Origin of the sequence: Pseudonocardia sp. DSM 110487, from assembly GCF_019468565.1 — a bacterium.
Lineage (GTDB): Bacteria > Actinomycetota > Actinomycetes > Mycobacteriales > Pseudonocardiaceae > Pseudonocardia.
Genome location: NZ_CP080521.1, coordinates 3,341,029 through 3,396,575 on the forward strand (window position 1 = coordinate 3,341,029; position 55,547 = coordinate 3,396,575).

A 55,547-nucleotide genomic window follows, 5' to 3' on the forward strand; every position below is an offset into this window, starting at 1 on the left:
GAGCGACGGCTGAGCGGCCCCCGGACCATCGTCACGACTACCGGCCGAGCGCGAGCACGGCGACGACCACCGCCACCACGACGACGATCACCGCGGCGAGTGCGGCCACCCTCGTGCCCTCGGCCTGTCTCCTCGGCGGCGCGGCGGCGCGGCGCAGGCGTGCGGTGTAGGCCGCCGCGGCCACGAGGAGCGCCCCGCATCCCACCAGCGCGAGGGGAACGGTGAGCGTGTCCGGGAAGTACTGCCCGAGCACCGCCGGCACCGTGATCAGGGTGCCGACCGCGCCGACCCCGAGCAGCACGAGCTCGCGCAGCCACGCACCGGCCGCCACCAGCGCGACCACGGACGCGACGGCCAGCGCCGCGACCCACCCGGCCTCGACGGTGAACTGCGCCCCGAGCACGACGGCGGCGCCGCCCAGTACGTACGCCGCGGTCCGCGCGGCGATCACGCGGCCCCAGCCCAGCACCGACCACCCGACGCCGACCCCCCACACCGCGAGGCCCGTCACCGGGTCGTCGTCGCCGTTCGGCAGGTGCACGACGGCCGATGCCGCCGCGACGGCGAGAGCCGCGAGCAGCGCGGCCTGCTGCAGGACGCCGCGGTGGCGCCACCACAACACCGCGGCGTAGGCGGCGGTGCCCGCGGCGGCCAGCAGCGTGACGGACTCGCTTGGCAGATCCAGGACCTCGTCACCCAGCAGGGCGAGACCGGTACCGAACAGGGCCGCCGACACCAGCCAGCAGACGCCGCGCAGCCTTCGCCCCACATCGGCGCGCCGAGCCGGGACGAAGGCACCGGTGGCGAGCAGCAGCGCGGCGGCACCGAAGGCGATGCCCAGCCGTCCGCCGACACCGATCTGCGACCAGTACCGGTCGGTGGCGGTCACGGCGCCGATGAGCACCAGCACCCCGCCGACGTAACCGAGCGCCTCGGCCACCAGCGGCGCCCGGGACGGCCGCTCGACGGGCTGTTCCGCCGCGAGGATCCGCTCCGCCTGATCCGGGGTGATCAGGCCGCTCCCGACCCAGCGCCGGAGACGATCGGCCAGGTCAGCGCCGTCGTTCAACGCCCGCCCTCGCTGCGCTCGCCCGCTCCGCGGGCCGTCATCCCCGGGGCGCTCTGGCGACCGCTTCGCTGCCGCGCCGTGCTGATGATCCGCTCGCTCATCGGCACCTCTGACGTCATGACCCGAATGGTGGTCCCGCGCAGCCGGCGGCGCTGGCGCGGACCGGCGCATTCCGCCGAACGGGCAGCCACGATCTGCCGATCGGCCCGAGGAATCCGGGTCCGACGGCCCTGTCCGCGCGAACAGGCCGGTGACAGCGTCCGCTCATGAGTGGAGAAGGCCCGGCACCCGCGGACGTGGTGGTCGAGTTGCACGGCCCGATCGGCGAGGACCTGCGCGGGTACGCGGGGAAGAAGGCCGCCGCCGTACTGGCCCGGGCCGATCGCAGGGTCTTGTTCTGCCGCGTGCGCGTGTCCCGCCCGGCACCGCCCACCCGGGGCCGTCCCGTCACCGCGACGGCGAACGTCGATCTCGAGGGAACGTTGCTGCACGTGCGGTGCACGGGTTCGACGCCGAGGGAAGCGGTCGACCGACTGGTGGACCGGCTCGCCGAGCGGCTGCGGCGGGCCGCGTTGCACTGGGAGGCCCGCCGCGGGCGGATGTACCACGGCGAGCCACACGAATGGCGGCACGGCTTCCCGGGCGGGCGGGGATCGGGGGAGAAGGAGAACCGGTGACCCGTTCCGGGCCCGCGTCGGTGGACCGCCGTGCGCTGCTGCGCGAGTGGGTGTGGTCGGTGACGGCGTGACGATCGGTCCTGTCGGACCGAGTCAGTCCGGTGCACCGTCGGCCGCAACGAGCGGAGGAAAGCGCGATGTCCGAAGCACCGTGCCGCCTGCCGCGGCGCCCCACCGATCGCGTCGAAGATCTCGTCGCATGGCTCCTGGCCATCGCGGCACTGCTGGTGGTCGGGAGTGCCTGCCTGACCGGAATCGCGGTGCACGGCAGGGAGGCCGCGCGCGTCGATGACGGCGGGTCGGTGTCCCAGGTGCGTGCCGTGCTGCTCGAGGACGTGATCCTTATGACCGGCGACTACGGCATGCACCGGCTGGCGACGGTCCCGGCGCGCTGGACCGATCGAGCCGGGCTGGAGCACACCGGCGCCGTCGTGGTGACCCACTCCGCACGGGCAGGCACCGAGGTCGGTCTGTGGATCGATGCCACGGGGAGGATCACCCCGCCGCCGCTGCGCCCGGTGAACGCCGTTTTCGGCGGGATAGTCGCCGCGATCGGCGTGTTGTGCGCCGGCGCGACGCTGCTCGTCGCGAGCTGGCTCGGGGTGCGCTCGGTGACGGCGCGGGTGAACTCCCGCCGGTGGGAGCAGGACTGGGCGCGCGTCGAACCGCTGTGGCGCCGCGGTGCGTGAGGGCCGACGTGGCCGATGCCGGCCGGCACGGCAAACCACCACCGAGGCGCCGGACTCACTCCCGCATCGCGCCGAATTGGTGTTCACTCTACGTCGGGGGGTCGAGGATCTGGAGTTCGGCATGTCGGACGACCTCGCCGCGGCGCACGCGCGACGGAACGGCCTCGCGGGGCTGCGCCTCGACGAGCTGCTGCACGGCGTGCAGGAGCGGCTGGCCGAGATCGTCCAGATCCGCGACCAGATGCAGGGCCTCCTGGATGCCGTGCTCGCCGTCGCCACCAGTCTCGAACTGGACGCCACCCTGCAGCGCATCGTGCAGTCCGCCGTCACGCTCGTGGACGCGCGCTACGGGGCGCTCGGCGTGCTCGCGCCGGACGGCGGGATCGCCCGTTTCATCACGGTCGGGGTCGACGAGGAGACCCGCACACGGATGGGGCGGCTCCCCGAGGGCAAGGGGTTGCTCGGCCAGCTCATCCTGGATCCGCGGCCGCTGCGGCTCGCCGAGCTGAGCGCGCACGAGTCCTCCGTCGGCTTCCCACCCAACCACCCGCCCATGCACAGCTTCGTCGGCGTTCCGGTGCGGGTGCGGGACTCCGTGTACGGCAACCTCTACCTCACCGAGAAGCAGAGCGGCGGCGAGTTCACCGCCGACGACGAGGTGGTGCTCGAGGCACTCGCCGCCGCCGCGGGGATCGCGGTGCAGAACTCGGACCTCTTCGAGCAGACCAGGTTGCGGCAGGCGTGGCTGGAAGCCTCCGGGGAGATCCGGGCCGAGCTGCTGTCCGGCGCCACCGAGGCGGACGCGCTCGGTCTCGTGGCGCTGCGCACCCAGGAGCTGACCGGCTCGGAGGCCACGCTCATCGTGCTCGGGCCCGCAGGGGCCGACGAGGGCTTCACGGTCGGGGCGCAACGCGGCATGGAGAGCGTCGACCTGGTAGGACGCGCGATCGACGCGAGGGATCCGCTGCTGCGTGAGGTGGTCGACGGGCGCACCGCCGTGCTCGCGGGCAGCGTCGGAGGGCTGCGTGAGGCCGGTGATGCGCTCCTCGACTTCGGGCCCACCGTGGCGGTTCCGCTGCATTCGCAGGACCGGGTGATGGGAGTGCTGGTCGCGCTGCGCAGACGGGAGACGCAGCCGTTCCAGCCGAGCGAGGTACCGCTCCTCACCTCGTTCGCCGAACAGGCCACACTCGCGCTCGAGCTGGGGGAGAAGAACCGGGCGCAGCGGCAGCTCGCCGTGTTCGGCGACCGCGACCGCATCGCCCGCGACCTGCACGACCGCGTCATCCAGCGGCTGTTCGCCACCGGGCTGCAGCTGCAGAGCACGCTGCGGCGCAGCCCGGACCCCGCCGTGCAGCGGCGGATCCAGCAGGCGGTCGACGAGCTCGACGTGACGGTGCGGGAGATCCGCACGTCCATCTTCGACCTGCACACCACCGGCGACGGCGCCGCGGGCGGGCTCCGGCGCCGACTGCTGGACACCGCCGCCGATGCGGCCGAGGGGCACGGCCTGTCCCCGTCGGTGCGGATCGCAGGGGCCGTCGACACGCTCGTCCCGCCGGAGGTCGGTGTGCACGCGGTGGCGGTCGTGCGAGAAGCCGTGAGCAACGCGGCCCGGCACGCCGCGGCACGGTCGGTGACGCTCGCCATCGAGGCCGGTGAGGAGCTGTTGATCGAGGTCACGGACGACGGGTGCGGGATCGACCCGGCCGCGGCCCGCAGCGGGTTGCGCAACCTCGAGGCCAGGGCGCACGAGTGCGCAGGCACCTTCCACGTGCGCCCGGGACCGGGCGGCGGCACGCGGCTGAGCTGGCGGGTCCCGCTGTGCTGACAGGCGCCGTGCTGGACAGGTCGGGGCCGAAGGCCGTGGATTGCGGGACGTCCGGCCGTGGTCCGGCCGAGTGGGCCGGCTGCAGGCTGTCGGGGTGACCGCGGAGCACTTCGCACGCCGACCGGCCGGCCTGTCGCCGAGCGGCCGTGCGTCGCCGCTCGCAGCCGTGCTCGACGCGTGCCTCACCGAGGTGGCGGCACGGCCCTTCCCGGGTGCGCGCAGGTGGTGGGTCGTCACGAGGGGCGGTGGGATCGAGCTGCGCACCGCGTGGGCGCCGCACCTGCCTGCGCCCGTGCTCAGGGCCACGCGCGTCGCCGCCGGGTCCGCGCTGCTCGCCGTGCGGCTCGCCGTGGGTGCGTCCGGGTTCCGGCCGGTCACGGCCCTGCTCCCCAGCGGCCGGGTCCGTGGTGTGCTCGCGATCGTGCGTTGCGGGACCCCGTCCCGTCCGACGAGGGACGAGCGGGTCCTGTTCGAGACCCTGGTGAGGGCCCGCGTGCCCGAGCCGGGTGTTCCGGTCGCGCTCGCGATGCCACAGCTGCGCTCGGCCGTCGAGGCCGAAGGCGCCTGGCTGCGTACGGTCGTCGATTCGGCCGACGGCGAGCGACTGCGGCGCCTGCCGGCCGGCGACCCGGCCGACATCGCGCCACCCGGTTCGCTCGTCGCGATCCTCGGTAGTCACGGCGAGCTGCCCGCGGCCGATCTCATGGCGGGCCAGGCCCTGCAACGCCTGTTCTGCACCGCGAGCGCGCTCGGCGTCTCGGCAGGCGTGCTGGCCGGGCCGCAGGAGCTGGGCGCGGATCCGCAGGCGGCCGACGCGGGGATCGGCCTGACCGAGCAGGTTCTGGTGCGGGTCAGGCCGCCGGACGAGGCCGGGGGAGCGGAGCAGGAGCCCGCATGAGGGGCCCTCGTCGCCCCGATTCGTGTCGGCGAGCATCGGAGCGGGAAACCGGGAATGGCCGAGGAGCCGGGGTGAGAAGCAGGTGGTGGTGAAGGCGGTGTCGATCGCGCGGGCCGGTGCGGCGTTGCTGCGAATCGTGTTGCCGGGCACCGGCCGGTCGCGCGCCCGAGCGCGTGCAACGCTCGCCGGCCGGCTCGGCGGGTACGTCGCCGCCGACGTCATGACGCCCCGGCCCTACCTGGCGCCCGGGTGGTGGACGGTGCAGGCCCTCGTCGAGCACCTGCTCGGCCCGGACGGGCCCCGGCACCGCGCATTCCCGGTGGTCGACGTCCACGGACGGCTGGTCGGGCGCCTGCACCTCGCCGAGATCGCCGCGATCGATCCGAACACCCGCCCGACGACGACCGTCGCCGACGTGGCCCGTCCCGTACCGGCCGCGCTCGTCGTCGACCGCGACATGCCTCTCGATCACGTCCTGCGGCGTCCGCACTGCCGTGGCCGCGACATCGTCGTCGAGCACGACGGCCGCGTGGTCGGGATCATCGCCATGACGGACCTCCAGCGCACGGCCGAGCTGGAGGCCCTGCGGTCCGACGCATACGGTCACGGCGTGCCGTGGAACGGGTCGATCGGCTGGGAGTGACGACACGCGAGCCGTCCGAGCTGGGCGGGGGCGACGCGCAGGAACCGGCAGCGGGTGCGTGCTGCACAACCCGGCCTGAGTGATGCAGGTCACTTCGAGGGGATGTCGAAGCGCTGCAACCGGCTCCGTTCCTGCTGCGTCCGAACCCGAGAACGAAGGAGACCTCCGATGACCCGCTTCATGATCCTGACCAAGCACGACCGCTCGCTCGACGTGCCGCACGCGAGTGAGTGGGACCCCGCCGACGTGGCGGCCCACTTCGAGTGCCTGCGCGCCCTCAACGCCGAGCTGGCCGCGAACGGCGAGCTGGTGGAGATGAACGCGCTGACCGGGCCCGAGCTGGCGAAGGTCGTCACAGCCGACGGCGCGGGCGCGCCTGTCGTCACCGACGGTCCGTTCCCCGAGGCCAAGGAGCTGCTGGCCGGCTACCAGCTGATCGACGTCGAGTCGGAGGAGCGCGCGCTGGAGATCGCGGCGGCGGTCTCGGCCGCCCCGGGGCCCGGCGGGAAGCCGATGGGCCAGCACATCGAGGTCCGGCAGGTGATGTTCACGTTCTCGGCGGACGCGTGAACGACCAGCCGATCGAGGACCTGCTGCGCCGGATGGCGCCGCAGGTCCTCGGCGTGCTCGTGCGGCGCTACGGCGACTTCGCCGCCGCCGAGGACGCGGTCCAGGAGGCGCTGATCGTCGCCGCCCAGCACTGGCCCCGGGACGGGGTGCCCGAGCATCCGCACGCGTGGCTGATTCGTACCGCCACCCGCAAGCTCGTCGACGAGCACCGCGCGGCGGCTGCCCGGCGCCGTCGCGAGGAGAACGTCGCGCTGGAACCCGCGGCCGCCCCCGTCCCGGACGCCGACGACACGCTGCGGCTGCTGGTGCTGTGCTGCCATCCGGTGCTCACGCCCAGCTCGGCCGTCGCGCTGACGCTGCGCGCGGTCGGCGGGCTGACCACGGCCGAGATCGCCGCGGTGTTCCTCGTGCCGGAGCAGACCATGGGCACCCGCATCAGCCGGGCGAAGGCCAAGGTCGCCGAGGCCGGAGCGCGGTTCACCCTGCCGGAGCACGACGAGCGCGGCCGGCGCGTGCAAGCGGTGCTGCGGGTTCTCTACGTGATGTTCACCGAGGCGCACACCAGCAGCGGCGGAGCCGGGCTGCACCGCGTCGACCTGGCCGCCGAGGCGATCCGGCTGACCCGGATGCTGCAGACCGCGCTGCCCGCCGACCCCGAGGTGACGGGCCTGCTGGCCCTGCTCCTGCTCACCGACGCCCGCCGCCCCGCGCGCACCGGGCCCGATGGCGAGCTCGTCCCGCTCGCCGAGCAGGACCGCACGCGCTGGGACCGCGCCGCGATCGTCGAGGGCATCGGGCTGGCGGTGGCGGCGCGCCGCGCCGGGGTGGTGGGGGAGTACCAGCTGCAGGCATCCATCGCTGCGGTGCACGACGCCGCCCCGACCGCCGCCGACACCGACTGGGCCCAGATCCGGGTCCTTTACGAGCTGCTCGAACGTGTCACCGACAACCCGGTCGTCACGCTCAACCGAGCCGTCGCCGTCGCCATGACCGACGGGGTGGGCGCCGGGCTCGCGCTGCTCGACGAGGTCGCTCCGCGGCTGGCCGGGCACCACCGCCTCGACGCCGTCCGCGCGCATCTGCTGGAAGAGGCGGGGGACTCGGCCGCCGCCGCCCGGCACTACGCCGCCGCTGCCGCCCGCGCGGTGAACCTCCCCGAGCGGCAGTACCTCACGATGCGGGCGGCCCGGCTGCGATCGCTATGACATTGCGTGATCGCGTGGTAGTCGGTGACCAGCATTCTCGCTGGTCACCGAACTCAACGCTAGATCAGTCTCAGTCCAGGTAGTCGCGCAGCACCTGCGACCGCGACGGGTGGCGCAGCTTCGACATGGTCTTGGACTCGATCTGCCGGATCCGCTCGCGCGTGACCCCGTAGACCTGGCCGATCTCGTCGAGGGTGCGCGGCTGGCCGTCGGTGAGGCCGAACCGCAGCCGGACGACGCCCGCCTCGCGCTCGGACAGCGTGGCGAGCACCGACTGGAGCTGGTCCTGCAGCAGCGTGAAGCTGACGGCGTCGACCGCGACGACCGCCTCGGAGTCCTCGATGAAGTCGCCGAGCTGCGAGTCGCCCTCGTCGCCGATGGTCTGGTCCAGCGAGATGGGCTCCCGGGCGTACTGCTGGATCTCCAGCACCTTCTCCGGGGTGATGTCCATCTCCTTGGCCAGCTCCTCCGGCGTGGGCTCGCGGCCCAGGTCCTGGAGCAGCTCGCGCTGGATGCGGCCGAGCTTGTTGATGACCTCGACCATGTGCACCGGGATGCGGATGGTGCGGGCCTGGTCGGCCATCGCGCGGGTGATGGCCTGCCGGATCCACCAGGTGGCGTACGTGGAGAACTTGTAGCCCTTGGTGTAGTCGAACTTCTCGACCGCGCGGATCAGGCCGAGGTTGCCCTCCTGGATCAGGTCCAGGAACGCCATGCCGCGGCCGGTGTAGCGCTTGGCCAGCGACACGACGAGGCGGAGGTTCGCCTCCAGCAGGTGGTTCTTGGCGCGCTCGCCATCGCGGACGATCCAGCGCAGGTCGCGGCGCATCTGCGGCGACACCTTCTCGCCCGCGTCGATCGCGCGGCGCATCCGCTCCGCGGCGTAGAGGCCGGCCTCGATGCGTTTGGCGAGCTCGACCTCCTCCTCCGCGTTGAGCAGCGCGACCTTGCCGATCTGCTTCAGGTAGGCGCGGACCGAGTCGGCGGAAGCGGTGAGCTCGGCGTCCTTGCGGGCCTGCCGCAGCGCCTCGGACTCTTCCTCGTCCCAGACGAAGTCGGCCGACTGCTTCTGCTGCGAGCTGCGGGTGGTGGGGGCGCGACGGTTGGCGCCGGTGTTGGCCGGCTCCTCGTCGTCGTCATCGTCGTCGTCATCGTCGTCCGCCACGTCCTCGGCGACGTCGTCCGCGAGGTCGGCCTCGAGCTCGACCTCGACGTCCTCCAGCTCACCGACCTCGGCGTCGGCCAGCTCGACCTCGCCGTCGAGGTCGGTGGGCTCGCCCTCTGCGGCCGGGTCGGCCTTCTTCGTGGACTTGGCCGCCGGCTTGGCGGCCCCACCCTTCGTGGCACCCGAGCGGGACCGGGTGGTGCCGGTCTTGGCGGATGCGCTCGACCGCTTGCCGGATCGGCGAGCAGGTGCGGGACCTGCCGCCTCGTCGACGGTCGGGTCGATGCGGGTTGCGGAGTCTGCGGCTGCCACTAGGCCCTCTCGCTGCGTGCGCTCTATGGTGCGCCGGGAGACGTCGAGCTCCGGCTGCTGGACGAGATGTTGTGCGATACCTCGACGGATGGCGTCCGCTGTCAAGTCTTCGGGGCCATCCCGTTTCGGGGTACTGCGCCATTGTAACTGCGCGTGCTCCGGGTGTCCGAAGCTGCGCCCGGTGGTCGCTCCGGGGCCACTGGTGCGCACACACGCGCGGTGCGATGTGGTCGGATGGTCACCGTGAACGAGGCCCGTCCCACCGCTCCGACCACTCCCGCCCAGCCGGCGACGCTCGCCGGCGACGAGCCGGCCGACCTGCGCCGCGTCGCCGAGGACATCGTGACGGAGGCCGCCGAGCACCTCGGGAAGCTGCCGCGCCCATGGGACGAGCTCGGCGGCACGGGCGTGGCCACGAAGAGCACACCGACCGATGTCGTCACCGAATCCGACCACGCTGTCGAGTCCCTCATTCGCGAGCGGCTCGGCGCGCTCCGGCCCGGCGACGTCGTCGTGGGGGAGGAGCACGGGAGTACCGCGGGCGAGTCACGCACCGTCTGGCTCGTCGACCCGATCGACGGCACGGTCAACTTCCTGTACGGCATGCCGTGGTACGCGATCTCGGTCGCCGCCGTCCGCGACGGCGTGTCGGTGGCGGGTGCCGTGATGGAGCCGGCTTCCGGGCGGCTGTGGAGCGCCGCGGCGGGCGAGGGCGCCACCTGCGACGGGCGGCCGCTGCGGGTGTCCGGGGCCACCGACCTGTCGCTGTCGCTGCTCGGCACCGGGTTCTCCTACCGGCCCGAGCGCCGCGTACGGCAGGTACGCATGATCGGCGGCATGCTGCCGCACGTGCGGGACGTGCGGCGGGCCGGTTCCGCATCGCTCGACCTGTGCGCCGTCGCCGCAGGCTGGGCGGACGCCTACCTCGAGCACGGCTGCAACTGGTGGGACTGGGCGGCCGCCGCGCTGATCGCGCAGGAGGCGGGCGCCCTCGTGCGCACGCCGGGGCCGACGGGCAGCGTGCCCCCCGACGACGGGCTCGGAGCGGACGCCCTCTTCGCCGCCACCCCCGCTATTGCCGAGGAGCTCGCCGCGCTGGCCCGGGAGCACGGCGCAGCGGACGTCTGAGTCGCCCGGCGCTACTCGACCACCGGGTCGGTCAGCAGTTGGCGTCGCGCGCTTCCTCGACGAGCTCCGGGTCCACGGTCGTCGGGGCGGGGGCGGCCTCGGCGGCGTTCGGGTCCGCGTTCGCCGCTCCGTCCGTGCCGCCGCCGGGCTCGGTGAGCTGGTCGAGCGCGTCGCGCGCCGCCCGGCCGGGGTTGAAGTCGCCGAAGCCGGTGCCCACCGAGATGTCCACCCCTGCGTCCGGTCGGCCGTCCCGCACCAGCTCGGCGCACGGCATCACGAGCGTGAGCGTGCTGGCGGCGGCCTCACCGGCCGCGCCGAAGCGCAGCTGGCCGTAGCACTCCATGTTCTCGTTCGGGAACAGCGGGTCGTTGCCCGTCCCCTTGACCGAGAACCCGAGGTCGCCGAGCTGTGCGGCCACGAGGCTTGCCTGCCCGCGCTGCCCGCCCGCGTTGAACACCTGCACCTCGACCGCAGCCGGCGGGGCCGGCGTCACCTGGTCGAGGGCGCCGGTGGACAGCACCTCGCCCGCGGGCGGGTTGGGTACCGGGCACGACGTCGCGCTCGACGCGCCGCCGGCGTTGACGAGCACGACGGTCCACGTGGTGATCGCCAGCACGGCCAGCACGCTGACCACGACGAGCACCGGGCCTCGCCTGCGGCGCTGGTAGGGGCGGGTACGGGCAGCGGTCATCGGTCGAGTCCCTCCGCGAGCACGTGCTGGCCCAGTGCGACGAGCGGGGCGAGGCTGCCGTCGAGCCCGGCGGCCATGGATGCCGGCACCATTCCCGCCTGCACGCGGGCGAGGATGCCGGCGAGCACCACGCCCAGCTTGAACGCGCCGAAGGCGACGTACCACGGCAGTGGGGCGAGGTCGATGCCTGATCCCGCGGCGTAGGCGGCCGCCACCTCGTCGCGGCGCAGGAAGCCGGGCAGCCGGGTGGGGCTCGACAGGTGCTGCGCGGCCCGCCAGACCGGGTGCTCGTCGGCCTGGTGCCAGTAGACGAGCAGCAGTCCGAGGTCGGCGAGCGGGTCGCCGAGCGTCGAGAGCTCCCAGTCGAGCACCGCGCGGATGCGCCCCGGGTCGTGGGCGTCGAAGAGGCAGTTGTCGATGCGGTAGTCGCCGTGCACGATCGTGTGTCGCTGGGTGGCGGGCACGGTGGCCGCGAGCCGCTCGGCGAGGCCGGACAGCTCGGCCGCCGTGGCTGCATCCGTCGGCACGCCGTCGCGGGCCTGCTCCCACTGCGCCACCCAGCGGCTCACCTGCCTGGTGAGGAAACCTTCCGGCCGGCCGAAGTCGCCCAGCCCGACCTCGTGGGGGTCGACGGCGTGCAAGGCCACGAGCACGTCGACGAGCGCGGTGCTCACCCGGCGACGCTCGTCATCGGAACTCGCCCATCCGGGTGGAAGTTCTCCCAGTGGCACGACGCCCTCGACGAGTTCCATGACGTAGCAGGGTGCGTCCACCGGTGGCCCGCCCGCCGCGGCCGCCAGCACGCGCGGTACCGGGACGGCGGTACCGGCCAGCGCCATGATCACGCGCCGCTCGCGCCCCATGTCGTGCGCCGTGGCCGCCACCCGGCCCACCGGCGGACGGCGAAGCACCACCGCGCCTGCCGGGCTCTCCACCCGGTAGGTCAGGTTCGACCGGCCGGCCCCGATCGGATGCAGCGCACACCCATGCCAGCGCTCGTCGCCGAGCTGGTCGGCGAGCCATGCGCCGACCGCAACCGGGTCGGCCCCCGGCACCGGCGCGGGGCCGCTGTGCGCGCGATCCCCGCGTTCGGGAGAGACAGCCACGCTGGGAACCCTAACCGCGCATGTGGACGCCACCTCTGGGCGACACGGGCAGGAGTGTGGACGCCCGCGCCCTGGGTTACCCTTCTGCGCCCCGAGGGGGAGTCCCATTTTCGCGGGCGCGATAGCGCATCACGACCATGAGTGGGGCTGGGTTGAGACGTGCGTCACAGAATTGCCGGGCACAAACCCCGGCCCTAGGGCGTTGTCCAGCCGCACGACGACGACATGTGTGTAAGAGGGTGGGAGCAATGGCGACCGACTACGACGCGCCGCGGCGCAACGAGACCGACGACATGGCCGAGGACTCGCTCGACGAGCTGAAGGCCCGTCGCAACGAGGCCCAGTCGTCGGTCGTGGACGTCGACGAGTCGGACACGGCGGAGAGCTTCGAGCTGCCGGGCGCCGACCTGTCGGGCGAGGAGCTCACGGTCAAGGTGCTGCCCAAGCAGGCGGACGAGTTCACCTGCGCGAGCTGCTTCCTCGTCCATCACCGCAGCCGGCTGGCATCCAGCAGCGGTGGACAGTTCATCTGCCGCGACTGCGCTGCCTGATCCCCCGATCCACGGGGGAGCGATCCGCCCCGAACCGCACCCCGGTTCGGGGCTGTGTCGTGTTCGGGGAACCGGAGGTCAACGGCCGAGCGCCCGGACGAGTGCGTCCGGATCGCGGGTGCTGACGATCCAGTACGGCGTGTCGCTGTCCGGGTCGGTCACCTCGATCCGGACGACCGGCCCGATCCACGCCCTGTGCATCAGGAAGGCGGCCGGGTCGAGCTCGGGGCCCAGCGCTGCCTGCTTGCCCTCGCGCGGCACCACGTCGACGTGACCGACGAAGCGCAGCGGGAGGCGGGCCTCGCCGGCCCGCAGTTCGCCGTCCGCCTCGTCGCCGTCGCCCTTGTCACCATCGCCCATGTCACCGTCGACCCGCACCCGCACGTGGCCGAGCCACACCAACGCCCCGACGCAGAGCGGGATCGTGATCGCGTACCCGATCCACGAGCGGACGCCCGGGTAGCCCATGTGCACCTCGGCGCCGAGCAGCACCGCCAGGCCGAGCGCCGGCAAGTACCACCACAGCGGCACGGACAACCGCTCGTCGAACCGAGGGGTGCCGGACGTCGCAGGCGGGGTGGCCGACTGGTGCTCGCTCACGGCACCCGAGGGTAGCCTCGCCCGTCGTGCCCGGCCCCGTCGATACTCCCCAGCGCGAGCCGCTCACCGCACCGCTCGTACCGGCGCCCGCGCCCAGCGTCGAGGTGATGATCACCCGGCTCGACGCAGGGTTGCCGGTGCCCTCCTACGCGCGGGCGGGCGACGCGGGCGCGGATCTGCACTGCACCACCGACGTCGTGCTCGCGCCGGGCGAGCGGGTCGTCGTCGGCACCGGCGTTGCCATCGCCCTCCCACCCGGGTACGCCGGGTTCGTCCACCCCCGGTCCGGGTTGGCCGCACGCACCGGGCTGTCGATCGTCAACGCGCCGGGCACCGTGGACGCCGGCTACCGGGGTGAGATCCTGGTCTGCCTGATCAACCTCGATCCGCGCGACGAGCTGCGGCTGCGCCGCGGCGACCGGATCGCCCAGCTGGTGGTGCAGAAAGTGGAGTACGCCCGGTTCGTCGAGGTGGCGGAGCTGCCCTCGTCCGAACGCGGCGCGGGTGGCCACGGATCCACCGGCGGGCACGAGCGGCTGAGCACGGGGGACGGACCGTAGTGGCGCGACGCGACAGGGGAACCCGCGAAGTCAGGTTCGACAAGGACGCCGATGGGGGCGGGCTGGCGCTCGACACCGAGACCGCGCTCCCGCCCACCGGCCCCCACGACAGCGACGGCCTCGACCCCGAGGTCACCGATGCGGCCGGCCTCGTCGACTTCGGGTCGATCCGCGTGCCGGTGCCGCCGGACGGCGCCGTCACCGTCGAGCCCACCACGGGCGACCGCATGCAGGCCGTGCACATCAGGTTGCCGGAGGGCAGGCTGTCGGTGAGCGCCCTCGCCGCCCCGAAGACGTCGAAGCTGTGGCCCGAGCTCTCCCGCGAGATCGACGGTTCGTTGCGTGAGGGCGGGGCAAGGGTGCGGTCGTTCCCCGGCGAATGGGGCCGCGAACTGCACGCGACATCCGGCGGCGCCACGTCCGTCTTCGTCGGGGTGGACGGGCCGCGCTGGATGCTCTACGGCGTCGCGACCGGCCCCAGCGCGCATGCCGCTCACCTCGACGCCGAGCTGCGCCGCATGCTGCGCGGCACCGTCGTGGCGCGCGGGAAGAAGCCCTTCCCGGTGCGCACGATCCTGCCGCTCGCCATGCCGGACCACCTCGCGGCCGAGGCTGCGGAAACACCCGCGGTGCCCGCGGCGGGCGCCAAGAAGAGGTCGTCGCCGAAGGCGGCCACCGGCAAGTCGGCGCCGGGTAAGACGGCGCCCGGTAAGACGGCGCCCCCGAACTCGGATGCCGCCTCGGCGGCCGCCAAGAAGGCTGCCGCGCGGCGGGCGGCGGCGCGCAAGGCCGCCGCGGCGGCCGCGGTCAAGGCGGCGGCGGAGGCGCTTGCCGAGCAGGCGGCGGAGGACAGGGCCGCAGCGGGAGAGCATCCGGACACCAGGAGCGCCGTCCGGAAGCCCGTTGCCGGGACGATCCCCACCGGGCCCGGCCCCGACGCGCCGCTGCGCGAGCAGGCTCCGTCGGCGCGCAGGGCGGCAGCCGCGGCGTGGCGCGCCGCGGAAGAGAACGCAGCGCCGCCGCCCACGGAAGCGCTGCCGGTCGCCCGTCCGGTCGAGGAGTCGCCCGTCACGGAGGCGTTCCCCCTTGGCGGGGCCGACGTGCCGCCCACCGAGGCTCTGCCCGTCGTCGGCCCGGGTGCCGGTGGCCGGCGCCGGCCGGCCGAAGCGGGTCCGGTGGCGCCGCCCCCGTCCCGTGGTCGGCGCCACCTGCCGGAACGCCCGGTCGAGCAGTCCTACCCCGGCGGACGGCGCCGGCTGCGCGAGCCCGTGGCCGAGATGCCGCCGCCCCCGTACCCGCGCGAACAGGAGAGCGGGCGGCGGCGGCTCCAGCAGCCGGACGGCGCGCTCGGCTCCACCGCGCCATGGGACCTGAGCGAGCCGGGTGGACGGCGCAGGCTGCGCGAGCCGGACCCCGACTCGGCCGGGCCCGCGTCGGGCAGGCGACAGCAGCGGGAGCCGGGCCCCGACCGGGTGAACGGGGTACCCCTGCGACGTGCCGAGCCGTTCGACGCGGACCAGGGAGTCTCCGCGTCCGGCAGGCGGCACCTGCGGGAGCCGTGGGACGGTGCGGAGCCGGTCGCCGATATTGGTGTCAGCGCGTCGGGCAGGCAACCGTTGCGGGAACCGAGCGGGCCGGTGGCCGACTCGGGTGTCAGCGCGTCGGGTCGTCGGCATCTGCGGGAACCGTGGGACGAGGCAGAGCGCGGCGGCGGCCCGCAGCCGTGGGAGACGACCCCCGGACGGCCGAACGGGTCGGACGGTTTGCGACGGCCCGCCGGGGACCACTGGGATGCGGATCCGGCGGACTCCGGCGTGTCGGCGTCGGGTCGTAGGCGGTTGCGCGAGTGGGACGACGCGGCGCCGATGCCGGACACCGGTGTGTCCGCATCGGGCCGGCAACGCCCGCGGGAGCCGTGGGAGCGGGGACCCGGTGACGCGGACCGGTCGGGTGGACGGCGGCGCCTCGACGAGCTGCCCGCGCTGCGTGACGACGCGGGCGTCTCCGGAACCGGTCGGCGGCGGTTGCGGGAGTCGTGGGACGGTGCGGCGCCGGACACCGGTCCGCGAGAGCCTGCTCCGCGGCCGCCGGACGGGTCGGGCGAGTACCACCAGGCCGGTGTGGACGCCCGCTTCCGGCCGGTCGACGACGTCTCCGCGTCGGGCCGCCGTCGCATCCGGGAGCCGTTGGACGACGTCGCGCCGGTGTCGGACGCCGGCATGTCGGCGACGGGCAGGCGGCACCTGCGGGAGCCGTGGGAGGAAGCCGGGCCGGAGCCCGGCGCACCGGGCGGATCGGGCGGATCGGGCGGCCGCCGGAGGCTGGGCGAGCCCACGCCGGTCGACCATGGCGGCGGCCGCCGTCGCCGCGAGGCCGACGCAGGTGATGACCTGATCTCCGGCACCGGCGGGCGGCGTCGGCTGCACGAACCGGCGTCTGCGCCCATCCGTGACGGGTCGCAGACCGAGCCGTGGCTCGTCGCGCCCGACGGACCGCTCGACGGGAGCGCTCGCCGCACCCTTGGCGCCCAGTACTTGATCGACACCGGTGAGCAGGACGCCGACTGGGCCACCGACCTCGGCGACTACGAGGAGCGCCGCGACGGCGGCCGGCACTCAGGGGCGGACGATGCGTCGGACACCACGGTCCGGCTGCAGGCGCTGTTGAACGAGCTGGACCCGAACCGCCCGAGACGCCGGCACCGCCGCTGATCTCAGCCGGCGCCTGCCGCATGCCGCCACGCCCGCACGGCGGCCCTGCCGAGCACGGCGGGGTCGGAGCCGAGCGCGGCGAGGGTGGTGGTGCGGATCGCCGCGCGTGGCAGTGCCTGTGCCCATGCGCGAGCGGTGCCCAGCGGGTGCACCGGGTCGTCGACGAGGGCGACGATCCCCACCGGCACCGCGAGCGAACCGAGCGTGACCAGGTCGGGGGCTGGTTGGGCCGCTGCGGCGTCGAGCGCGTCGGCGAGGCTCGTGCCGTAGCCGGCCCATGCGCGGGCCAGCTCGTCGGCCAGCCACGGGGGTGTGCCAGCCCGTGCCGCCGCCACGGCCGCCGCGAGTCCGCGGGCTCGGACCTGCCCCGCCGTGGCCCGCGCCGCCGCGGCCGCGGGTGCGCCGTCGGGCGGGCCGGTCCAGGCCGGCATCACCACCAGAACGCCGGCGAGTCCCGCGGGCGCCCGGTCGGCGGCCCAGGCCGTGGCGACGTGCGCGCCGAGGGAGATCCCGCCGACGAGGAACGCGCCTGGCCGGTCCGCCGCGGCGTCGAGCGCCGCCCGGTATCCCGCCACGACGTCCGCGCCGGGGCGTGGTGCCACCGCGTCGAGGGCCATGCCTTGCGCCGCGAGCGCGGACTCGAACACGGATCGGACGAAACGGGCGTCCGATCCGGATCCGGGCAGCATCGCCGCCCGGACGGCGCGAACCGCCGACCGTTCGCCGGGAGCTGGCGAAAAGGTGGCCCGTGAGGTCAGCGGAGATGGTTTCCGGCGAGTTACGCTTGAAACGTTATCGGGCCTAGCACAGGGCCGAGCGAGCTGGGGGACAGATGACCAGCACCGATGGTGGTGCCTTCCGCCGTATGCTGCGCCGGCTGACCAGTGATGTGGACGAGCTGGATGCCGACGACCTCGAGGCCGGTGCGCAGAAGTCCGGCGCGCAGCGCGCGTCCGACTGCGCCTGCGGGCAGGAGGTCACGATGCTCGGCCGGCTGCGCAGCGTCGAGTTCCGGCCGCGGGACGCCGACGCGTCGCTGGAGGCCGAGCTGTTCGACGGCACCGACGGCGTCACGCTGATCTGGCTCGGCAGGCGGCGCATCCCCGGCATCGAGCCGGGTCGCACCATGCGCGTGCGCGGACGGCTCGCCCTGCGGGACGGGCGGAAGGTCCTCTACAACCCGTTCTACGAGATCTGCCCCGCCACCACCTCGTAGCGGCGGCCGATTCCCTCCGGACAACCGGAGAACCGGGCCCGGGTACCCTCGGCGACGCTGGCACGCTCAGCGGCACCTGGAACCCGTCGAGACACGCGCCGGACCCCGTCCGGGGCGCGAGGAGCACCGTGACCCACGGCCCGACCTCAGGCCCCACTCCTGAGTCCCAGACCGATGGTGAGGCGGCCGACGGGTCGCGCCATGAGCGCGAGTACCCCACCCTGCTCGACCAGATGGGCGGCGTGCAGGGCGTCGTCGCCTCCACCATCCCGGTCGCGGTGTTCGTCGTCGGGAACGTGGCGTTCGGGCTGCAGCCCGCGGTGATCTCCGCGCTGGTGGCGGGTGTCGCGATCGCCGTGTGGCGGATCGCGCGGAAGCAGGCGCTGCAGCCGGCCGTCTCCGGTCTCCTCGGCGTGGGCGTCGCGGCGTTCATCGCGTACCGCACCGGCGACGCCCGCGGCTTCTACCTGCCCGGCCTGCTCTTCAGCGCGGCTTGCGGGCTGGCGTTCCTGGTCTCGATGGTGGTCCGCTGGCCGCTCGCAGGCGTCGTATGGCACGCGGTGAACGGCGACGGCCAGTCCTGGCGGGCCGACCCCCGTCTGCTGCGCGCCTACACGTTCGCCACCGCGCTCTGGACGCTCGTGTTCGCCTCCCGCGTCGTGGTGCAGGGCTGGCTCTACAACGCCGACGAGGCGACGTGGCTGGGCATCGCGCGGCTGGCCATGGGCTACCCGCTCGTCGGGCTGGCGCTGCTCGGCACGATCTGGGCCGTGCGGCGGGCGCGGCGCGACCCGGCCCCGGCCTGACCTACCCACCCACCCGCAGGTCGCGTATCGAGCCCGCAGCCGCGAATGCCTTGATGCGTGTGGCGATACGGGCCGGCGCTGGGCGCCCGTCCCTACTCGACCACCGAGGGCTCTCAGACGCCCAGCGCGGACCGGATGTCCTCCTCGACGGCTGAGGTGGCGACGAACAGCAGTTCGTCGCCCGGTTCGAGGGCGTCGTCGGCTTGCGGCACGATGACCCGCCCGCCCCGCAGGATCACGAGGAGCGCCGAGTCGGTCGGCAGCTTCAGCGACCGCACCGGTCGCCCGGCGAGCGGGGTGTCCTCGGGCAGCGTGACCTCCACGAGGTTGGCCTGGCCCTGGCGCAGCGTGAGCAGCCGCACCAGGTCTCCGACCGCCACCGCCTCCTCCACGAGCGCGGCGAGGAGGCGGGGCGTGGAGACGGCGACGTCGACGCCCCAGTTGTCGTTGAACAGCCACTCGTTGCGCGGGTCGTTCACCCGGGCCACGACGCGGCGCACCGCGAACTCCGTCTTGGCGAGCAGCGACACGACGAGGTTGACCTTGTCGTCGCCGGTGGCGGCGATGACGACGTCGCAGCTCTCCATTCCGGCCTCCTCGAGGGAGGCGAGCTCGCAGGCGTCGGCGTGCACCCACTCGGCGCGTTCCACCGCCTCGGGCTCGATGTTGGCGAGTTCGCGCTCGATGAGCATCACCTGGTGTTTGCTCTCCACCAGTTCCAGCGCGATGGAGCGGCCGACGGCCCCGGCTCCCGCGATCGCGATGCGCATCTCTCAGCCTTCCTGGGGTGGCGCGCCGGCGGCCGCGGTGACGTCACTGACGGTGCCGGACACGGCCGCGACGTAGATGGTGTCCTCGGCCTGCACCGCGGTGTCGTGGCCGGGCAGGACGCCGGTGCCGAACCGCACGATGAAGGCAACGCGGCAGCCCGCGGCGGACTCGAGCTCGCGGATCGGGTGCCCCACCCACTCCTCGTGCACCGGCAGCGGCAGGATCGCGACGGTGCCGGTGGGCTCGCGCCACGCCGATGCCACGCCGTCGGGGAGCAGCATCCGCAGGAAGCGGTCCGTGCTCCACGGGACGGTGGCGACGGTCGGGATCCCGAGCCGCTCGTAGACGGCGGCGCGCTTGGCGTCGTAGATGCGGGCGACGACGCGCTCGACGCCGAACGTCTCCCGCGCGACGCGCGCGGAGATGATGTTGGAGTTGTCGCCGCTCGAGACGGCGGCGAAGGCCTGGGCGCGCTCGACCCCGGCCTCCACGAGCACCTCGCGGTGGTAGCCCTCACCGACAACCTGCTTGCCCCGGAAGTCGGGGCTCAGCCTGCGGAAGGCCTGCCGGCTGCGGTCGATCACCGCGACCTCGTGGCCGAGCCGGTCCAGCCCGGCGGCAAGTGCCGCCCCGACCCGGCCGCACCCCATGATGACGACGTACAACGCACTGCCCTCCCAGGGTCGCGGGAACGCTATCGCGTGGTGCGCCGACGCACCGCATAGGCTTTCCCCGTGTCCAAGCTCGGCGTGGCTGTCAAGCGGCTTCTGGTCGGGCGGCCGCAGCGCAGCGACCGCCTGGCTCACACTCTGCTCCCCAAGCGGATCGCGCTTCCCGTGTTCGCCTCCGACGCGATGTCCTCCGTGGCATACGCCCCGGAGGAGATCTTCCTGACGCTGTCGGTGGCGGGGCTCTCCGCGTACGCGTTCTCGCCGTGGGTCGGTCTCGCGGTCGTGGTGGTGCTGCTCACCGTGGTCACCAGCTACCGGCAGGTCGTGCACGCGTACCCGTCCGGCGGGGGCGACTACGAGGTGGCCACGGTCAACCTCGGTCAGAGGGCGGGAGTCGCCGTCGCGAGCGCGCTGCTGGTCGACTACACGCTGACCGTCGCTGTCTCGATCTCCGCGGCCGCGGCCAACGTCGGAGCACTGATCCCGTACGTCGGTGAGCACAAGGTCGGGTTCGCGGTGGCCGCGATCGTCGTGCTCACCGCCATCAACCTGCGTGGGGTGCGGGAGTCCGGTGTCGCGTTCGCGGTCCCGACCTACCTGTTCATGCTCGGCCTCGGCTCCATGATCATCTGGGGTCTGACGCGGATCCTGCTGTTCGGCGACGTCGTGCGCGCGCCGAGCGCCGACATCGAGCTGCTGGCGGAGGGCGACGCGTTCACCGGGCTCGCACTCGCACTGCTGGTCCTGCGGTCGTTCACCCAGGGCTGCGCGGCGCTCACCGGAGTGGAGGCGATCAGCAACGGCGTGCCGGCGTTCCGCAAGCCGAAGTCCCGCAATGCGGCGACGACCTTGCTCCTGCTCGGGGTCATCTCGGTATCGATGTTCTCCGGCCTCATCGTGCTCGCGCACCTCACCGGCGCGAAGATCGCCGAGCACCCGGCGGAGCAGATCGTGGGCGCCCCACCCGGCTACGTGCAGGAAACGCTCGTCGCCCAGCTGGCCGAGGCCGTGTTCGACGACTTCCCGGCCGGGTTCATCTTCGTGGTGGTCGTGACGGCGCTGATCCTGGTGCTGGCCGCGAACACCGCGTACAACGGCTTCCCGGTGCTCGGGTCGATCCTGTCCCAGGACCGGTACCTGCCCCGGCAGCTGCACACCCGTGGCGACCGGCTGGCGTTCTCGAACGGGATCGTCATCCTCGCGGCCGTGGCGATCGTGCTGGTCGTCGGGTTCCAGGCCGAGGTCACCCGCCTCATCGCGCTCTACACAGTCGGGGTGTTCACCTCGTTCACCCTCAGCCAGTCGGGCATGCTGCGGCACTGGAACCGGTTGCTCGCCACTGAGACCGACCTGGCTGCGCGGCGGCGGATGCAGCGCGCGCGCATGATCAACGGTTTCGGTGCCGTGATGACCGGCCTCGTGCTCGTCGTCGTGCTGATCACGAAGTTCACCCGGGGAGCCTGGATCGCGATCGCCGCGATGGCCGTGTTCTACGTGATGATGCAGGCGATCCGGCGCCATTACGACCGGGTGGCCCTCGAGCTGGTGGCGGGGGAGACCGACGCGGTGCTGCCGTCGCGCAACCACGCGATCGTGCTCGTGTCCACGCTGCACAAGCCCACGCTGCGCGCGCTCGCCTACGCCCGCGCCACCCGGCCCGACGTGCTGGAAGCGGTCACGGTCAACGTGGACGACGCCGACACGAAACGGCTCATGCGCGAGTGGGACCAGCGCAAGCTCCCGGTGCCGCTCAAGGTCGTGGAGTCGCCCTACCGGGAGATCACCAAGCCGGTGCTCGACTACGTCAAGCGGATCCGCAGCAGGAACCCGCGTGACGTCGTCACCGTGTTCATCCCCGAGTACGTCGTGGGCCACTGGTGGGAGCAGATCCTGCACAACCAGAGTGCGCTGCGGCTCAAGGGCAGGCTGCTGTTCCAGCCGGGCGTGATGGTCACGAGCGTGCCGTGGCAGCTGCGCTCGTCCGAGCGGGTCGTCACCCGCCGGCCGGAGACCCCGCCGGGCTCGTCGCGCCGGGGCTACGAGCCCGTGGCCCGTGACGACGGCGCGCCGAAGCAGCCCAAGACGGCAGTGGGGCAGCGGCGGTCGTGAAGCAGGCGGTCTCGGAGCCAGCACTCGACTGGACGGATCGGGTGCTGGAGCTCGACGTCGGCCCGGTCGCGCACGGCGGGCACTGCGTGGCGCGCCACGAGGGCCGCGTGGTGTTCGTCCGGCACGCGTTGCCAGGGGAACGGGTGCTCGCCGTGGTCGTCGAGGACGGCGGCGGCGCGTTCTGCCGGGCCGATGCGGTTGAGGTGCGGGAGGCGGCACCGCTGCGGGTACCGGCGCCATGCGTGTGGGCGCGGGCAGGGGGCTGCGGCGGGTGCGACTTCCAGCACGCCGACCCGGCCCTGCAGCGCGAGCTCAAGGCCGCGGTGCTCGCCGAGCAGCTGCGCAGGCTGGCGGGGATCGAGCGGGTGGTGGAGGTCGAGGAGCTGCCCGGCGGGGCGCTCGGCTGGCGCCACCGGGTGCGGCTGGCCGTCGACGAACACGGCAGGCCCGGTCTGCGCGCCCACCGCAGCCACGACGTCCTGCCGATCGCGGACTGCCCGATCACCCCGGCCGGCGCGCTGCCACCCGTGCTCGAGCACCGGTTCCCGCCGGGTGGCGAGGTCGAGGTGGTCGTCGACGCGGACGGCGTCGTGCACGCCGGGGGTGCCCCTGCTGTGCAGCGCGCGGCCGGGCGTGAGTGGCTGCTCTCGCCGGGCGTGTTCTGGCAGGTCCACCCGGCGTTGCCGGATGTGCTCGCGTCGGTCGTCGCGGACTGGGCGGCCGCGCCGTCCGGCGGTACGGCGTGGGACCTCTACGGCGGCGTCGGCCTATTCGCGGCGGTGCTCGCCGGGCAGGTGGGGCCGGACGGCCAGGTCGTCGTCGTGGAGTCCTCGGCCCGGGCCGTCTCCGACGGGCGGGCGGCACTCGCCGATCTGCCGCAGGTCGGCTGGCGGACCGGGCGCGTCGAACGCGTGTTGCCCGATCTGGACGGCCGGCCGGATGTGGTGGTGGCCGACCCGCCCCGGCGCGGGCTCGGCCGCGAGCTCGTCGACGCGCTGTGCGCGCGGGGCCCCGACCGCGTGGTGCACGTGGCCTGCGACCCGGCCGCGCTCGCCCGCGACCTGGCGCTCTTCACCGCGCGGGGATACCGCGTCGCCGAGCTGCGGGCGTTCGACGCGTTCCCGATGACCCACCACTTCGAGTCCGTGGCGCTGCTGAGCCGCACGTGAGCGTGCTTGTGGTCCTCGCGGGGTTGCCGGGAAGTGGCAAGTCCGCGCTCGCCCACCCCCTTGCCGAGCGGCTGCGGGCCGCGCTGGTGGTCGTGGACCTGCTGGAGGACGCCATGCTGCGGGCAGGCATCGCCGCGGGCGAGCCCACCGGCCTCGCCGCTTACCTCGCCGCCGAGACCGTGGCGGACGACGCGCTCGGCGCAGGAGTACCCGTGGTGGTCGACGCCGTCAACGCGGTCGCGCCTGCGCGGGAGCAGTGGCGGGCGCTCGCCACGCGGCGGGGCGTCCCGCGGGCCGTCGTGGAGGTCGTCTGCTCCGACCCGGCGGTGCACCGCGCCCGCCTGGAGGGCCGCTCGCGCGGGCTCGCGCTACGCGAGCCGACATGGGCAGACGTGCGCGCGCGGCAGTACGAGCCGTGGACCGAGCCGGTGCTGCGCCTGGACTCGATGGACGACGCGGAGGCCAACCTCGCGGCGGCGCTGACCCACGTCGGCACGGCCCGAGCTCTCACCCGACCGCGAGCTGCAAGGCGTGCTCGCGGACGTCGTCAAGGCTCCGCTTGACGGCGCCGAGCATCACCGCGTCCCCGCCGAGAGTCGAGGCCAGCACGCGCGGCGGTGGGTCGCCGTGGCGCGCCAGCAGCTCCTGCACCGTCGAGACCAGCGAGCCACAGGACGCCGCCACCCGGCCGGCGATGATCACCTGGTCGGTGTCCACCAGGCTGGCGAGCGTGGCGATCACCCGGGCCATCCGCTCGGCGATCCGGTCGACGACGCCGGCGGCCAGTGCGTCGCCTGCGGTGGCAGCGGCGAACACCGACGCCGCATCGGGGTCGGGCGCCAGCACGGACCGCGCCACCGGCTCGGCGAGCGCCTCGCGCGCCCACTCACGGGCGAGCTTCGCGATCCCGTCGGTGGAGCCGACCCCCGCGACCAGGTCGAGGAACCGCATCTCACCAGCACCGCCGCGCACCCCGCGCAGGAGCCGCCCGTCCTCGACGATGCCGGCACCGAGCCGCTCGCCGGCGAGCAGCGCGACGAAGTGCCGCTCCCCGCGGCCGTGACCGCGCCAGCCCTCGGCGAGCGCGGCGAGGTTGGCGTCGTTGTCGACGATCGTGCGCCAGCCGTGGCGATCGCGCAGCCGCTCGCCGATGTCGGGGTTCATCAGCTCCCAGTACGGGTTGCCGCGAAAGGCCGTGCGGCCCGCGGCGTCGACCGGGGCGGGCACGCCGACCGTGACGGTCAGCACGCGCCGTACCCGGACGTCCGCCGCGGCCAGCGCGGCCGTGATCGCCTCACCCACGATGTCCAGGCGTTCGGCGGGATCGCCGAACCCGCCGTGGGGCAGGCTCTGGTGCCGGCCCAGCTCGACGCCGCGCAGGTCCGCGACGATCGCCCCGACCCGGTGCTCGCCGGCGTCGACGCCGACGACAAGACCCGCCTGCGGGTCGAACGCGTACCGGCGGGCGGGGCGGCCCTTCTGGTAGCCGCCGAACTCGCGCTGGTTGGCCACCTCGCGCACCCAGCCCCGCTCGATGAGCTCCTCACAGACGTCGTGGACGGTCGCGCGGGACAGCCCGGTGGCTGCCATGAGATCGCTGCCGGTCACCACGGGCGCATGCCACATGCGGTCGAGTACGAGCCGGGCACTCGCCTCGCGCACCATCCGCGAGGACGGCGCGACGATCCGCTCCGGGTCCACTCGGCCAGCTTAGATTTACGCCCGCTATGAACTAGCTCCCGTGGCAGTGCGGCGCTGACGGCGGGAGGTCGAGCGACGGGTTGCCGTCGAAGAACCCGCTGGGCTTGAGCATGAAGCCCACCGTGCTCACCGGCATCACCGGCCAGTCCTCCGGCCGCACCACGTGGTGGGCGCCGAAGGTGTACCAGACCACCACGTCCTGGCCTTCGAGTGGCCGGTCATCCGTCACGTACGCCGGAAGGCCCTGCCCGCCCGGGTGCTGGTTGGGGTAGTCGCCCGCCGCGTAGCGCTGGGTGTCGTCGGCGGCCGTGACCCACAGCTGGTGCTGGGTGAACCCGGCCCGCGGGGCGAACATCGCCTCGGGTGAGTACATCGGCGGCACGTTCGCCCCTGGCATCAGCGCGTACGCGGTCGGTGCCCCGAGCACGGAGGTCCGCTCGGCACTCTCGATCTTCCAGTACCGGGCCTTCGTCGCGTCGAGGTCCCGCTGGGCCACGGCCTCGCTGGTGAGCACCGTGCGGTGGGTCTGCCATGCGTTGCCGTGGGGGTTCGCCGGGCCGGGCGGGCTCGGCGCGGAGTCGATCTCCACCACGGTGTTGGCGGTGCCGTCGACGGTCATGTCCAGCCGCACGCAGAAGAAGTGCTGGTGGTTCGGCCCGTAGAGGCCGGGGGCGACCAGGGTGCCGTGCGCCGGCACCTCGCCGGGGGCCACGGCGCCGGTGGAGATCACGCCGGTGAGCTTGACCTCGTACTCGATCGTGCCGTCCGTGTAGAGGTACCAGAAGTAGCCGTACTCGTAGTTCCCGACGGTCACGATCGTCGAGATCACCAGCCGCCTGCGGCGGCGCACCTGCACCGCACCGGTTCGGAAGTCGGTGTGCTTCCAGGCGATCCCGGCGTCCTCCTCGTGCATGCAGACGGCGTTCGGGATCGTGACCGGAGCGCCGTCGTTGTCGTTCACGACGCCGTCGACGTAGTGGATGTGGCCCACGCAGTCGCAGCCGAGCGTGAGGGAGTTCGCGAGCCAGCCGACGCCGTACTCGCCCTGGTCGAACACGTTCTTGAACCGGTGCGTCGGCGCGGGGTCGCCGTACGGCACGTACATCTCGGCCAGCGAGGCGCGGTAGACGATCGGCCTGCCCGCGTAGCCGACCTCGTGCAGGACGAGGCCCTCGCGCGGCGTGAACCCGATCCGCAGCTCCCAGCCGAGCCAGGTGACCGCGTGCCCGTCGACGGTGAAGCTCGGCCCGTCGGGCTGGGTGATCGAGATCGGCGCCACGTCGGCCCGGTAGGCCTCGACGGCGGGCACGTTGCCGGGTTCGAAGAGCCACGGCTCCTCGTAGTTGCCCGGCTGCGTGGGCAGCGGCACGACGCCGTGGTCGGCGACCTCGACCACCTCGCCTGCGTCCAGGTCCACCACCACGACCAGGCCCTCGACGGGCCGGGCGTAGCCGTGTTCGCCGGGTGCCGAGCGCACCCAGGTGAGCGGGCGGACGATGCGGCGGGCCGACGGGTCGTCCTGCGGCCCGGTCCAGCTGGACGCCCACGGGTCGACCATGGCGAGGGAGAAGTCCTCGATCCCGCGCCTGCGCATGGCCTCCTGCCACCGCGGGTCCGCCTGCACGATGGCCTCGCAGGACGTGAACTCCTCGGCCATGATCGGCGGCTGTACGCCTTCGACCGGTGTCCAGGACAGAACGGCGCGGTCGGTCAGCGAGACGACGGCCTCGTACGTCGCCCGCTCGGTGCGGTCGTAGAGCACGACGTGCGCCTCCCGCGGCAGCGGCGCGGCGTCCGGCGTCCACGCGAGGACGGCGGACTTCGGCGGCTCGTGCAGGGCCACGAACACGAAGCGCACGGAGTCGCCAAGGCCCTGCTCGGCGCGCAGCAGCGCGGCCGCGGCGCCGATCTCGTCCGCGGTCAGCGGCTCGAGTGGGTGCGCGGTGGTGACGGTGACGGTGGGCTCCTCGACGGCGGTCATGCGGCGGCTCCAGTCGGCTCGGTCTCGGGCACCTCGAACTGCCCGATCCGGGTGTAGCGGTCGGGATAGCGGCTACGCAACACCAGCCCGAGGACGAGGCCCGCGACGAAAACGGCGAGCACCACCCATGGCAGCAGCACGATGAACGCGGCGTCGGCCGCGCCTGCCAGGTCGTAGCGGTTGACGATGAGCAGCACGCACGCGCCTGCCATCGCGGCGAACCCGAGGACGGGAGCGACGAGCGTGGACCACCAGCGGAAGCCGTCGCGCGCGGTGGTCAGGAAGTAGCGGATGATCGCGATCGAGACGAGCGCCTGCACGCCGAGGATGCCGAGGACGCCGAGCAGCGGCGACCAGGTGCCGAGCTTGAGCAGCGCGCCCTCGTTGCTGGGGTCGTAGAGCACGAAGGCGAGGCAGTACAGGCCGACGAGGGCGGTCACGGTCATCGACGCGACGACCGGGCTGTGCCGGTGGGACGTGCGGGCGAGCGCCGTGGGCAGCACGCCCTCGCGGCCGAGGGCGAACAGGTAGCGGGCGCTGGTGTTGTAGAACGCCATCGCGCAGGCGAACGACCCCGTCACGATGAGGATCTCCATCAGGACCGTGGCCCACGCGCCCACGTACCGGTCGGTCAGCGGGTAGAACGCGGAGGCGATCTCGCCCGCGTACTGCGCCTGCACCGCCTCGACGGCGCCGGTGAGGCCCCAGCCGGTGACGTAGACGTAGGAGATGATCACGTACAGGACGCCGAGCCCGATGACCGAGCCGTATGTGGCGGTGCGGGCGATCTTGTGCGGGTCGCGGGTCTCCTCGGCGTAGTTGGGGGCCATCTCGAAGCCCACCCACGACCAGAACGCCGCGAACAGCGCGATGCCGGACGCGCCCGCGCCGAACACCTGCACCGCGGCCGGGTTGTCGAAGATCGCAAGTGGGTTGAGCGGGGCGAGCGAGAAGCCCTCGGCGCCGCCGCTCGCGAAGACGCCGACCGCGAGCACCACGAGCACGACCACCTCGGCGACCAGCGCAACCCCGAGCACCTTCGCGGTGAGCTCGATGTGGAACAGGGCGAACGCGGTCATCAGCGCGAGTCCGACGATCATGTAGACCCACGCTGGCAGCTCGAGGCCGGTCAGGCTCGCCACCGTCGTCGAGGCGAAGTAGCCCATCGTGCCGGTCACGGCGGCGGTGAACACCATGTAGCAGAGCGCGATCAGCAGCCCCGAGCCCAAGCCGAGCACGCGTCCGAGGCCGCGGGTGACGAACGTGTAGAAGCCGCCGGCCGACGTCACCCGACGGCACATGGCGATGTAGCCGACCGAGAAGATCGTCAACGCGACGGTGGCGACGGCGAACGCGGCGGGGGAGGCATAGCCGCCGCCGAGCGTCGCGACGGGGACGTTGAACAGCATCGCGGCGAGCGGGGCCGCGCCGGTGACGATGCAGAACAGCACCGACGTGAGGCCGAGTGCGCCACCGGCGAGGCCGTCGGACTCTTCCGGGGGGAGCGGGGCGCCGGCCTGGGGGCCTGCGGTGGGTGCGGCGGTCATGGCAGCTCCGGGGTCTGAGGCATGGGGGACTACCTCTGAGCAGCGTGAGCAGCCCACGTGTCCGCCGTGTCACGGCCGGGTGAACGCGCTGACGCTCCGTCACGTTCTCCGACGATCGCACTACTCCTTCGGAGAGGTCCCTGACGGAGCGAGAGCGCGCAGGGCGAGATCCGTGACCGTGTCGGCGTATGCCTCGGTGAGCGGGGCGGTGCGCAGCAGCCACCGGTGGTACAGCGGCCCGATGAGTAGCTCGACGGCCACGGAGAGGTCGAGGTCGGCGTGCAGCTGCCCGGCGTGCTGGGCGGCGCGCAGCCGGTCGGCGATGGCCGCCATCTGTGGTCGCAGCAGGCGTTCGAGCACGGCGTCGGCGAGCTCGACGTTCTCCTGGATCTCGATCATCAGGGCGCGGGTCGTGCCCGAGAGCTTCGGGTCGGCGAGCTCGGCGACGATCGCGCGGACGACGACGCGGAGGTCGGTCGCGACGTCGCCGGTGTCGGGCAGTGCGAGATCGTCCGGATCTTCGTTGGTGGCCGCGAGGAGGCCGTCGAGCACCACCGCACCCTTCGACGGCCACCACCGGTAGATCGTCTGCTTCCCGACGCCTGCGCGGGCGGCGATCGCCTCGATCGTCAGCTTGCGGAAGCCCACCTCGTGGACGAGCTCGACGGCCGAGGTGAGGATCGCGCGGCGGGAGCGCTCGCTGCGCCGCGTGGGATCGGGGGTCACCGGGCCAGCATACGTCTGGACGAGACGAGACGCACCGTCTTGACAAGGCCGACGCGGACGGTGCATTCTGGTGCAGCGAGACGAACCGTCTCGTTCCAAGAGAAGGGGGTCCGATGGCGCACATCGCCATGGTCAGCATCCCGGCGCCAGGGCACGTCAACCCGAGCCTGGAGATCATCCGGGAGCTGGTGGCCCGCGGGCACCGCGTCACGTACGCGAACGACCCGCTGTTCGCCGGCACCGTGGGCTCGGCCGGCGCCGAGCTCGTGCCGTACGACACGACGCTGCCGGTCCACGGGGGCGACGACGCGTGGGGCGGCGACGCCATCGATGCGCTGCGGCTCTTCCTCGACGACGCGATCGCGATGTTGCCGCAGCTGCGCGCGGCGTACGAGAACGATCGGCCCGACCTGTTCCTCTACGACATCGCAGGCGCCCCGGCCCGGATCCTCGGCGCGCAGTGGGGGATCCCGGCGGTCCAGCTCTCGCCCACCTACGTGGCCTGGGAGGGCTACGAGGACGACATGCGGGAGACGACGGACGCGATGCAGGCCGACCCGCGCGGCGCGGAGATGTACCGCGTCGAGCGGGAGTGGCTGGCCGCCAACGGGCAACCACCCGTGGAAGGCTGGATGGGCCGTCCTGAGCGCTCGATCGTGCTGATCCCGCGGGCGCTGCAGCCGAACGCCGACCGGGTCGGCCCGCAGTACACCTTCGTCGGGCCTTGTTTGGCTCCGCGCCCGGAGCAGGGGGAGTGGACCCGCCCCGCGGGCGCGGAGAAGGTGCTGCTGGTCTCGCTCGGCTCCGCGTTCACCGACCATCCGGACTTCTACCGCCGCTGCATCGCCGCCTTCGGCGACCTGCCCGGCTGGCACGTCGTCCTGCAGATCGGCAAGCACGTCGACCCGGCCGTGCTCGGGGACCTGCCGGAGTCGGTCGAGGTGCACTCCTGGGTCCCGCAGCTCGCGATCCTCGAGCAGGCCGACGCGTTCCTGACCCACGCGGGCATGGGTGGCTCGTCCGAGGGGCTGTGGACCGGCACGCCGATGATCGCCGCGCCGCAGGCCGTCGACCAGTTCGGCAACGCCGACGCTCTGGTGGCCGCGGGGGTGGCGCGGCGCGTCGAGTCGGACACCGTCACCGCCGACGAGCTCCGCGCGGCGCTGCTGGAGATCACGGGCTCGGCGGAGGTCGCGGCGCGCAGCGCGGAGATCCGCACCGAGCTGCGCGAGCAGGGCGGCACGGCGCGAGCGGTGGAGCTGATCGAGCGGGAGCTCTCATCCCGACCCCTCGGCGCGGCGTCGCGGGGCTAGCGGGACGATGTGGGGGTGACCAGCACGTCGCTCACGACCCCGCAGCAGTCCAAGACCCAGCAGCCGCAGTCGATCCCGCAGCGCATCGCCGACGAGCTCGGCGTGCGCCCGCACCAGGTGACGGCCGCGGTCGACCTGCTGGACGGCGGCGCCACGGTGCCCTTCATCGCCCGGTACCGCAAGGAGGCCACCGGGGCGCTCGACGACGCGCAGCTGCGCACGCTCGAAGAGCGGCTGCGGTACCTGCGCGAGCTGGAGGAGCGGCGCACCGTCGTCCTCGATGAGATCCGCAAGCAGGGCAAGCTCGACGAGGCCCTCGAAGCGCGGATCATGGCCGCGGAGTCGAAAGCGCGGCTGGAGGACATCTACCTTCCGTACAAGCCGAAGCGCCGCACCAAGGCGATGATCGCGCGGGAGAACGGCCTCGAGCCGCTCGCCGACACGCTGCTGACCGACCCGGCGCAGGACCCGAACGCACTCGCCGAGGGCTACCTGAACGAGCAGGTGTCCGACGCCGCGGCCGCCCTGGAGGGCGCCAGGGCCATCCTCGTCGAGCGCTTCGCAGAGGACGCCGACCTCATCGGCGGGCTGCGGGAGCGGATGTGGACCCGCGGGCGGCTCGTCACGAAGGTCCGGGAGGGGAAGGAGATCGAGGGCGCCAAGTTCGCCGACTACTTCGACTTCTCCGAGCCGTTCACGAAGCTCCCCTCGCACCGGATCCTCGCCGCATTCCGCGGGGAGAAGGAGGAGGTGCTCGACGTCGCGCTGGAACCGGAGGCAGAGCCCGCCGAGCCCGGCGTCGTCACCGACTACGAGCGCACGATCGCGGCCGCGTTCGGTATCGCGGATCAGGGCCGCCCTGCCGACAAGTGGCTCTCCGACGCCGTGCGGTGGGCGTGGCGCACCCGGATCCTGCTGCACCTGTCGATCGACATCAGGGTGCGGCTGCGCACGGTGGCCGAGGAGGGCGCCATCGGCGTCTTCGCCACGAACCTGCGCGACCTGCTGCTCGCCGCCCCCGCGGGCAGCCGCGCCACGATGGGCCTCGACCCGGGCCTGCGCACCGGTGTGAAGGTCGCGATCGTCGACGCCACCGGCAAGGTCGTGGCCACCGACACGATCTACCCGCACGCGCCGCGCAACGACTGGGAGGGGTCGCTCGCGAAGCTGACGAAGCTCGCCGCGGCCCACGAGGTCGACCTGATCGCGATCGGCAACGGCACCGCGTCGCGGGAGACCGACAAGCTCGCGGGCGAGCTCGTGTCCCGCAACCCCGGGCTCAAGCTCACCAAGGTGATGGTCAGCGAGGCGGGCGCGTCGGTGTACTCGGCATCGGCCTACGCGTCCGCCGAGCTCCCCGACCTCGATGTGTCGCTGCGCGGCGCGGTCTCGATCGCGCGGCGGCTGCAGGATCCGCTCGCCGAGCTGGTGAAGATCGACCCGAAGTCGATCGGCGTGGGGCAGTACCAGCACGACCTCGCCGAGTCGGCGCTGTCGCGCTCGCTGGACGCGGTGGTCGAGGACTGCGTGAACGCGGTGGGCGTCGACGTCAACACGGCCTCGGTGCCGCTGCTGCGGCGCGTCTCCGGCATCACGGAGGGCCTCGCGGCGCAGATCGTGCAGCACCGCGACACGAACGGCCCGTTCCGCACCCGCACCGCCCTCGCGGACGTGCCGCGGCTCGGCCCGAAGGCGTTCGAGCAGTGCGCGGGCTTCCTGCGCATCCGCGGCGGCGACAACCCCCTCGACGTCTCCGGCGTGCACCCGGAGTCCTACCCCGTGGTGCACCGGATCCTGGAACGCGCGAAGGCCGACATCGACGCGCTGATCGGCAACGCCCAGAAGATCAAATCACTCAAGCCGCAGGAATTCGTCGACGCGCAGTTCGGGCTGCCGACCGTCACCGACATCCTCGCCGAGCTGGAGAAGCCCGGCCGCGACCCGCGCCCGGCGTTCCGCACCGCAACGTTCGCCGAGGGCGTCCACAAGATCTCCGACCTGAGGCCGGGGATGCTCCTCGAGGGCGTGGTCACGAACGTGGCCGCGTTCGGCGCGTTCGTCGACGTCGGCGTGCACCAGGACGGGCTCGTCCACGTCTCGGCGATGTCCAACCAGTTCGTGTCCGACCCCCGCGACGTCGTGAAGTCCGGCGACGTCGTGCGCGTCAAGGTCCTCGAGATCGACGAGGCGCGCAAGCGCATCTCGCTCACCCTCCGCCTCGAGGACGAGCCCGCCGCGGGCGCGCGGCAGCAGCCGGGGCCGCGCGAGCGGAACCAGGACCGCAAGGGCGGTCCGCGCGAGCGCAAGGGCGGCGGCGACCGCGGCCGTGAAGGCGGCGACCGCAAGGGCGGGGACCGCGGCCGTGAAGGCGCGGACCGCGGCCGTGGGGGCCAGCAGGGCGGGAACCAGCGGGCAGGCGACCGTCGCGGTGGCGACCGGCGCGGCGGGCAGCGCCAGGGCTCGCCAGCTCCGACGAACAGCGCGATGGCCGACGCACTGCGCCGCGCCGGCCTCGCAGAGGGCGACGGCAAGCGCTGATCAGGGAAGGGGCGGCACGCGGCGGGCCTACCGTCGCGTGCCGCCCTGGTTACGGCTTGCGGCCGATGCCCCCGTACGCGTCGACGCCCCGCGGGTCGCCGAAGGGAGTGCTCTCGGGCCGCCACAGCGGGCAGCTGACCACCCCCGGCTCGACCAGCACCAGCCCGTCGAAGAAGCCGCCGATATCGGCCGGGGTGCGCAGCTGGTACTGCACGACGCCGCGGTCGTTGTGCTGCTGTTGCGCCGCGTTGAGCGACTCGTTGGTGCTGGTGCCGTCGCACACCAGCAAGTGGCTGCCCGGCGGCAGCGCGGCGAGCAATCGGGCGACGATGCCGCGCGCCTCGTCGTAGTCCGAGATGTGACCAAGGATGCCGCTGAGGATCAGCGCGACCGGCCGCGCGAAGTCGAGGGTGTCGGCCGCTGCGGTCAGGATCGCCTCGGTCTCGCGCAGATCCGCGTGCAGGTAGGCGGTGGCCCCCTCCCTGCTGGAGATCAGCAACGCACGGGCGTGGGCCAGCACGAGAGGGTCGTTGTCGACGTAGACGATCCGCGACTCCGGAGCCAGCCCCTGCGCCAGCTCGTGGGTGTTGCCCGCGGTGGGCAGCCCCGTGCCGATGTCGAGGAACTGGCGCATCCCGGCCTCGCCCGCCAGGTAGCCGATGCCACGACGCAGGAAGGCGCGGAAGGCGCGGGCGTTCTCGGTGATGTCGGGGAAGGCCTGCCGGAACTGGTCCCCGGCCTCGCGGTCGACGGCGTAGTTGTCCTTGCCGCCCAGCCAGTAGTTCCAGATCCGCGCCGAATGGGGCACCGACGTGTCCACCACGTCGGTGGGTGACGTACCCGAGGGCGAAGCGTCGTCTGCCACGCCGCCATCCTTCCGCAGGGGCGCCGCTCCTAGGGCGTGACCCCTGCGGCGTTGGCTCCGCTGATGATCACGGCGACGCGCTCGCCGGGGCCGGCCCGGTAGGCGCCGGTGCGCAGGGCGGCGACCGCGACCGATGCGGCGGGCTCCGCGACGAGGCGGAGCTCGTCCCACAGCGCCTGCCGCGCGTCGAGGATCGCGTCGTCGTCGACGAGGGCGACCTCGTCGACGTGGGTCTGGGTGATCGGGAAGACCAGGCTTCCGACGCGCCGGGGAGCGAGCGCGTCCGCGGCGACGCTCCCTGTCGGAGCGTCGATCGGGGCGCCGTGCGCGCGAGCGCGGGTCAATGTGGGCGCGCCTGCCGGCTCTACGCCGACCACGCGGACGGCGTCGCCGAACCACGAGGCGACGCCTGCGATCAGGCCACCGCCGCCGACCGGGACCAGGACCGTGTCGACGTCGGGCGCCTGCTCGGCGAGCTCCAGCCCGAGGGTGGCCTGGCCGAGGATCGTCTCGCGCTGGTCGAACGCGTGGACCTGCAGGGCGCCCGACCGCGCCGCGCTCTCCTCGGCCGCGGCGAGGGCGTCGGCGTAGCGCTCGCCGGTGACCACGAGGTCGGCGCCGAGTCCTCTGATGCGCTCGATCTTGGTGGGAGCCGAGACGGTGGGCACGAAGATCTGTGCGGGGACACCGAGCTCGTGGGCCGCGTAGGCGACCGCGACGCCGTGGTTGCCGCCGGACGCCGCGATGACCCCCGCCGCGGGGACGTCGCGGAGCAGGAGGTTCGCGAACGCGCCTCGCGCCTTGAACGACCCGGAACGCTGCAGCTGCTCCAGCTTCAGGTGCACCGGAGCGCCGTCCACGGCGAGCGCACGGGGTTCCACCTGCAGGACCGGTGTCCTGCGGAGGTACGGCCGGATGATCTCGTGGACGCGCCGGACCTCGTCCTTGCCGATCGCGACGCCGGTCGGTGTCTCCGCTGCGGTCATTCGGACAGCATAGTGTGACGATTAGCTAACTGGCTAAGAGCTTGCTCCGCTCGACCACTGTCGCCTGTCGTGGTGACGCGGCGTGAGTGTGGCGGATCGCGGGTATCGCTCCCGGCATGGCGAGCATCGGCTATTTCCTGTCCTGTGAGCAGTTCGGCCCGAAGGAGCTCATCGACCAGGCCAGGCGCGCGGAAGCTGCCGGCTTCGAGAAGCTCTGGATCTCCGACCACTTCCACCCCTGGAACGACGAGCAGGGCCAGAGCCCGTTCGTGTGGGGTGTGATCGGCGCGCTGTCCCACGCGACGTCGCTACCGGTCACGACCGCGGTGACCTGTCCGACCTTCCGCATCCACCCGGCGATCATCGCCCAGGCCGCCGCCACCGCGGCTGTGCAGCTCGACGGCCGGTTCGTGCTGGGCGTCGGCAGCGGCGAGGCGCTCAACGAGCACGTGCTGGCCGACCAGTGGCCCTCGGTCGGGGTGCGGCTGGAGATGCTGGAGGAGGCGATCGCGGTGATCCGGCTCCTGCATCGGGGCGACGAGGTGAGCCACCACGGCACGTACTACGAGGTGCAGGATGCGCGGATCTACACGTTGCCGGCGGAACCGGTGCCGATCTACGTGTCCGGGTTCGGTCCACAGGCCACCCAGCTCGCCGGCCGGATCGGCGACGGCTACATCACGACCTCGCCCGACGCCGACCTGATCCGCGTCTTCAAGGAGGCGGGCGGCGACGGCAAACCGGTGCAGGCGGGCACCAAGGTGTGCTGGGACCGCGACGCCGAGCGCGCCGTCGACATCGCCCACCGCACGTGGGGCAACCAGGGCCTGCCCGGCCAGCTCTCGCAGACGCTGCCGCGGCCGCGTGACTTCATGGACGCGCAGACGCTGGTGACGCGCGAGAGCACGGCAGAGGCCGTTGCCTGTGGGGACGACGTCGATGCGCAGCTCGCGCAGGTCCGCGCGTACGTCGACGCCGGCGTCGACGAGGTCTACGTCTCGCAGATGGGCCACGACATGGAGGGCTTCTTCACGGCGTGGGAGAAGGACGTGCTCCCCGCGCTGCGGTGAGGGGCCCCGGTGGTCGGGTGACGGCGATCACCTGGGACTATGTGAGGTCGGTGGTGTGTTGGACCACCTGAGACCGCACCGGCCAGGTAGTAGTCGTGCCGACGGCCCCGCGGGCTCACCCCGCGGGAGCGCCGTCGGTGCTCCCGTCCCTGCGACGGAAGACGATTCTTGATCGAGAACGAGCACCAGCTCGACCTGCCCCGCTCCTCGGACGTGCCCCGCTCCTCGGATCTGCCCCGCTTCTCGGATCTGCCACTGCGCGACGAGCTGCTGCGCGAGGTCGAGGAGCTGGGCTACCAGAACCCCAGCCCCATCCAGGCCCAGTCGATCGCCCCGCTGGTCGAGGGCCGTGACCTGCTCGGGCAGGCCGCCACCGGCACCGGCAAGACCGCCGCCTTCGCGCTCCCGATGCTCCAGCGCCTCGCGGAACAGCGGCCGGAGCAGGCGAAGGGGGACGCGCCGTTCGGGCTCGTCCTCACCCCCACTCGCGAGCTCGCGCTGCAGGTGGCCGAGGCCATCACCCGCTACGGGCGCGGCCTGGGCACGCGCGTCGTCACTGTCTACGGCGGCGCGCCGGCCGGCCCGCAGTGGCGGGCCCTGCAGCAGGGCGTCGACGTCGTCGTGGCCACCCCGGGCCGCGCGATCGACCTGATGAACCGCGGCGCCCTGCGCCTGGACGGGCTCGAGACCGTTGTGCTCGACGAGGCCGACGAGATGCTCGACATGGGCTTCGTCGAGGACATCGAGACGCTCCTCGACGCCACCCCGGACACCCGGCAGGCCGTGCTGTTCTCGGCCACCATGCCGCGGCGCATCGAGACGCTCGCCCAGAAGTACCTGCGGGAGCCGGTCACGGTCCGGATCCGCCGGGAGGCCGTGCCCGAGGGCGAGGCCCCGAAGGTGCGCCAGACCGCCTACCTCGTTCCCCGCACCCACACCACGGCCGCGCTCGGGCGCGTGCTGGAGGCGGAGCGGCCCACGGCGGCGATCGTGTTCTGCCGCACCCGGCTCGACGTCGACGCCGTCACCGAGACGCTCACCGCCCGCGGCCTGCGCGCCGAGGCGCTGCACGGCGGCATGGACCAGGAGCACCGCACGCGCGTGGTCGAGCGGCTGCGCAGCGGGCGCACCGAGCTGCTCGTCGCCACCGACGTCGCCGCGCGCGGCCTGGACATCGACCTGCTCACGCACGTGGTCAACCACGACGTGCCGCAGTCGTCCGAGGCGTACGTGCACCGGATCGGCCGGGTGGGCCGCGCCGGGCGCGAGGGCGTGGCGATCACGCTCGTGCCGCCGTCGAAGGTGCACGCGATGCGCGCCGTCGAACGGCTCACCGGGCAGCCGATCGAGTTCGCCCCGGTGCCGACGGCCGCCGACCTGCGGGCCTCCCGACTCGAGCGCACCGCCGCCGCGCTGCGCGAGCGGCTCGTCGACGACCTGCGCAACGATCTGCGCGACGAGGAGTCCGGCGACGGGGTCCGCGAGATGCTGGCCGGGCTCGCGGGAGAGTTCGACCCGGTCGACGTCGCCGCGGCAGCGGTCCGGCTGCTGCAGGCGGCCACCGGCGCTCCCGACGACGCCGAGGACATCCCGGTCGTGACAGCACGCTCCGGCGAGCGCAGGGAGCCCCGCAGCCGCGGCGGCGCCGCGGGCACCCGCCCGCCGAAGGCCGGCACCACGCGCCTGTTCGTCAACGCCGGACGGTCGAGCGGCGTGCGCCCGCAGGACATCGTGGGCGCGCTCGCCAACGAGTCGAACCTGTCCGGTCGCGACATCGGCGCGATCCAGATCCACGAGCGCCATGCGCTGGTGGAGATCCCCGAGCACGCGGCCGACGACGTCCTGCGCAGCCTCCGCGGCGGCACCACGTTGAAGGGGCGGCGCACGAACATCCGCCGGGACCGCGGCTTCGCCACCGCGGGCCGGGGCCGCCGCGACTGACCGTTGCCCCCCGCTTCACGAACGGCACCCTGACGCCACTGAGGGCTGCGCGCTTGCTTCGCGGCGCGCGCAGCCCTCAGACATACATGGCCTCGCGAGGGTGCCGTTCGTCGCATATGGGACCTGGTGTTGATCGTCGGCGGACGTGACGGTTAGGTGTAGTCCTCTGATGAGCTCGAGGAGGAGCGCATGGCCGACGTCGCGACCGGACAGGACCAAGTGGTGCAGGGCGCCGTACGCAAGGCCATGTGGCGGCTACTGCCGTTCCTCGGCTTCTGCTACTTCCTGAACTACGTGGACCGGACGAACGTCGGGTTCGCCTCGCTCACGATGAACGCCGACCTCGGGTTGTCGGCCACGGCGTACGGCCTGGGCGCGGGCCTGTTCTTCGTCGCCTACTTCTTCTTCGAGGTGCCGAGCAACGTCATCTTGCACAAGGTCGGTGCCAGGGTCTGGATCGCCCGGATCATGGTCACCTGGGGGATCATCGCCTCGGCCACCGCGTTCGTGCAGGGTGAGGTCAGCTTCTACATCGTCCGGCTGCTGCTGGGAGCGGCCGAGGCAGGCTTCTTCCCGGGGATCATCCTCTACCTCACCTACTGGTTCCCCCGTGTGCAGCGGGCGAAGGTCGTGGCGCTGTTCTTCCTGGCCGTGCCGATCTCCACGGTGGTCGGCTCGCCGATCTCGACCCTGCTGATCCAGAACGGCGACGGTGTCTGGGGCTTCGACGCCGGCTGGCGGTTCATGTTCTTCGTCGAGGGACTGCCCTCGATCCTGGTCGGCTTCCTGGTCCTGTTCCTGCTGACCGACCGGCCGCACCAGGCGAAGTGGCTCTCCGCCGAGGAGCGGGAGGCGCTCGAGAACAAGATCGCCACCGAGGACTCCGAGCAGGTGCGGCACACCACGGGCATCCGTGAGGGGCTGCGCGACTCGCGCGTCGTGGGGCTGTCGTTCGTCTACTTCGGGATCGTGTTCGGCTCCTACGTGCTCAGCTTCTTCCTGCCACAGGTCGTCTCGGACCTGCAGGAGCGTTTCGGGATCAAGTTCTCCCTCGCCCAGATCGGGCTGATCACGGCGATCCCCTACGCGGTCGCGGCCGTCGTGATGATCATCAATGCCCGGCACTCCGACCGCACCGGGGAGCGGCGGCTCCATGTCGCCATCCCGGCGTTCGTCGGGGCCGGGGGCGTCGCGGTGGCGCTGTTCATGGAGTCGCCCTACCTCGTGATCGCCGCGATGACCCTCTGCGCCGTCGGCGTCAACTCGGCGATCCCGGTGTTCTGGCAGCTGCCCAGCACATTCCTCACGGGTGTGGGGGCCGCGGCGGGCATCGCCATGATCAACTCGTTCGGCAACATCGGTGGCTTCGCAGGCCCCTACCTGACGGGATGGCTGCGCGACGCCACGGGCAACAACGAGGCGGGCATGTTCGTCGTCGCCGCGCTCATGATCATGGCGGGAATCGTGGTGCTGGTCGTCGGGCGTCGGAAGGAGCAGGAAGACGCGGCCGTGCCCGCCGCCGTCACCGAGGAGCATCGATGACGCCAGCCATCACGGCCGGCGCTCGAGCATGATCGCCGGCTTGGCGCGCGGGCGGCCGTATCCGGCCGGGGATGCGCCAGGCCGATGATCTTGGAGGTCAGACGCTGCAGGAGCCGTCGGCGCAGGCCTCGTCGCCGCCGGCCGGGGTGAGGACCTGGAGTGGGTGGGCCTCGGCCCACGCGGTCTCGAGCACCTGGAGCAGTGCGTCCGGCGGCTGGGCGCCTGCCACGCCGTACGTGCGGTCGACCACGAAGAACGGGACGGCCGTGATCCCGTACGCCCTGGCCTGCTGTTCGTCGGCGCGTACGGCGTCGGCGTAGCGGTCGGACGCGAGAACCTCGCGGGCCTCGACCGCGTCGAGGCCGGCCTCGGCGCCGAGCCGGACGAGCGTGTCGTGGTCGGCGATGGCCTCGCCCTCGGTGAAGTAGCCGCGGAAGAGGCGCTCCTTCACCGCGTCCTGCACGTCGCGCTCCGCGGCGAGGTGGAGGAGCCGGTGGGCGTCGAAAGTGTTGCCGCGGCGGGCGCGGTCGAAGTGGAAGTCCCAGCCGTCCTCGGCGGCCATTGCCGTCATCTGCTGGTGCTTGGCCTCGGCCTCGGCGCGGGACATGCCGTACTTGGTGGCGAGGTGGTCGTGGAGGTCGCCCTCCTGCTCGTGCGGCGCGTCGGGGTCGAGCTCGAAGCTGTGGTAGCTCACCTCGACCTGGTCGCGGTGGTCGAACCGCGCCAGCGCCTTCTCGAACCGATGCTTCCCGACCGCGCACCACGGACACACGACGTCCGACCAGATCTCCACCTTCACGCGCAGGTCAACCGCGGGCGTCGCGAGCATGTTCCCTAACCTGGCCGGTGTGTCCGACCTCCCCGACGACTGGCGTGCCTGGCGCGCACAGGAAGACCTCCAGCGCTACGAGGAGCGCTTCCGGCGGCTGGCCGAGGCGGGGCACAACCCGCACGGCGAGGCCGACCTGGTCGCCTCCTACGCACCGGCCATGGTCCTGGACGGCGGGTGCGGCACCGGGCGCGTCGCCATCGAGCTGGCCGGTCGGGGGATCGCGGTGCTCGGTGTCGACGCCGACCCGGACATGATCGCCGCCGCTCGCGGGAAGGCACCCGAGCTGGAGTGGGTCACCGCGGACCTCGTCGACCTGCACCGTCCGGAGCGCTTCGACGTGGTGGTGCTCGCCGGCAACGTCGTGCCCTACGTGCCACCCGAGCGAAGGGCGCGGGCGGTGGCGGCGTGCGTGGCGCACCTCGCGCCCGGCGGCCGCCTCGTCGCCGGCTTCCGGCTGCGGCCGGACTGGCCGACGCCCGACGACCTCGACCGGTGGTGCGCGGCGGCCGGTGCCGCGCCGGAGGACCGCTTCGCCACCTGGGAGCGCGCCCCGTACGCCGGTGGCGACTACATCGTGACGGTCCACCGCGTGGCCGGCTGATCCTCCCGCGGCCCGAGCAGCAGCGTGGACGGCCGGGTCGAGAAGGAGTGCTCCAGCACGAGGCACCCGGCGCCGATCGCACCGACGTCCGGGCCGAGTGAGCTGCCCAGCGCCGCGACGGGGTGCACGTGGCGAGCCTCGGTGGTTGTGAGCAGCGTGTCGCGCAGGATCGGCAGGTAGACCTCGCTGATCCGGTCCCAGATCGGCCCGCCGAACGCGACGGCGCGCACGTCGAGCAGGTTGGCGATGGTGGCCGCGCCGCGGGCCAGCCGCGCCGCGCTCCGCTCCAGGATGGGGCGCGCCGCCGGGAGCCGGCACATCGCGGTGAACAGCCCGTCGATCTCGCGGTCGCCCGCGTCGGGGGCGGGCCGGGGGAGCAGGCCGGCCTCGGCGGCCTCCCGCACGAGGGTGCGCGGCATGCAGGCGGGCCCGACGCAGCCGCGCTGGCCGCAGCGGCAGCGCGGCCCGTCCGCGTCGACCACCATGTGGCCGATCTCGCCCGCGTTGTTCGTGCTCCCGCCGAGCAGCTCGCCGCCGATCACGAGCCCCGCGCCGAGCCCGGTGCCCAGGTAGAGGAACACGAAGTCGGCGAGGCCGGTCGCCGACCCGCGCCACAGCTCCGCCAGCGCAGCGGCGGCCGCGTCCTTGTGCAGCACCACGGGGTAGCCGCTGGCCTCGTGCAGCAGCTCGCGCAACCCGACGTTGGTCCAGCGCGGCAGGAGCGGCGGCTCCAGGACGACGCCGGTGCCGGGGTCGAGCGGGCCGGGCGCGGCGATGCCCATGCCGAGCACGCGGCGTGCGTCGACTCCGGTGGACGTGACGAGCCCCGCGGCGGCGTCGGTGATCGCGGCGACCAGCTCCGAAGGCGACGTCGCCGACGCGGGCAGCGTGCGGACCGACGCAACGACGTCGCCCACGAGGTCGAGCAGCGCGACCGTGGTGACCGTCGGATCGACGTGCACGCCGATCGCGAAGCTCCCGGTCGGGTGCAGCCGCAGCAGCGTGCGCGGCTTGCCCCGGCCCGCCGGGACGAGCGTGCCCGCCTCCGTGATGAGCTCGCGGTCGAGCAGCCGCCGCGTGATGTTGGAGACCGCCTGCGCCGAGAGGCCGGTGAGCTCGGCGAGCTCCACCCGGGACAGCCCGTCCGGGGCGTGCCGGACGGCGTCGAGGATCACCGCCTGGTTGAAGTCGGCGATGCGCGGCAGGTTGGTGCCGCGCCTGCCCTCCATCGTCGGATGGTAACCGTCACGCCCGGGCCGCGACCGCGGCGTCGAGGGCGTCGCGCATGACCGCGACCGGCGGGGTCAGGCCGGTCATCAGCTCCACCTGCGCAACGGCCTGGTGCAGCAGCATCTCCAGCCCGCTGACGACGCGGGCCCCCGCTGCCTCCGCGGCCGCCGCGAAGGCGGTGGGCCACGGCGCGTAGAGCACGTCGAGCACCACGGCGCCCGGCGGCACGCCGGTGATGCCGTCGGCGGCGCCGCGGGGGAGTGTGGACACCACGACGTCGGAGCCGGCGAGTGCGGCGCGCGCGCGGGCAGGGTCGAGCAGGCCGTCGGTGATCGTCGGGGCGACGCCGAGCCGGTCGGCGGTGGCGCGCAGCTCTCCGGCGCGCGCCGTCGAGCGCACCAGGACCGTGATGTCGCCGATACCGAGCTCGCGCAGCGCCGCGAGGGTGGCCTGCGCGGTGCCGCCCGCGCCGAGCACGACCGCGCGCCCGCCGGGCGGGGCGCCGCGCAGGGCCTCGACGACGCCCGCGACGTCGGTGTTGTCGGCGTGGCGGCGGCGGCCGCCTGCGAGCACGAGCGTGTTGGCGGCCCCGACGGCCGTCGCGAGCGGGGAGACGTCCGTTGCGACGTCCAGCGCCACCCGCTTCAGCGGCATCGTCAGCGACAGGCCGGCCCACTCGGGCCCCAGCCCGTCGACGAAGCGCGCCAGGCCGGCCTCGTCGCACTCGTGCGCGTCGTAGTGCCACCCGTCGAGCCCCAGCGCCGCGTACGCCGAGGAGTGCAGGACCGGCGACAGCGAGTGGGCAACCGGACTCCCCAGCACTGCGGCGCGCATGCCCGTCAGTATCTCCGCTCGCCGACCGCAGGATGCGCGCGGAGGGGGCTGTGCCAGGCTCGCCGGATGGCCCAGACCCGGACGGCGCAGACCATCCTCGTGCTCGGGGGTCGCAGCGAGATCGGGCTGGCGGTGGCGCAGCGGCTCGCGGCCGGGAACACCGTCGTGCTCGCGGCCCGGCGCAGCGACGACCTCGACGCCGAGGAGAAGCTGCTGCGCGAGGCCGGGGCGGCTGACGTCGACCGCGTCGAGTTCGACGCCGACGACCTGGACGCCCACCGCGGCGTGCTGCTGGACGTGGTGCGCAGGCACGGCCGGCTCGACGTCGTGGTGGTCGCGTTCGGGATCCTCGGCGACCAGGCCCGCGCCGAACGGGACCCGTCCCACGCCCTGGAGATCGTGCACACCGACTACGTCGCGCACGTGGCCGTGCTGCTGCACCTCGCGGCGATCCTGCGTGAGCAGGGGCACGGCACGCTCGTCGTGTTCTCCTCGGTGGCCGGGGCGCGGGTGCGCAGGGCCAACTTCGTGTACGGCTCGGCGAAGGCGGGCCTCGACGGGTTCGCGAGCGGGCTCGCCGACTCCCTGCACGGCACCGGCGTGCGGTTGCTGCTGGTCCGGCCCGGGTTCGTGATCGGCCGGATGACCGAGGGGATGAGCCCGGCGCCGTTCTCCTCGACGCCCGAGCAGGTCGCGGACGCCACCGTCGCCGCCATGCGGGCTGGGCGTGGCGAGGTGTGGGTGCCGAAGGTGCTGCGTCCCGTGTTCGCGGTGCTGCGCCACGTCCCGCGCGCGCTGTGGCGCCGGATGCCGCGGTAGTCCGTGTCGGCCCGCGCGACGCGTCGTCGGGGCGTCTGGTCACGCAACGCATGTGAGTCCGCGCTACGCGTATCGGCCCGTGGACTTCGGCCGATTCGGGGAGCATGGGCGGGATACACCGGCGAGTGCATGCCCTATTGGGAACGCGTTCGTAACGCTACCGTCATCCCCTGCTCAGAGGATCACCCGGTCTGAGGGGAGCACGGGATGGTCGGTCGGGCGCGCACGCTCGTCGCTGCAGTGGCGGCGTTCGTGCTGCTGGTGCTGGCGTGGGAGCTGGCCAAGCTCGTGCTGCCCGACGACGGCGTGCTGATCGGCGACACGCGGGTCCTGCCCCGCACCGACGACTCGGCCATGCCGCACGTCTGGACGGTGCTCGGGCGGCTCTTCGAGCCGGAAGTGGCCGGTGCGGCCGACGCGCGCACGGTGGGCGCGGCGGTCGCGTCCGGGGCGCTGTTCACGCTCGGCCTCGCGCTGGGCGGGCTGGTGCTCGGCGGCGTGCTGGGGATGCTGCTGGCGCTGGCCATGCAGCGGTTCGCGCTGCTGGAGCGCGCGGCCCTGCCCTACGTCGTCGCATCGCAGACGGTGCCGCTGATCGCGATCGCCCCGCTCGTCGCGGGCTGGGGCGGCAAGATCGCCATCATGGGGTGGTCGTGGCAGCCGTGGGCGAGCGTCATGGTGATCGCCTCGTACCTGGCGTTCTTCCCGATCGCGGTCGGGATGCTCCGCGGCCTGAACGCGCCCGCGAAGGCCGATGTCGAGCTGTTCCGCACCCTCGCTGCCGGCTGGTGGACCACGCTGTTGCGGCTGCGGCTGCCCGCGTCGGTGCCGTTCCTGCTCCCCGCGGTGCGGCTCGCGGCCGCCGCAGCGGTTGTCGGGGCGATCGTCGCGGAGATCTCCACCGGAACCAGGGGCGGGGTCGGCCGCCTGATCATCGAGTACGCGCAGTCCGCCACCGGCGACCCGTCGCGCCTCTACACCGCGATCCTCGGCGCCGCGGCGCTCGGGCTGGTCGCGGCGGGCGCGGTCGGGCTGCTGGACGTCGGCCTGCGCCGGTATCGGGGGAGTGTCCGATGAACGCCGTGCTGCTCGCGGGGGTCCAGAAGCGGTTCGGTGACGTCCACGCGTTGGACGGAATCGACCTGGAGCTCGCCGCGGGCGAGTTCGTCTCGCTCATCGGGCCGTCCGGGTGCGGGAAGTCAACGCTGCTGCGCGTGGTGGCCGACCTGGAGCAACCCACAACCGGAACCGTGCAGTTGGGCGGGAAGACCCCGCACCGGGCGCGGCTGGACCAGGACTACGGGATCGCCTTCCAGCAGGCGGGCCTGCTGGAGTGGCGCAGCGTCGTCGAGAACGTCGAGCTGCCGTTGCACGTGCACGGGGTCGACAAGGCGAAGCGCCGGGCACGCGCCACCGAGCTGCTGGAGCTGGTCGGCCTTGCCGACTTCGCGGGATCGCGGCCGAGCGAGCTGTCCGGGGGCATGCAGCAGCGCGTGGCGATCGCTCGCGCGCTCGCACCCAGCCCGCGCCTGCTGCTGATGGACGAGCCGTTCGGCGCGCTCGACGAGATGACGCGCGAGCGGATGCAGGCCGAGCTGCTGCGGATCGCGCGCGAGACCGAGGCCGCGGTCCTGTTCGTCACGCACTCGATCCCCGAGGCCGTCGTGCTGTCCGACCGCGTGGTCGTGATGTCGCCCCGTCCCGGACGGATCACCGAGGTGGTCAAGGGTGAGCGGCCCGGCGCCGACCAGGACGTCGACGACGTCCGCGAGTCGGGCGCCTTCTTCGCCGCGATCACCACCGTGCGCGAGGCGCTGCGCAAGGGGCACGCGTGACCGGCGCGGTGCCGGGCGCCACCGGCGTCGAGGCAGGCCCGCGGCGCGGCCCGCGCGGATTCGGGAACGTCTGGCCGCCGGTCGCGTTCGGGATCGGCCTGCTGGTGCTGTGGGAGCTGGTGGTCCGGATCGCCGGCGTGCCGGCCTTCCTGCTGCCCGCGCCGAGCGCGATCGCGGGGCAGATCGGCGCCCAGTTCCCGGTGATCCTCTCCACAGCCGCGGTGACCGGCGGAAACGCCCTCGTCGGCCTCGTGGCCGGCTTCGTGATCGGCGTCGCGCTGGCGCTGCTCGCGGCCGGGTCACGGATCTTCGGCGAACTGGCCACGCCGATCGTGCTGGCCGCGAGCGCCGTGCCGATCGTCGCGCTCGCTCCCGTGTTCACCACGATGTACGGGTCGGCCACCGAGATCCCGCGCCGGCTGGTGGTGATGGTCGTGGTCACGGTGCCGGTCTTCGTCGCGACCGCCCGCGGGCTGCGGCAGGTGCAGCCGGTGCACGCCGAGCTCATGACCGCGCTCGCCGCCACCCCGTGGCAGCATGCGCGGTTCGTCCGGCTGCCCGGCGCGGTGCCGCACATCATGACCGGGCTGCGGCTCGCCGCCCCGGCCGCGGTGATCGCCTCGATCGTCGCCGAGTACTTCGGCGGCCTGCAGAACGGGCTGGGCAGCCGGATCACCGCGGCCGCCGCCAACACCGCCTACGCCCGCGCGTGGGCCTTCGTCGCCGCCTCGATCGCACTGGGGCTGCTGTTCCACTTTGCCGGGCTGCTCGTCGAGCGCCTGGTGACCCGCGGTCGTACCGCCTGAACCCCGGAGGTCCCCATGCCTCGCTCCGTCATCCGCCGCCTCGCCGTGGTGGCTGCGTTCCTCGTGGCGGTCACCGCCTGCAGTGTCACGCCACAGGGCGGCGGCAGCACCCCGCCCGCCGAGGGCCCGCAGCAGGTACGGCTGCAGCTGCAGTGGTTCAAGCAGGGCCAGTTCGCCGGCTACATCGCGGCCGTCGAGCAGGGCTTCTACGCCGAGCGCGGGCTGGACGTGCAGATCATGGAGGGCGGGGTCGACATCGTCCCGCAGACCGTCCTCACGCAGGGCCAGGCCGACTTCGCGATCGCATGGGTGCCGAAGGCCCTCGCATCGCGCGAGCAGGGCGCCGGGATCACCGACGTCGCCCAGATCTTCCAGAAGTCGGGCACCTACCAGGTGTCCTTCGCGGACAAGGGGATCAGGACGCCGGCCGACCTCAAGGGCAAGAAGGTCGGCAACTGGGGCTTCGGCAACGAGTTCGAGCTGTTCGCCGGCATGACGAGCGCCGGGATCAACGCGGCCTCGGACGTCACGCTGGTGCAGCAGCAGTTCGACATGCAGGCGCTGCTGTCCGGGGAGATCGACGCCGCACAGGCCATGTCGTACAACGAGTACGCGCAGGTGCTGGAGGCCACCAACCCGGCAACGGGCCAGCTCTACCAGCCGAGCGACTTCTCCGTGATCGACTGGAACGAGACCGGCACCGCCATGCTGCAGGATGCGATCTGGGCGAGCACCGAACGACTCGGGGACCCGGCCTACCAGGACCTCACGACCCGCTTCATCGCAGGCTCGCTCGAGGGATGGGCGTACTGCCGGGACAACGTCGAGTCGTGCCGCGACATGGTCGTGGCCGCCGGTTCCACGCTCGGCGCCAGCCACCAGCTGTGGCAGGTCAACGAGGTGAACAAGCTGATCTGGCCCGCGCCGGCCGGCGCCGGCATGATCGACGAGGCCGCGTGGGCGCAGACCGTCCAGGTGGCACGCACCGCCGTCAACGCCGACGGGCAGACCGTGCTCACCCGCGACCCCGACGCGGAGGCCCACACCAACACCTACGTCCAGCGGGCCCTCGACCAGCTGAAGGCCGAGGGCGTCGACGTCACCGGCGAGGGCTACCAGCCGATGCAGGTCACGCTCAACCCGGGCGGCGCCTGAGCAGCTCGTACCAGACGCCGTCGTCGAGCGTGGGCTCCGCGCCGACGACGCCGTCCTGGTGGAACTCGCCGACGACGGTGAAGCCGGCCCGTTCGGCCACGTGCCGGCTCGCCGTGTTGGCGCGGGACGCGCCGATCTGCAGCCGGTGCCGGCCGAGCCCACCGTCCTCGGGCGCCGTGAACGCGTGCGCGACGACGAGGTCGACGGCCTCGCCGGCGACGCCGCGGCCGCGCGCGTCCGGGTGCGCCCAGTAACCGATCTCGCCGCCCGTCGGATTCATCGGGTCGTCGAGCCGGAAGACGGAGACGTTCGCGAGCAGCCGGTCGTCCTCGGGGTCGGCGACGGCCCACGTGACCTTCTGCCCGAGTGACTCGGCCAGCCGGCAGCCGAGGACGAACTCCGCGGCGGACCCGGTCGTGTAGGGGTGCGGCAGCGTCGACAGCCAGTGCCGGGTGCGCGGGTCCGAGCAGGCCTCGGCGATCCGTGGCAGGTCGGAATCGGTGTGCGGGCGCAGCCGCACCCGCTCGCCCCGCAGTTCGGGTACCGGCCACCAGGTCGTGCGTGGCGTCATCTCCTCGTCCGGGGTGAGCGAGGCGAACCAACCGTCGACCAGCCGGCCGGGGCGGCGCAGGGCCCGCCGCCGCGTGCCCTCGAACGTGAAGCCACACGCGTGCGCCACCCGCCATGACGCGACGTTGCCCACCTCAGCCCACCAGTGCAGCACCGGCTGCTCGGCCTCCTCGAACGCCCACCGGGCCGCGAGCCGCAGCGCCCTGGACATCAGCCCGCGGCCGCGCGCTTCCGGGAGCAGCCCGAAGCCGACGAACGGCGGCGCACCGAGGTGCACGTCCACCTGGCCGGCGAACCGCCCCGCCTCCTCCTCCACCACCCAGCGGGCCACCGAGCCGTCCCGCCACCCGGCGGGCACGGTCACCTCGATCCACCTCCGTGCGTCGGCAGGCCCGTACGGATCCGGGATGCTCGTCCAGCGGATGGTCTGCGGGTCGCGGGCGAGGGCCACGAGGGCGTCCAGGTCGGTGGACGTGTGGGCCCGCAGGTTCACCACACCGTCGGTCAGGGTCGGTGCTCGCACCCGTTCATGATCGTGGCCGCGACCGCGCCTGCGCAGCCTGATTCTCGGTTGATCAGGGCCGGGAACGCGGATAGGAACAACGCATGCCACCAGCGCTCAGCGACCCGGACCGGATCCGGCGGCTCGAGCCGCCCGCGCAGGGTGCGCGGCTGTCCATGGTGCTGGACACCGACACGTTCAACGAGATCGACGACCAGTTCGCCCTCGCCTACGCGCTGCTGTCCCCGGATCGCCTCGATCTCCAGGCGGTCTACGCCGCACCGTTCGGCAACGACTCGACCGACCCCGCGACGGGCATGCGGCAGAGCTACGACGAGATCCTCCGCGTGCTGGACCGGTTCGACCGGGCTCCCGACGGCTTCGCGTTCGCCGGTTCCGAGCGGTGGCTGTCGGACGCGGGTGCAGCCGTTCCGAGCCCGGCCGCCGACGATCTCATCGCACGGGCCATGCGGCAGGGCGACGACGAGGTGCTCTACGTCGTCGCGATCGGGGCCCCGACCAACGTCTCGTCGGCGTTGCTGGCGGCACCGGACATCGCTCGGAAGATCGTCGTGGTGTGGCTCGGTGGGAATCCGACGACCTGGCCGAAGGCTCACGAGTACAACCTCGAGCAGGACGTTGCGGCGTCCCGCGTCCTGCTCGACTCCGGCGTCCCGCTCGTGCACGTGCCGTGCGTCAACGTGACCGAGCACCTGACCACCACGCTCGCCGAGATCGACGCGTTCGTCCGGCCGGCAGGCCGGATCGGCGCGTACCTCGCGAAGATTTTCAGCGAGCTGCGCGCACGGAGCTGACGGTTCGGGAGGATGGCGCCGTGACCGACCCCGCGCTTGCCGCGTACCTCGACCGGATCGGCGTCGCCGATGTCACCGGTCCCGACCTCCCGACCTTGCGGCGCATCGTCGCAAGCCACTCGCGGTCCATCGCGTTCGAGAACCTCGATGCGTTCACCGGGCGCGAGATCGCCCTCGACCCGGGTGCGCTCGCCGCGAAGCTCGTGCACGGCGGCCGCGGCGGGTGGTGCTTCGAGCAGAACCTGCTGCTGCGCGGCGCCCTCGACGCACTCGGCTACACCACCACCAGCCTCGCCGCCCGGGTGCTCTGGAGCCGCCCGGCCGACGCACCGCCGACCCCGCGCAGCCACATGCTGCTGCGCATCGACCTGCCGGAGGGGCCGCATCTCGTCGACGTCGGTTTCGGCGGCCTCACGCTCACCGGCGTGCTCGCGCTGGAGCCGGACGTCGAGCAGGACACGCCCCACGAGACGTTCCGGCTGCTCCGGGCCGAGCGGTCCGGGTACGTCATGCAGGCGCATGTGGGCGGGGAGTGGCGGCCGCTGTACTGGTTCGACCTCACCGAGCAGCTCGTGGCCGACTACGAGGTGTCGAACTGGTACCTCTGCCACCACCCGCGCTCGCACTTCCTGAGCGGGATCATGATCGCTCGCGCCGAGCCCGACCGCCGGTACGCCCTCGGCAGCACCAGCCTCGCCGTGCATCACCTCGACGGCCCCACCGAGCGGCGCACGCTGGAGTCGCCCGCGGAGATCCGCAAGGTCCTCGACGAGACGTTCTTGATCGACACGTCGGGCCTGCCCGACCTGGAGACGGCGCTGGCGCGCCTGTTCCCGGACCGGTAGCGGCATCGGTACGGTGGGCCGGTGCCGGGCCATGTCGTCGAGATCTACACCGACGGCGCGTGCAGCGGAAACCCCGGCCCCGGCGGCTGGGGCGCCGTGCTGCGGTACGGGACCGTCGAGAAGGAGCTGTACGGCGGTGACGCCGGGCCGACCACGAACAACCGGATGGAGCTGATGGCGCCGATCCGGGCGCTAGAGTCCCTGACCCGGCCCGTCGTGGTCCGCATCTACACCGACAGCACGTACGTGCGCAACGGGATCCTCAGCTGGCTGCCCCGGTGGAAGACCAACGGTTGGACGACCTCGGCCAGGACACCGGTCAAGAACGCCGACCTCTGGCGCAGGCTCGACGAGGCCGCGGCGCCGCACGAGGTCGAGTGGCACTGGGTGAAAGGGCACGCCGGACACCCGGAGAACGAACGCGCCGACCGGCTGGCCGTGCGCGGGGTGGCCGAGGCCGCGGGCCGCGTACCGCTGTAAGACTAGTTTCTCCCGCCGCGCAGGCGCGGGCGTAGATCGTCATCGGTGAGGGCTGTCAGGCCGTCCCGTCCGATCCGCGTCGCCAGCGTCTCGGCGTGTGCCTGCAGCCCGGCGATGTCCAGACCCGCTGGGGCGGGCGCGGACCAGCACCCGATCCGGTGCGCCGCGCGTTCGAGCAGGGCCGCAGCGCCACGGGCGTTGCCCCGCTGCGCGTGCGTCAACCCGACAGCGAGCTGGGCCAGCCCGCGCCAGAGCTCCCGCTCCCCGTCGGGCGCGGACTTCCAGGCGGCCTCCAGTACGTCGTGCGCCGGGAACGGCAGGCCGGCGTCGAGCAGTCGCTGCGCCTCGGTCACGGCCTCGTCGGGGCTCAGGACGAGGTCCTCGGGCACCCGCTCGACGCCCTCTGCGCCGCGGGGGAGCGGGCGCCCCGCCGCGTCGCGTGGGCGGGCGTTGCGGGGGCGGCCGGCCGGGTCGCGTTCGCGCGCGGTGTCCACGACGACCACCGTGCCACGACCGTTCACGCTGTGCGTCCCGGACCGGAAGGTGGCAGGAGGGCCTCGGCGAGCGCCCGCGCGTTTCGCGCCGGTCCCTCGGCCCCGAGGGCCTGCGCCGAGGCGTAGACCCCCTCCATGAGGAGCGCGAGCTGGTCGGCGAGCGCCTCGTGGCCGGGGAAGCCGGCCGTGAGCTCGCCGAGCCGCGCGCGTACCCAGACCTTGTTGGAGGCGGCGTTGCGGTGCGCGGCGGTCTCGGAGTCGGGGAACTCCGTCAGCGCCATCTGGAAGGGGCAGCCCCGGCAGCGGTCGGGCTGGGTCTGCACGGCGAGCGCGTCGAACAGCGAGAGGATCCGCTCGCGCGGGGTCCCGTTGGCGGTCGCGGCGTCGAACCACTCGCGGTACTCGCGGTCGGCCCGTTCGACGTAGGCCGCCACGAGGTCGTCCTTCGAGGCCCACAGCCGGTAGAGCGTGGTGGGCGCGACTCCGGCCTCCGCTGCGATCCGGTCGACGCCGACGGCGCGGATGCCCTGCCAGTAGAAGAGGTCGTGCGCCACCTGCAGGACGTGCTCTCGCGTCTCCGCGGAGCTGCGGCGCTGCGCCGTTCCCGCTCGGGTCATGGCGCCATCCTACCTTGTTAGGGACCGTTCCCTAGCGTCCTGCGTCACACCTCCTTGCCGTCGGTGTGGCCCCGGCCTAGCTTCCTGATAGGGAACGATCCCTAACAAAGGAGGAGGCGGGTCATGAACACCAGATCCGGCCCGGCCCTCGCGGCGCTCTTCGCGGCGGCGTTCGTGATGGGCAGTGCCGAGCTGCTCGTCGTCGGGGTGATCGACCTCATCGCCGCCGATCTCGCGGTGCCGGTGAGCACCGCGGGGGCGGCCGTCACCGCGTACGCGCTCGGGATCGCCGTCGGCGGGCCGATCCTGACGGCGCTCACCATCCGGTCCGGCCGCCGCGCCGTGCTCGCGTGGGCGCTAGCCGGGTACGTGGTGGCCACCGCGGCACCGCTCGTCACGTCGAGCGCGGCGCTCTTCCTCACGGCCCGGTTCGCCGCGGGCGCGCTGCACGGCCTGTTCATCGGCGTCGCGTTCGCCGTCGCCGGCGCGCTCGTGCCGCCGGAGCGCACGGGGCGCGCGATCGGGATCGTGCTCGGCGGGATCTCGGTGTCCACGGCCCTCGGTGTCCCGCTGGGCACGCTCGTCGGGCAGGCGATGGGCTGGCGGGCGGGCTTCGTCGGCGTCGCTGTGCTCGGCCTGGGCGCGCTGCTCGCGCTCCTGCGCATCGTGCCCAATGTGGCCGCGACGGGCGGCGGGCGCGCTTCCGTGCAGGCCAGGCACGCGTTCGCGCCCCGCGTCCTCGCGGTGCTCGGAACCGGCCTCCTCCTGCTCGGCGGCCAGTACGCCGTGCTCACCTACATCACGCCGTTCCTGCAGGAGCGCACCGGCGTCTCCAGCCCGGCGGTGAGCGCGTTCCTGCTCGCCTACGGGGTGGCCACCGCGGTCGGTGTGTTCGCAGGCGGATGGGCGGCCGACCGCAGCGCCACTCGCACCCTCGTGCTCGGCAACGCCGCGCTGGTGGTCGCGCTCGGCCTCCTGCACCTGGTCGCCGCGATCCCGGTGCTCGTCGCGATCGTGCTGGTGGTCTGGGGCGTCGTCGGGATGGGCCTCGTGCCCTCGCTGCAGTACCGCGTGCTCGACCTCGCCGGACCGGGCCGCGACCTCGCCGCCACCCTGCCCGCCTCGGCGCTCAATGCCGGCATCGCGCTCGGCGCGCTCGCGGGCGGCTGGACGCTCGACGCCTTCGGCGCCGGCGGCCCCCTGATCACCGGCCTCGTGGTCACCGCGGTGGCGCTGCCCGCCGCGTGGGCCACCGCCGCGCTTCGCCCCACCACCCAGCACACCGAAGGAGTCCCAGCATGACCGACCTGACCGGACGCACCGCCCTCGTCACCGGCGCCTCCCGCGGCATCGGCCGCGCAATCGCCGAGCGGCTGGCCGCCGACGGCGCACTCGTCGCCGTGCACTACGGCAGCAACGAGACGGCCGCCAAGGAGACCGTGGCCGCGATCGAGCACGCGGGCGGGCAGGCCTTCGCCGTGCGCGCGGACCTGGCCGAGACCGCCGAGCTGGACGGCCTGTTCGCCGCGCTGCGAGCCGGGCTGGCGGGGCGCCCGCTGGACATCCTCGTCAACAACGCCGCGTACATCGACTACACGGCGACGATCGAGGGCGCCACCCCGGAGGCCTTCGACCGGCTGTTCGCGGTGAACGTCCGTGCGCCGCTCTTCGTCATCCAGCGGGCACTGCCCCTGATGCCCGACGGCGGCCGGATCGTGAACGTCTCATCGGGCGTGACGTGGTTCTCGACGCCGGAGGTCGTCTACGGCATGAGCAAGGGCGCGCTGAACGTGCTCACCCGCTCGCTCGCGTACACCCAGGGCAGGCGGGGGATCACCGTCAACACGGTCTCGCCGGGCATCACCGAGACCGACATGAACGGCTGGCTGACCGAGAGCGCCGACGCCGCCCGCGCGGTGGCCGGCATCACCGCGCTCGGCCGGCACGGGCAGCCCGCCGACATCGCCGACGCGGTGGCCTTCTTCACCTCCGACGACGGCCGCTGGGTGTCCGGGCAGACCCTCGAGGTCAACGGCGGCCTGCTGCTGGGCCCGCCCGCGGCCTAACGATCGCCGTCCACGCGGTAGTCGAGCAGGACGAGACGGTCGTCGAGAACGGTGGTCCCGGCGAGGCCCAGTTCGACGTCGGGTAGCTCGGCGAATACGGGCTCCTCGCCGGCCACGCCGTGGATCATCGGGAAGACCATCACCCGTACCCGGTCGACCAGGCCGAGCCGGAAGAGGCTGCGGACGAGCGACCGGCTGCCGATGGTGCGCATCGGCAGCCCGTCGGACATGGCCTTCAACGCGGGCACGGCCGTCTCGACCGGCTCGTGGACGATCGTCGTGTTCGCCCACGTCAGCGGCGGTTGGAGCGTCTTCGAGAAGACGATCTTGGGAAGCTCGGCCATCCTCGGGAACGTCGGGTCGTCGCCGTTCGCGACGATCTCGGACATCAACCGGTACGACGTCGCGCCCATGAGCATGACGTGCTCATCGGCCAGCTGCGCCTGCATCCACTCGAACAGGTCCGGCCCGCCGTAGCCCCAGTACGGGGCCGGACGTGGCCCGCCGCCGCCGTACCCGTCGACGGTGCTGAACAGGTCGACACTCAACTCGCGCATGGATCCTCCCGGCCGTCGCCTTCGGCGGTACGTCGAACGGCGGGCCGGCGAATCGACACGCCCCGGCCGGCCACCCGGAACCAGACGTCGGTCGCCATGGGCGGGGTGTCGACCTCGATCCGCTCCAGGCGGACGTGCGTACCGCCCGGGTGGTCGAACAGCCGCACGCCGTCGCCGAGCAGCACGGGAGCGATGCACACGAGGATCTCGTCGAGCGCGCCCGCATCGAGGCAGCTGCGTGCCGTCGCGGCGCCGATGACGTTGACGTACCCGTCGCCTGCCGCGGCCCGCGTCGCCGCCACCGCCTCGTCGACGTCCGTCACGAACGTGATCCCCGGCACCGGGTCGGCAGGCGGCTTGCGGGTGAGCACGAACTGCGGGCCGTCCCAGCCGCCGCCGAACACCTTCCCCTCACCCTCGGTACCGGCGTGCGGGTCGTCGCCGCCGCGGAACGTGCGCCCGCCCACGAGGATCGCCCCGACCCGGGGGATCAGCCGGTCGATCAGCGGGTTGGGCCCGAGGTACGGGGTCAGCCACGACATGTCCCCACCGGGACCCGCGATGAACCCGTCGAGCGACATCGTTGCCGAGTACAGAAGCTTCGCCATGTCATGGAGACGGTGCGGCGCGGGGAACGTCATCGGCCGGCAGGAACGGTGGGAGGTCGAAGGCCGGGAAGAGGTGCGTGTCGTGGAACGCGGTGACGTCGGTGACGAGGCCGCGCTCGATGCGCAGCACCGAGATCGCGAACGCGCGGTACTCGGCACCGGTGCGGACGTACGTCGCCACCGCGGGCCGCCCGTTGGCCCGGGTGGGCAGCATCCGGAAGCGGTACCCCAGCCCGTCCGACGCCCAGCTCGCGCGCAGCGCCGCGAGCACGGTCCCGCGGCCGCGGAACCACATCGGCCACGGCGGCATCGCCGTGCGCACGTCCTCGGCGAGCAACGCCGCGAGGGAGTCGGGGTCGGCGCTCTCCATCGCGGCCATGTAGCGGTGCAGGACGGCGCGCTCCTCCGCGGTGGGTGGCGTCGAGGGTGCCCAGTCGGCCCGCCTCGCCGGAAGGTGCTCGCGCAGGGTCACGCGCGCCCGCTGCAGCGCGCTGTTCACCGAGACGACGCTGCCCTCCAGCAC

Annotated in this window: 56 protein-coding genes (1 of these 56 running past the window's edge); 32 read left to right on the top strand and 24 right to left on the bottom strand. The window is 73.2% G+C overall.

Translation table 11 applies throughout. The features are described from left to right. Positions 1-37: 37 nt before the first annotated feature. Together K1T35_RS15570 and K1T35_RS48865 are read right to left on the bottom strand one after the other, a co-directional pair. A complete protein-coding gene (locus tag K1T35_RS15570) occupies positions 38-1,069 on the bottom strand; it encodes a DUF2157 domain-containing protein (protein ID WP_220260869.1) in 1,032 nt (343 codons plus the stop codon). After that, positions 1,066-1,188 (bottom strand): hypothetical protein, encoded by a 123-nt coding sequence (locus K1T35_RS48865; RefSeq protein ID WP_255621939.1) that lies wholly within the window; start codon positions 1,186-1,188, stop codon positions 1,066-1,068. The genes K1T35_RS15570 and K1T35_RS48865 overlap by 4 nt, the downstream gene beginning before the upstream one ends. 147 nt (positions 1,189-1,335) lie before the next feature. On the opposite strand from K1T35_RS48865, the gene K1T35_RS15575 reads away from it, so the two are divergent. The 7 genes from K1T35_RS15575 (at position 1,336) to K1T35_RS15605 (ending at position 7,582) form a co-directional block, all read left to right on the top strand. Further along, positions 1,336-1,746 (top strand): HPF/RaiA family ribosome-associated protein, encoded by a 411-nt coding sequence (locus K1T35_RS15575; protein WP_220260870.1) that lies wholly within the window; start codon positions 1,336-1,338, stop codon positions 1,744-1,746. Between the two features lie 137 nt (positions 1,747-1,883). After that, positions 1,884-2,435 (top strand): hypothetical protein, encoded by a 552-nt coding sequence (locus K1T35_RS15580; protein WP_220260871.1) that lies wholly within the window; start codon positions 1,884-1,886, stop codon positions 2,433-2,435. 121 nt (positions 2,436-2,556) lie between these two features. Further along, positions 2,557-4,266: a GAF domain-containing protein gene (locus K1T35_RS15585; protein ID WP_220260872.1), complete on the top strand. Its 1,710-nt coding sequence runs from the start codon at positions 2,557-2,559 to the stop codon at positions 4,264-4,266. A 94-nt stretch (positions 4,267-4,360) separates the two neighbouring features. Next, positions 4,361-5,164 (top strand): hypothetical protein, encoded by an 804-nt coding sequence (locus tag K1T35_RS15590; RefSeq protein ID WP_220260873.1) that lies wholly within the window; start codon positions 4,361-4,363, stop codon positions 5,162-5,164. Between the two features lie 88 nt (positions 5,165-5,252). Beyond that, a complete protein-coding gene (locus tag K1T35_RS15595; protein WP_220260874.1) occupies positions 5,253-5,807 on the top strand; it encodes a CBS domain-containing protein in 555 nt (184 codons plus the stop codon). A 168-nt stretch (positions 5,808-5,975) separates the two neighbouring features. Continuing rightward, positions 5,976-6,377 (top strand): YciI family protein, encoded by a 402-nt coding sequence (locus tag K1T35_RS15600; RefSeq protein WP_220260875.1) that lies wholly within the window; start codon positions 5,976-5,978, stop codon positions 6,375-6,377. Continuing rightward, positions 6,374-7,582 (top strand): RNA polymerase sigma factor, encoded by a 1,209-nt coding sequence (locus tag K1T35_RS15605; RefSeq protein ID WP_255621941.1) that lies wholly within the window; start codon positions 6,374-6,376, stop codon positions 7,580-7,582. Before K1T35_RS15600 ends, K1T35_RS15605 begins: the two co-directional genes overlap by 4 nt. 70 nt (positions 7,583-7,652) lie before the next feature. Here K1T35_RS15605 and K1T35_RS15610 read toward each other — a convergent pair whose 3' ends face one another. Continuing rightward, the gene (locus K1T35_RS15610; protein WP_370645380.1) at positions 7,653-9,269 is read right to left on the bottom strand and encodes an RNA polymerase sigma factor; all 1,617 of its coding nucleotides are present in this window, start codon (positions 9,267-9,269) and stop codon (positions 7,653-7,655) included. A gap of 24 nt (positions 9,270-9,293) precedes the next feature. Between K1T35_RS15610 and K1T35_RS15615 the strand changes: the two genes are divergently transcribed. Then, a complete protein-coding gene (locus K1T35_RS15615; RefSeq protein ID WP_220260876.1) occupies positions 9,294-10,187 on the top strand; it encodes an inositol monophosphatase family protein in 894 nt (297 codons plus the stop codon). A 31-nt stretch (positions 10,188-10,218) separates the two neighbouring features. Here the strand turns inward: K1T35_RS15615 and cei are convergent, their stop codons facing one another. Continuing rightward, on the bottom strand, positions 10,219-10,878 hold the full coding sequence (gene cei, locus K1T35_RS15620) for an envelope integrity protein Cei (RefSeq protein WP_220260877.1): 660 nt from the start codon (positions 10,876-10,878) through the stop codon (positions 10,219-10,221). Then, positions 10,875-11,984, bottom strand: a complete 1,110-nt coding sequence (locus K1T35_RS15625) for a phosphotransferase family protein (protein ID WP_255621943.1) — start codon at positions 11,982-11,984, stop codon at positions 10,875-10,877. Before K1T35_RS15625 ends, cei begins: the two co-directional genes overlap by 4 nt. A gap of 248 nt (positions 11,985-12,232) precedes the next feature. Here K1T35_RS15625 and K1T35_RS15630 point away from each other — a divergent pair, with 248 nt between their 5' ends. Further along, a complete protein-coding gene (locus K1T35_RS15630; protein WP_075949968.1) occupies positions 12,233-12,535 on the top strand; it encodes a DUF4193 domain-containing protein in 303 nt (100 codons plus the stop codon). A gap of 78 nt (positions 12,536-12,613) precedes the next feature. Here the strand turns inward: K1T35_RS15630 and K1T35_RS15635 are convergent, their stop codons facing one another. Further along, positions 12,614-13,135, bottom strand: a complete 522-nt coding sequence (locus K1T35_RS15635; RefSeq protein WP_220260879.1) for a DUF3093 domain-containing protein — start codon at positions 13,133-13,135, stop codon at positions 12,614-12,616. 107 nt (positions 13,136-13,242) lie between these two features. Here K1T35_RS15635 and dut point away from each other — a divergent pair, with 107 nt between their 5' ends. Further along, a complete protein-coding gene (gene dut / locus K1T35_RS15640) occupies positions 13,243-13,695 on the top strand; it encodes a dUTP diphosphatase (RefSeq protein ID WP_220262626.1) in 453 nt (150 codons plus the stop codon). After that, the gene (locus K1T35_RS15645; RefSeq protein ID WP_220260880.1) at positions 13,695-16,406 is read left to right on the top strand and encodes a DUF3710 domain-containing protein; all 2,712 of its coding nucleotides are present in this window, start codon (positions 13,695-13,697) and stop codon (positions 16,404-16,406) included. Before dut ends, K1T35_RS15645 begins: the two co-directional genes overlap by 1 nt. A 2-nt stretch (positions 16,407-16,408) precedes the next feature. Here K1T35_RS15645 and K1T35_RS15650 read toward each other — a convergent pair whose 3' ends face one another. Then, positions 16,409-17,053, bottom strand: a complete 645-nt coding sequence (locus K1T35_RS15650) for an alpha/beta hydrolase (RefSeq protein ID WP_255621946.1) — start codon at positions 17,051-17,053, stop codon at positions 16,409-16,411. A gap of 185 nt (positions 17,054-17,238) precedes the next feature. On the opposite strand from K1T35_RS15650, the gene K1T35_RS15655 reads away from it, so the two are divergent. Further along, complete coding sequence (locus K1T35_RS15655) at positions 17,239-17,622, top strand: OB-fold nucleic acid binding domain-containing protein (protein WP_220260882.1); 384 nt, start codon at positions 17,239-17,241, stop codon at positions 17,620-17,622. A gap of 128 nt (positions 17,623-17,750) precedes the next feature. Further along, positions 17,751-18,428: a DUF3159 domain-containing protein gene (locus K1T35_RS15660; protein WP_255621948.1), complete on the top strand. Its 678-nt coding sequence runs from the start codon at positions 17,751-17,753 to the stop codon at positions 18,426-18,428. 113 nt (positions 18,429-18,541) lie between these two features. On the opposite strand, the gene K1T35_RS15665 is transcribed toward K1T35_RS15660, so the two are convergent. Both K1T35_RS15665 and K1T35_RS15670 read right to left on the bottom strand, forming a co-directional pair. Continuing rightward, the gene (locus K1T35_RS15665) at positions 18,542-19,198 is read right to left on the bottom strand and encodes a TrkA family potassium uptake protein (RefSeq protein ID WP_220260883.1); all 657 of its coding nucleotides are present in this window, start codon (positions 19,196-19,198) and stop codon (positions 18,542-18,544) included. Positions 19,199-19,201: 3 nt separating this feature from the next. Next, entirely contained in the window at positions 19,202-19,864 is a 663-nt protein-coding gene (locus K1T35_RS15670) for a TrkA family potassium uptake protein (RefSeq protein WP_220260884.1), read from the bottom strand. Between the two features lie 69 nt (positions 19,865-19,933). On the opposite strand from K1T35_RS15670, the gene K1T35_RS15675 reads away from it, so the two are divergent. From K1T35_RS15675 to K1T35_RS15685, 3 genes are read left to right on the top strand one after another with little or no spacing between them, the layout of a single operon-like run. After that, positions 19,934-21,979, top strand: coding sequence for an APC family permease (locus K1T35_RS15675; protein WP_220260885.1), 2,046 nt, complete (start codon positions 19,934-19,936; stop codon positions 21,977-21,979). Further along, entirely contained in the window at positions 21,976-23,148 is a 1,173-nt protein-coding gene (locus K1T35_RS15680) for a class I SAM-dependent RNA methyltransferase (RefSeq protein ID WP_220260886.1), read from the top strand. The genes K1T35_RS15675 and K1T35_RS15680 overlap by 4 nt, the downstream gene beginning before the upstream one ends. Continuing rightward, complete coding sequence (locus tag K1T35_RS15685) at positions 23,145-23,711, top strand: AAA family ATPase (protein WP_220260887.1); 567 nt, start codon at positions 23,145-23,147, stop codon at positions 23,709-23,711. The genes K1T35_RS15680 and K1T35_RS15685 overlap by 4 nt, the downstream gene beginning before the upstream one ends. Here K1T35_RS15685 and K1T35_RS15690 read toward each other — a convergent pair. The 4 genes from K1T35_RS15690 to K1T35_RS15705 all read right to left on the bottom strand — a co-directional run bounded on the left by K1T35_RS15690 (position 23,656) and on the right by K1T35_RS15705 (position 29,103). After that, entirely contained in the window at positions 23,656-24,849 is a 1,194-nt protein-coding gene (locus K1T35_RS15690) for an ROK family transcriptional regulator (RefSeq protein ID WP_220260888.1), read from the bottom strand. The genes K1T35_RS15685 and K1T35_RS15690 overlap by 56 nt on opposite strands. A gap of 31 nt (positions 24,850-24,880) precedes the next feature. Continuing rightward, complete coding sequence (locus tag K1T35_RS15695; protein WP_220260889.1) at positions 24,881-26,830, bottom strand: primary-amine oxidase; 1,950 nt, start codon at positions 26,828-26,830, stop codon at positions 24,881-24,883. Continuing rightward, positions 26,827-28,377, bottom strand: a complete 1,551-nt coding sequence (locus K1T35_RS15700; RefSeq protein ID WP_220260890.1) for an APC family permease — start codon at positions 28,375-28,377, stop codon at positions 26,827-26,829. Before K1T35_RS15700 ends, K1T35_RS15695 begins: the two co-directional genes overlap by 4 nt. A gap of 120 nt (positions 28,378-28,497) precedes the next feature. After that, positions 28,498-29,103, bottom strand: a complete 606-nt coding sequence (locus K1T35_RS15705) for a TetR/AcrR family transcriptional regulator (protein ID WP_255621952.1) — start codon at positions 29,101-29,103, stop codon at positions 28,498-28,500. A gap of 113 nt (positions 29,104-29,216) precedes the next feature. Here K1T35_RS15705 and K1T35_RS15710 point away from each other — a divergent pair, with 113 nt between their 5' ends. Together K1T35_RS15710 and K1T35_RS15715 are read left to right on the top strand one after the other, a co-directional pair. Continuing rightward, positions 29,217-30,416, top strand: coding sequence for a macrolide family glycosyltransferase (locus K1T35_RS15710; protein ID WP_255621953.1), 1,200 nt, complete (start codon positions 29,217-29,219; stop codon positions 30,414-30,416). A gap of 15 nt (positions 30,417-30,431) precedes the next feature. Further along, on the top strand, positions 30,432-32,954 hold the full coding sequence (locus K1T35_RS15715; protein WP_220260892.1) for a Tex family protein: 2,523 nt from the start codon (positions 30,432-30,434) through the stop codon (positions 32,952-32,954). Positions 32,955-33,003: 49 nt separating this feature from the next. On the opposite strand, the gene K1T35_RS15720 is transcribed toward K1T35_RS15715, so the two are convergent. Both K1T35_RS15720 and K1T35_RS15725 read right to left on the bottom strand, forming a co-directional pair. Further along, a complete protein-coding gene (locus K1T35_RS15720; protein ID WP_220260893.1) occupies positions 33,004-33,819 on the bottom strand; it encodes an SAM-dependent methyltransferase in 816 nt (271 codons plus the stop codon). Positions 33,820-33,848: 29 nt separating this feature from the next. After that, on the bottom strand, positions 33,849-34,805 hold the full coding sequence (locus tag K1T35_RS15725; RefSeq protein WP_220260894.1) for a threonine/serine dehydratase: 957 nt from the start codon (positions 34,803-34,805) through the stop codon (positions 33,849-33,851). Positions 34,806-34,921: 116 nt separating this feature from the next. Here K1T35_RS15725 and K1T35_RS15730 point away from each other — a divergent pair, with 116 nt between their 5' ends. The 3 genes from K1T35_RS15730 (at position 34,922) to K1T35_RS15740 (ending at position 39,358) form a co-directional block, all read left to right on the top strand. After that, on the top strand, positions 34,922-35,875 hold the full coding sequence (locus tag K1T35_RS15730; protein WP_220260895.1) for a TIGR03557 family F420-dependent LLM class oxidoreductase: 954 nt from the start codon (positions 34,922-34,924) through the stop codon (positions 35,873-35,875). A gap of 168 nt (positions 35,876-36,043) precedes the next feature. Further along, positions 36,044-37,816, top strand: a complete 1,773-nt coding sequence (locus K1T35_RS15735) for a DEAD/DEAH box helicase (RefSeq protein ID WP_370645381.1) — start codon at positions 36,044-36,046, stop codon at positions 37,814-37,816. Between the two features lie 189 nt (positions 37,817-38,005). Further along, entirely contained in the window at positions 38,006-39,358 is a 1,353-nt protein-coding gene (locus K1T35_RS15740) for an MFS transporter (protein ID WP_220260896.1), read from the top strand. Between the two features lie 97 nt (positions 39,359-39,455). On the opposite strand, the gene K1T35_RS15745 is transcribed toward K1T35_RS15740, so the two are convergent. Next, positions 39,456-40,187 carry a DsbA family oxidoreductase gene (locus K1T35_RS15745; protein WP_220260897.1) on the bottom strand — a complete coding sequence of 244 codons (732 nt, stop codon included), beginning with the start codon at positions 40,185-40,187 and terminating at the stop codon, positions 39,456-39,458. Between the two features lie 19 nt (positions 40,188-40,206). Between K1T35_RS15745 and K1T35_RS15750 the strand changes: the two genes are divergently transcribed. Beyond that, positions 40,207-40,791: a bifunctional 2-polyprenyl-6-hydroxyphenol methylase/3-demethylubiquinol 3-O-methyltransferase UbiG gene (locus tag K1T35_RS15750; protein ID WP_255621954.1), complete on the top strand. Its 585-nt coding sequence runs from the start codon at positions 40,207-40,209 to the stop codon at positions 40,789-40,791. On the opposite strand, the gene K1T35_RS15755 is transcribed toward K1T35_RS15750, so the two are convergent. Further along, entirely contained in the window at positions 40,758-42,020 is a 1,263-nt protein-coding gene (locus K1T35_RS15755) for an ROK family transcriptional regulator (RefSeq protein WP_220260899.1), read from the bottom strand. The two genes, K1T35_RS15750 and K1T35_RS15755, sit on opposite strands and share 34 nt — an antisense overlap. A gap of 16 nt (positions 42,021-42,036) precedes the next feature. Continuing rightward, positions 42,037-42,855, bottom strand: coding sequence for a shikimate dehydrogenase (locus K1T35_RS15760; RefSeq protein ID WP_220260900.1), 819 nt, complete (start codon positions 42,853-42,855; stop codon positions 42,037-42,039). Between the two features lie 66 nt (positions 42,856-42,921). Between K1T35_RS15760 and K1T35_RS15765 the strand changes: the two genes are divergently transcribed. The 5 genes from K1T35_RS15765 to K1T35_RS15785 all read left to right on the top strand — a co-directional run bounded on the left by K1T35_RS15765 (position 42,922) and on the right by K1T35_RS15785 (position 47,470). Beyond that, complete coding sequence (locus K1T35_RS15765) at positions 42,922-43,674, top strand: SDR family NAD(P)-dependent oxidoreductase (protein WP_220260901.1); 753 nt, start codon at positions 42,922-42,924, stop codon at positions 43,672-43,674. Between the two features lie 207 nt (positions 43,675-43,881). Further along, positions 43,882-44,751 (top strand): ABC transporter permease, encoded by an 870-nt coding sequence (locus tag K1T35_RS15770; RefSeq protein ID WP_220260902.1) that lies wholly within the window; start codon positions 43,882-43,884, stop codon positions 44,749-44,751. After that, positions 44,748-45,509 (top strand): ABC transporter ATP-binding protein, encoded by a 762-nt coding sequence (locus K1T35_RS15775; protein ID WP_220260903.1) that lies wholly within the window; start codon positions 44,748-44,750, stop codon positions 45,507-45,509. The genes K1T35_RS15770 and K1T35_RS15775 overlap by 4 nt, the downstream gene beginning before the upstream one ends. Continuing rightward, positions 45,506-46,315: an ABC transporter permease gene (locus K1T35_RS15780; protein ID WP_220260904.1), complete on the top strand. Its 810-nt coding sequence runs from the start codon at positions 45,506-45,508 to the stop codon at positions 46,313-46,315. Before K1T35_RS15775 ends, K1T35_RS15780 begins: the two co-directional genes overlap by 4 nt. A 15-nt stretch (positions 46,316-46,330) precedes the next feature. After that, the gene (locus K1T35_RS15785; RefSeq protein ID WP_220260905.1) at positions 46,331-47,470 is read left to right on the top strand and encodes an ABC transporter substrate-binding protein; all 1,140 of its coding nucleotides are present in this window, start codon (positions 46,331-46,333) and stop codon (positions 47,468-47,470) included. On the opposite strand, the gene K1T35_RS15790 is transcribed toward K1T35_RS15785, so the two are convergent. Continuing rightward, positions 47,451-48,563 (bottom strand): GNAT family N-acetyltransferase, encoded by a 1,113-nt coding sequence (locus K1T35_RS15790; protein WP_220260906.1) that lies wholly within the window; start codon positions 48,561-48,563, stop codon positions 47,451-47,453. The genes K1T35_RS15785 and K1T35_RS15790 overlap by 20 nt on opposite strands. 83 nt (positions 48,564-48,646) lie before the next feature. Between K1T35_RS15790 and K1T35_RS15795 the strand changes: the two genes are divergently transcribed. The 3 genes from K1T35_RS15795 to rnhA are packed head-to-tail and all read left to right on the top strand — an operon-like array spanning position 48,647 to position 50,682. After that, positions 48,647-49,357, top strand: coding sequence for a nucleoside hydrolase (locus tag K1T35_RS15795; protein ID WP_220260907.1), 711 nt, complete (start codon positions 48,647-48,649; stop codon positions 49,355-49,357). A gap of 20 nt (positions 49,358-49,377) precedes the next feature. Next, a complete protein-coding gene (locus tag K1T35_RS15800) occupies positions 49,378-50,202 on the top strand; it encodes an arylamine N-acetyltransferase (protein ID WP_220260908.1) in 825 nt (274 codons plus the stop codon). Positions 50,203-50,223: 21 nt separating this feature from the next. Next, positions 50,224-50,682 (top strand): ribonuclease HI, encoded by a 459-nt coding sequence (gene rnhA / locus K1T35_RS15805; RefSeq protein WP_220260909.1) that lies wholly within the window; start codon positions 50,224-50,226, stop codon positions 50,680-50,682. 2 nt (positions 50,683-50,684) lie between these two features. On the opposite strand, the gene K1T35_RS15810 is transcribed toward rnhA, so the two are convergent. Both K1T35_RS15810 and K1T35_RS15815 read right to left on the bottom strand, forming a co-directional pair. Next, the gene (locus tag K1T35_RS15810; protein WP_220260910.1) at positions 50,685-51,176 is read right to left on the bottom strand and encodes a DUF309 domain-containing protein; all 492 of its coding nucleotides are present in this window, start codon (positions 51,174-51,176) and stop codon (positions 50,685-50,687) included. 23 nt (positions 51,177-51,199) lie between these two features. Next, positions 51,200-51,793 carry a TetR/AcrR family transcriptional regulator gene (locus K1T35_RS15815; protein WP_220260911.1) on the bottom strand — a complete coding sequence of 198 codons (594 nt, stop codon included), beginning with the start codon at positions 51,791-51,793 and terminating at the stop codon, positions 51,200-51,202. A 123-nt stretch (positions 51,794-51,916) separates the two neighbouring features. Between K1T35_RS15815 and K1T35_RS15820 the strand changes: the two genes are divergently transcribed. After that, complete coding sequence (locus K1T35_RS15820; protein ID WP_220260912.1) at positions 51,917-53,095, top strand: MFS transporter; 1,179 nt, start codon at positions 51,917-51,919, stop codon at positions 53,093-53,095. Continuing rightward, complete coding sequence (locus K1T35_RS15825; RefSeq protein ID WP_220260913.1) at positions 53,092-53,859, top strand: SDR family NAD(P)-dependent oxidoreductase; 768 nt, start codon at positions 53,092-53,094, stop codon at positions 53,857-53,859. Before K1T35_RS15820 ends, K1T35_RS15825 begins: the two co-directional genes overlap by 4 nt. Here K1T35_RS15825 and K1T35_RS15830 read toward each other — a convergent pair. The 3 genes in view from K1T35_RS15830 to K1T35_RS15840 are tightly spaced (at most 1 nt apart) and all read right to left on the bottom strand, a layout consistent with a single transcriptional unit that may run on beyond the window. Next, entirely contained in the window at positions 53,856-54,416 is a 561-nt protein-coding gene (locus K1T35_RS15830) for a dihydrofolate reductase family protein (RefSeq protein WP_220260914.1), read from the bottom strand. The two genes, K1T35_RS15825 and K1T35_RS15830, sit on opposite strands and share 4 nt — an antisense overlap. Then, entirely contained in the window at positions 54,404-55,024 is a 621-nt protein-coding gene (locus K1T35_RS15835; protein ID WP_220260915.1) for a dihydrofolate reductase family protein, read from the bottom strand. Before K1T35_RS15835 ends, K1T35_RS15830 begins: the two co-directional genes overlap by 13 nt. A gap of 1 nt (position 55,025) precedes the next feature. Then, on the bottom strand, positions 55,026-55,547 hold the 3' portion of the coding sequence (locus tag K1T35_RS15840) for a sigma-70 family RNA polymerase sigma factor (RefSeq protein ID WP_220260916.1). The gene runs 471 nt beyond the window's last position; only the last 522 of its 993 coding nucleotides appear in the window; its start codon lies beyond the right edge, outside the window; the stop codon is at positions 55,026-55,028.

Coding starts and splice junctions, on each gene's coding strand:
- K1T35_RS15745 (WP_220260897.1), bottom strand. CDS start 40,187: ATGCTCGCGACGCCCGCGGTTGACCTGCGCGTGAAGGTGGAGATCTGG.
- K1T35_RS15655 (WP_220260882.1), top strand. CDS start 17,239: ATGACCAGCACCGATGGTGGTGCCTTCCGCCGTATGCTGCGCCGGCTG.
- K1T35_RS48865 (WP_255621939.1), bottom strand. CDS start 1,188: ATGACGTCAGAGGTGCCGATGAGCGAGCGGATCATCAGCACGGCGCGG.
- K1T35_RS15730 (WP_220260895.1), top strand. CDS start 34,922: ATGGCGAGCATCGGCTATTTCCTGTCCTGTGAGCAGTTCGGCCCGAAG.
- K1T35_RS15700 (WP_220260890.1), bottom strand. CDS start 28,377: ATGACCGCCGCACCCACCGCAGGCCCCCAGGCCGGCGCCCCGCTCCCC.
- K1T35_RS15725 (WP_220260894.1), bottom strand. CDS start 34,805: ATGACCGCAGCGGAGACACCGACCGGCGTCGCGATCGGCAAGGACGAG.
- K1T35_RS15710 (WP_255621953.1), top strand. CDS start 29,217: ATGGCGCACATCGCCATGGTCAGCATCCCGGCGCCAGGGCACGTCAAC.
- K1T35_RS15785 (WP_220260905.1), top strand. CDS start 46,331: ATGCCTCGCTCCGTCATCCGCCGCCTCGCCGTGGTGGCTGCGTTCCTC.
- cei (WP_220260877.1), bottom strand. CDS start 10,878: ATGACCGCTGCCCGTACCCGCCCCTACCAGCGCCGCAGGCGAGGCCCG.
- K1T35_RS15755 (WP_220260899.1), bottom strand. CDS start 42,020: ATGGAGGGCAGGCGCGGCACCAACCTGCCGCGCATCGCCGACTTCAAC.
- K1T35_RS15820 (WP_220260912.1), top strand. CDS start 51,917: ATGAACACCAGATCCGGCCCGGCCCTCGCGGCGCTCTTCGCGGCGGCG.
- K1T35_RS15815 (WP_220260911.1), bottom strand. CDS start 51,793: ATGACCCGAGCGGGAACGGCGCAGCGCCGCAGCTCCGCGGAGACGCGA.
- K1T35_RS15775 (WP_220260903.1), top strand. CDS start 44,748: ATGAACGCCGTGCTGCTCGCGGGGGTCCAGAAGCGGTTCGGTGACGTC.
- K1T35_RS15665 (WP_220260883.1), bottom strand. CDS start 19,198: ATGCGCATCGCGATCGCGGGAGCCGGGGCCGTCGGCCGCTCCATCGCG.
- K1T35_RS15695 (WP_220260889.1), bottom strand. CDS start 26,830: ATGACCGCCGTCGAGGAGCCCACCGTCACCGTCACCACCGCGCACCCA.
- K1T35_RS15740 (WP_220260896.1), top strand. CDS start 38,006: ATGGCCGACGTCGCGACCGGACAGGACCAAGTGGTGCAGGGCGCCGTA.
- K1T35_RS15770 (WP_220260902.1), top strand. CDS start 43,882: ATGGTCGGTCGGGCGCGCACGCTCGTCGCTGCAGTGGCGGCGTTCGTG.
- dut (WP_220262626.1), top strand. CDS start 13,243: ATGATCACCCGGCTCGACGCAGGGTTGCCGGTGCCCTCCTACGCGCGG.
- K1T35_RS15630 (WP_075949968.1), top strand. CDS start 12,233: ATGGCGACCGACTACGACGCGCCGCGGCGCAACGAGACCGACGACATG.
- K1T35_RS15600 (WP_220260875.1), top strand. CDS start 5,976: ATGACCCGCTTCATGATCCTGACCAAGCACGACCGCTCGCTCGACGTG.
- K1T35_RS15765 (WP_220260901.1), top strand. CDS start 42,922: ATGGCCCAGACCCGGACGGCGCAGACCATCCTCGTGCTCGGGGGTCGC.
- K1T35_RS15835 (WP_220260915.1), bottom strand. CDS start 55,024: ATGGCGAAGCTTCTGTACTCGGCAACGATGTCGCTCGACGGGTTCATC.
- K1T35_RS15580 (WP_220260871.1), top strand. CDS start 1,884: ATGTCCGAAGCACCGTGCCGCCTGCCGCGGCGCCCCACCGATCGCGTC.
- K1T35_RS15830 (WP_220260914.1), bottom strand. CDS start 54,416: ATGCGCGAGTTGAGTGTCGACCTGTTCAGCACCGTCGACGGGTACGGC.
- K1T35_RS15795 (WP_220260907.1), top strand. CDS start 48,647: ATGCCACCAGCGCTCAGCGACCCGGACCGGATCCGGCGGCTCGAGCCG.
- K1T35_RS15825 (WP_220260913.1), top strand. CDS start 53,092: ATGACCGACCTGACCGGACGCACCGCCCTCGTCACCGGCGCCTCCCGC.
- K1T35_RS15585 (WP_220260872.1), top strand. CDS start 2,557: ATGTCGGACGACCTCGCCGCGGCGCACGCGCGACGGAACGGCCTCGCG.
- K1T35_RS15760 (WP_220260900.1), bottom strand. CDS start 42,855: ATGCGCGCCGCAGTGCTGGGGAGTCCGGTTGCCCACTCGCTGTCGCCG.
- K1T35_RS15575 (WP_220260870.1), top strand. CDS start 1,336: ATGAGTGGAGAAGGCCCGGCACCCGCGGACGTGGTGGTCGAGTTGCAC.
- K1T35_RS15615 (WP_220260876.1), top strand. CDS start 9,294: ATGGTCACCGTGAACGAGGCCCGTCCCACCGCTCCGACCACTCCCGCC.